General features: G+C 74.8%; 41 protein-coding genes (1 of these 41 running past the window's edge). 30 read left to right on the top strand and 11 right to left on the bottom strand.

Going from position 1 to position 57,671, the window contains the following annotated elements; genetic code table 11:
• On the bottom strand, positions 1 to 355 hold the start of the coding sequence (hemC, locus tag ACIQVD_RS00205; protein WP_400689004.1) for a hydroxymethylbilane synthase. 566 nt of this gene lie to the left of the window's left edge; only the first 355 of its 921 coding nucleotides appear in the window; it begins with the start codon at positions 353 to 355; its stop codon lies off the left edge, out of view.
• A gap of 387 nt (positions 356 to 742) precedes the next feature.
• Between hemC and ACIQVD_RS00200 the strand changes: the two genes are divergently transcribed.
• From ACIQVD_RS00200 to ddaH, 15 genes are all read left to right on the top strand, one after another.
• A complete protein-coding gene (locus tag ACIQVD_RS00200; protein WP_100835564.1) occupies positions 743 to 2,146 on the top strand; it encodes a hypothetical protein in 1,404 nt (467 codons plus the stop codon).
• A gap of 212 nt (positions 2,147 to 2,358) precedes the next feature.
• The gene (locus ACIQVD_RS00195; protein ID WP_400689007.1) at positions 2,359 to 3,639 is read left to right on the top strand and encodes a SidA/IucD/PvdA family monooxygenase; all 1,281 of its coding nucleotides are present in this window, start codon (positions 2,359 to 2,361) and stop codon (positions 3,637 to 3,639) included.
• Complete coding sequence (locus ACIQVD_RS00190) at positions 3,639 to 5,186, top strand: class I tRNA ligase family protein (protein ID WP_400689009.1); 1,548 nt, start codon at positions 3,639 to 3,641, stop codon at positions 5,184 to 5,186. The genes ACIQVD_RS00195 and ACIQVD_RS00190 overlap by 1 nt, the downstream gene beginning before the upstream one ends.
• Positions 5,183 to 6,310: an NAD(P)/FAD-dependent oxidoreductase gene (locus ACIQVD_RS00185; protein ID WP_402284940.1), complete on the top strand. Its 1,128-nt coding sequence runs from the start codon at positions 5,183 to 5,185 to the stop codon at positions 6,308 to 6,310. Before ACIQVD_RS00190 ends, ACIQVD_RS00185 begins: the two co-directional genes overlap by 4 nt.
• Entirely contained in the window at positions 6,307 to 7,578 is a 1,272-nt protein-coding gene (locus ACIQVD_RS00180; protein ID WP_400689016.1) for an MFS transporter, read from the top strand. The genes ACIQVD_RS00185 and ACIQVD_RS00180 overlap by 4 nt, the downstream gene beginning before the upstream one ends.
• Positions 7,575 to 8,858, top strand: a complete 1,284-nt coding sequence (locus ACIQVD_RS00175) for an ATP-grasp domain-containing protein (RefSeq protein ID WP_402284938.1) — start codon at positions 7,575 to 7,577, stop codon at positions 8,856 to 8,858. The genes ACIQVD_RS00180 and ACIQVD_RS00175 overlap by 4 nt, the downstream gene beginning before the upstream one ends.
• Positions 8,855 to 10,171 carry an acetyl-CoA carboxylase biotin carboxylase subunit family protein gene (locus ACIQVD_RS00170; RefSeq protein ID WP_402284936.1) on the top strand — a complete coding sequence of 439 codons (1,317 nt, stop codon included), beginning with the start codon at positions 8,855 to 8,857 and terminating at the stop codon, positions 10,169 to 10,171. The genes ACIQVD_RS00175 and ACIQVD_RS00170 overlap by 4 nt, the downstream gene beginning before the upstream one ends.
• A complete protein-coding gene (locus tag ACIQVD_RS00165; RefSeq protein ID WP_402284934.1) occupies positions 10,168 to 11,361 on the top strand; it encodes an acyl-CoA dehydrogenase family protein in 1,194 nt (397 codons plus the stop codon). Before ACIQVD_RS00170 ends, ACIQVD_RS00165 begins: the two co-directional genes overlap by 4 nt.
• A gap of 41 nt (positions 11,362 to 11,402) precedes the next feature.
• A complete protein-coding gene (locus tag ACIQVD_RS00160; RefSeq protein WP_400689028.1) occupies positions 11,403 to 12,572 on the top strand; it encodes an acyl-CoA dehydrogenase family protein in 1,170 nt (389 codons plus the stop codon).
• Positions 12,573 to 12,675: 103 nt separating this feature from the next.
• Positions 12,676 to 14,403 (top strand): tryptophan 2-C-methyltransferase, encoded by a 1,728-nt coding sequence (gene tsrT / locus ACIQVD_RS00155; RefSeq protein WP_400689031.1) that lies wholly within the window; start codon positions 12,676 to 12,678, stop codon positions 14,401 to 14,403.
• A 187-nt stretch (positions 14,404 to 14,590) separates the two neighbouring features.
• A complete protein-coding gene (locus ACIQVD_RS00150; protein WP_111554354.1) occupies positions 14,591 to 15,268 on the top strand; it encodes a response regulator transcription factor in 678 nt (225 codons plus the stop codon).
• Between the two features lie 58 nt (positions 15,269 to 15,326).
• Entirely contained in the window at positions 15,327 to 15,677 is a 351-nt protein-coding gene (locus tag ACIQVD_RS00145; RefSeq protein WP_402284931.1) for a cupin domain-containing protein, read from the top strand.
• On the top strand, positions 15,674 to 16,021 hold the full coding sequence (locus ACIQVD_RS00140; RefSeq protein ID WP_100835554.1) for a hypothetical protein: 348 nt from the start codon (positions 15,674 to 15,676) through the stop codon (positions 16,019 to 16,021). Before ACIQVD_RS00145 ends, ACIQVD_RS00140 begins: the two co-directional genes overlap by 4 nt.
• On the top strand, positions 16,018 to 17,370 hold the full coding sequence (locus ACIQVD_RS00135; protein ID WP_402284929.1) for an FAD-binding oxidoreductase: 1,353 nt from the start codon (positions 16,018 to 16,020) through the stop codon (positions 17,368 to 17,370). Before ACIQVD_RS00140 ends, ACIQVD_RS00135 begins: the two co-directional genes overlap by 4 nt.
• 105 nt (positions 17,371 to 17,475) lie before the next feature.
• Entirely contained in the window at positions 17,476 to 18,285 is an 810-nt protein-coding gene (ddaH, locus tag ACIQVD_RS00130) for a dimethylargininase (protein ID WP_400689038.1), read from the top strand.
• 57 nt (positions 18,286 to 18,342) lie between these two features.
• Here ddaH and katG read toward each other — a convergent pair whose 3' ends face one another.
• Positions 18,343 to 20,565 carry a catalase/peroxidase HPI gene (katG, locus tag ACIQVD_RS00125; RefSeq protein WP_400689040.1) on the bottom strand — a complete coding sequence of 741 codons (2,223 nt, stop codon included), beginning with the start codon at positions 20,563 to 20,565 and terminating at the stop codon, positions 18,343 to 18,345.
• Between the two features lie 192 nt (positions 20,566 to 20,757).
• On the opposite strand from katG, the gene ACIQVD_RS00120 reads away from it, so the two are divergent.
• Positions 20,758 to 21,168: a Fur family transcriptional regulator gene (locus ACIQVD_RS00120; protein ID WP_400689278.1), complete on the top strand. Its 411-nt coding sequence runs from the start codon at positions 20,758 to 20,760 to the stop codon at positions 21,166 to 21,168.
• Positions 21,169 to 21,270: 102 nt separating this feature from the next.
• Here ACIQVD_RS00120 and ACIQVD_RS00115 read toward each other — a convergent pair whose 3' ends face one another.
• The 3 genes from ACIQVD_RS00115 to ACIQVD_RS00105 all read right to left on the bottom strand — a co-directional run bounded on the left by ACIQVD_RS00115 (position 21,271) and on the right by ACIQVD_RS00105 (position 24,210).
• Positions 21,271 to 22,632 (bottom strand): MFS transporter, encoded by a 1,362-nt coding sequence (locus ACIQVD_RS00115; RefSeq protein WP_400689043.1) that lies wholly within the window; start codon positions 22,630 to 22,632, stop codon positions 21,271 to 21,273.
• A complete protein-coding gene (locus ACIQVD_RS00110; protein WP_400689046.1) occupies positions 22,629 to 23,087 on the bottom strand; it encodes an acyl-CoA thioesterase in 459 nt (152 codons plus the stop codon). Before ACIQVD_RS00110 ends, ACIQVD_RS00115 begins: the two co-directional genes overlap by 4 nt.
• A gap of 91 nt (positions 23,088 to 23,178) precedes the next feature.
• Positions 23,179 to 24,210: a methyltransferase gene (locus ACIQVD_RS00105; protein WP_402284926.1), complete on the bottom strand. Its 1,032-nt coding sequence runs from the start codon at positions 24,208 to 24,210 to the stop codon at positions 23,179 to 23,181.
• Between the two features lie 201 nt (positions 24,211 to 24,411).
• Between ACIQVD_RS00105 and ACIQVD_RS00100 the strand changes: the two genes are divergently transcribed.
• Positions 24,412 to 25,365 carry a proline iminopeptidase-family hydrolase gene (locus ACIQVD_RS00100; RefSeq protein ID WP_402284924.1) on the top strand — a complete coding sequence of 318 codons (954 nt, stop codon included), beginning with the start codon at positions 24,412 to 24,414 and terminating at the stop codon, positions 25,363 to 25,365.
• The gene (locus ACIQVD_RS00095; protein WP_402284922.1) at positions 25,362 to 26,234 is read left to right on the top strand and encodes an LLM class F420-dependent oxidoreductase; all 873 of its coding nucleotides are present in this window, start codon (positions 25,362 to 25,364) and stop codon (positions 26,232 to 26,234) included. Before ACIQVD_RS00100 ends, ACIQVD_RS00095 begins: the two co-directional genes overlap by 4 nt.
• Positions 26,235 to 26,299: 65 nt before the next feature.
• Here the strand turns inward: ACIQVD_RS00095 and ACIQVD_RS00090 are convergent, their stop codons facing one another.
• The 5 genes from ACIQVD_RS00090 to ACIQVD_RS00070 all read right to left on the bottom strand — a co-directional run bounded on the left by ACIQVD_RS00090 (position 26,300) and on the right by ACIQVD_RS00070 (position 31,524).
• Positions 26,300 to 27,871, bottom strand: coding sequence for a GMC family oxidoreductase (locus ACIQVD_RS00090; RefSeq protein ID WP_402284920.1), 1,572 nt, complete (start codon positions 27,869 to 27,871; stop codon positions 26,300 to 26,302).
• Positions 27,872 to 27,949: 78 nt separating this feature from the next.
• A complete protein-coding gene (locus ACIQVD_RS00085; RefSeq protein WP_400689061.1) occupies positions 27,950 to 29,173 on the bottom strand; it encodes a beta-ketoacyl-[acyl-carrier-protein] synthase family protein in 1,224 nt (407 codons plus the stop codon).
• Entirely contained in the window at positions 29,170 to 29,418 is a 249-nt protein-coding gene (locus ACIQVD_RS00080; protein ID WP_100835545.1) for an acyl carrier protein, read from the bottom strand. The genes ACIQVD_RS00085 and ACIQVD_RS00080 overlap by 4 nt, the downstream gene beginning before the upstream one ends.
• Positions 29,419 to 29,481: 63 nt before the next feature.
• Positions 29,482 to 30,483, bottom strand: a complete 1,002-nt coding sequence (locus tag ACIQVD_RS00075) for a beta-ketoacyl-ACP synthase III (RefSeq protein ID WP_400689065.1) — start codon at positions 30,481 to 30,483, stop codon at positions 29,482 to 29,484.
• Positions 30,484 to 30,747: 264 nt separating this feature from the next.
• Positions 30,748 to 31,524 (bottom strand): BTAD domain-containing putative transcriptional regulator, encoded by a 777-nt coding sequence (locus tag ACIQVD_RS00070; protein WP_400689068.1) that lies wholly within the window; start codon positions 31,522 to 31,524, stop codon positions 30,748 to 30,750.
• Between the two features lie 263 nt (positions 31,525 to 31,787).
• Here ACIQVD_RS00070 and ACIQVD_RS00065 point away from each other — a divergent pair, with 263 nt between their 5' ends.
• The 8 genes from ACIQVD_RS00065 to ACIQVD_RS00030 all read left to right on the top strand — a co-directional run bounded on the left by ACIQVD_RS00065 (position 31,788) and on the right by ACIQVD_RS00030 (position 50,523).
• Complete coding sequence (locus ACIQVD_RS00065; protein WP_400689070.1) at positions 31,788 to 32,651, top strand: DUF5829 family protein; 864 nt, start codon at positions 31,788 to 31,790, stop codon at positions 32,649 to 32,651.
• A gap of 88 nt (positions 32,652 to 32,739) precedes the next feature.
• On the top strand, positions 32,740 to 37,839 hold the full coding sequence (locus tag ACIQVD_RS00060) for an amino acid adenylation domain-containing protein (protein ID WP_402284917.1): 5,100 nt from the start codon (positions 32,740 to 32,742) through the stop codon (positions 37,837 to 37,839).
• Positions 37,836 to 42,305: a MupA/Atu3671 family FMN-dependent luciferase-like monooxygenase gene (locus ACIQVD_RS00055; protein WP_402284915.1), complete on the top strand. Its 4,470-nt coding sequence runs from the start codon at positions 37,836 to 37,838 to the stop codon at positions 42,303 to 42,305. Before ACIQVD_RS00060 ends, ACIQVD_RS00055 begins: the two co-directional genes overlap by 4 nt.
• Positions 42,302 to 46,594, top strand: a complete 4,293-nt coding sequence (locus ACIQVD_RS00050) for a type I polyketide synthase (protein WP_402284913.1) — start codon at positions 42,302 to 42,304, stop codon at positions 46,592 to 46,594. The genes ACIQVD_RS00055 and ACIQVD_RS00050 overlap by 4 nt, the downstream gene beginning before the upstream one ends.
• Before the next feature lies 1 nt (position 46,595).
• Positions 46,596 to 47,831: an amidohydrolase family protein gene (locus ACIQVD_RS00045; protein WP_400689082.1), complete on the top strand. Its 1,236-nt coding sequence runs from the start codon at positions 46,596 to 46,598 to the stop codon at positions 47,829 to 47,831.
• Between the two features lie 167 nt (positions 47,832 to 47,998).
• Positions 47,999 to 48,190, top strand: a complete 192-nt coding sequence (locus ACIQVD_RS00040; RefSeq protein ID WP_100835537.1) for an MbtH family protein — start codon at positions 47,999 to 48,001, stop codon at positions 48,188 to 48,190.
• 39 nt (positions 48,191 to 48,229) lie between these two features.
• The gene (locus ACIQVD_RS00035) at positions 48,230 to 48,847 is read left to right on the top strand and encodes an NADPH-dependent FMN reductase (protein ID WP_400689086.1); all 618 of its coding nucleotides are present in this window, start codon (positions 48,230 to 48,232) and stop codon (positions 48,845 to 48,847) included.
• On the top strand, positions 48,844 to 50,523 hold the full coding sequence (locus ACIQVD_RS00030) for an acyl-CoA carboxylase subunit beta (protein ID WP_402284910.1): 1,680 nt from the start codon (positions 48,844 to 48,846) through the stop codon (positions 50,521 to 50,523). Before ACIQVD_RS00035 ends, ACIQVD_RS00030 begins: the two co-directional genes overlap by 4 nt.
• Before the next feature lie 127 nt (positions 50,524 to 50,650).
• Here ACIQVD_RS00030 and ACIQVD_RS00025 read toward each other — a convergent pair whose 3' ends face one another.
• The gene (locus ACIQVD_RS00025) at positions 50,651 to 53,572 is read right to left on the bottom strand and encodes a LuxR C-terminal-related transcriptional regulator (protein WP_400689092.1); all 2,922 of its coding nucleotides are present in this window, start codon (positions 53,570 to 53,572) and stop codon (positions 50,651 to 50,653) included.
• Positions 53,573 to 53,811: 239 nt separating this feature from the next.
• Here ACIQVD_RS00025 and ACIQVD_RS00020 point away from each other — a divergent pair, with 239 nt between their 5' ends.
• From ACIQVD_RS00020 to ACIQVD_RS00005, 4 genes are all read left to right on the top strand, one after another.
• Positions 53,812 to 54,897, top strand: coding sequence for a ferritin-like domain-containing protein (locus ACIQVD_RS00020; protein WP_282205262.1), 1,086 nt, complete (start codon positions 53,812 to 53,814; stop codon positions 54,895 to 54,897).
• A gap of 62 nt (positions 54,898 to 54,959) precedes the next feature.
• Positions 54,960 to 56,423, top strand: coding sequence for a DHA2 family efflux MFS transporter permease subunit (locus tag ACIQVD_RS00015; protein ID WP_402284907.1), 1,464 nt, complete (start codon positions 54,960 to 54,962; stop codon positions 56,421 to 56,423).
• On the top strand, positions 56,420 to 57,178 hold the full coding sequence (locus ACIQVD_RS00010; protein WP_402284905.1) for an SDR family NAD(P)-dependent oxidoreductase: 759 nt from the start codon (positions 56,420 to 56,422) through the stop codon (positions 57,176 to 57,178). Before ACIQVD_RS00015 ends, ACIQVD_RS00010 begins: the two co-directional genes overlap by 4 nt.
• 211 nt (positions 57,179 to 57,389) lie before the next feature.
• The gene (locus ACIQVD_RS00005) at positions 57,390 to 57,578 is read left to right on the top strand and encodes a hypothetical protein (RefSeq protein WP_402284903.1); all 189 of its coding nucleotides are present in this window, start codon (positions 57,390 to 57,392) and stop codon (positions 57,576 to 57,578) included.
• The last annotated feature ends 93 nt before the right edge of the window (positions 57,579 to 57,671 follow it).

The raw sequence follows: 57,671 nt of genomic DNA, 5'->3' as shown, positions 1-57,671 counted from the left end.
CCGGGAGGTCGGCGAGGGCGGCCCCGCACAGGGCGTCCCGGACGTCGGCGCGCGGCGGGGAGGGGAGCAGCACCAGGCCGTCGGGGTCGGCGGTGGGCAGGTCCTTGAGGGAGTGGACGACCACGTCGACCTCGCCGCCGAGCAGGGCGGCGGCCTGCCGTCCGGCGAACGCGGCGCCGCCGCCGCGTTCGGAGACCTCGCGCAGGTCGGACCTCCGGTCGAGGTCGCCGTCCTCCAGGATCACCCGGTGGCGGAACACGACGTCCGGGAAGCGCTCGCGCAGCGGGGCGAGGAACTCCTTGACCTGGGCCCGCGCCAGCTGGCTGGCGCGCGACCCCACCACCAGTTCGACCATCGTCGACTCCCGTCCGGAACGCTCACTCTGACGGCATGTTAGCGCCGCGCGAGCGGTCCGGTTTCCGACCGAACGTCGGGAAGCGCCGGGGCGGGAGGCGGGGGACGGGCCCGTCCGAGGGGTGGGACGGGGGCGGCGGGGGGCGGGGTGCCGGCGCTAAGGTGCCTGACATGACCCTGCTGGTGAGCCGCCGCCATGTCGACCATGGCCGTGCCACCACGACGGGGTGTCGCCGCGTCGGCTGACGCGGCCCGTTCCCCTCCCTCCTGCCGAGGGCCGCTCACGCACTCCGCCGAGCGGCTCCGCGCCTTCCTGCCCCGGTGCCGTCCGGCGTCCTTTCCTTCCGCTCCCGGCGGAACACGTCCGACTCCCGGAACAGGACCTGCCATGCGCTCACGACTGCTGCTCCCCGCCCTCGCCCTGGCCGCCGCGCTCGCCGCCACCGCCTTCGGGCCGCTGCCGCCGCAGAACCCGGCGACCGCCCCGAACGGCAACGCCGGGATGCACGGCGACTCGGCGTCCAGCGACACCACCCCGTACGCCGGGCCCGGCACCGGCGCCGTCAACTGGAGCCGCACCGCGCTCGCCTCGGCCTGCCCGACCGTCACCGTCGGCCGGGACGGCTACCCCGTCGCGCTCTGCACCACGATCTTCGGCCAGACCCCGACCGTGCACCTGCTCGACCCGGCCAACGGCAAGGACCTCGCCTCGCTGGAGCTGCCCAAGGGCGCGCTGTTCGGCGGCGTGTACGCCTACCTGGACCAGGACGACCGGCTGGTGGGCGTCGACGGCAACGACAACCTGCTCCGGATCGGCCACCACCGGGCGGGCAGCGGCTGGCAGTTGACCGTCGACCAGAGCACCCCGCTGGCCGGCGCCGTCCCGTCCGGCGACAACATCGTCGGCCTCAGCCCCGGCTGGGACGGCAAGGTCTGGTTCGCCACCGGCGGCGGCGTGATCGGCACCGCCGACACCGCCACCGGCGCGGTGCGCACCCTGGCCACCGGCGAGGGCGTCGCCAACAGCATCTCCACCGTCCCCGGCCACACCGCCGTCGCCACCGACCACGCCCTCTACCTGCTCGGCCAGGCCGCCGACGGCACGCCCGTCGTGCAGTGGCGCGCCCCCTACGACCGCGGCCCCGGCCGCAAGCCCGGCCAGCTCAGCTGGGGCACCGGCGCCACGCCCAGCTTCTTCGGGCCCGGCACCGGCACCGAGTACGTCACCCTCACCGACAACGCCGCCCCGCACGAGAACCTGCTGGTCTACAAGGTCGACGCCGGACCGGCGCCGGTCTGCGCCACGCCGGTGCTCACCAAGTGGGCCGCCAGCGGCACCGAGGACGCGGTGATCGCCTCCGGCCGCAGCGTGTTCGTCACCAACACCTACGGCTACCCGTACCCGGCGCTGCCCGAGGGCGCGCCCGCCAGCGTCCCGTCCTCGGCCTCCTACCAGGGCGGCCTGGCCCGGGTCGACCTGAACGAGAGCGGCACCGGCTGCGCCACCGTCTGGGAGAGCGACGTCAAGTCGGCGGCGCTGCCCCGGCTCTCGCTCGGCGACAACCTGATCTACACCGCCACCGTCAGCGGCCCGACCGACTCGATCGGCGCGCAGACCTTCGCCACCTACGCGCACGCCGTCATCGACCCGGCCACCGGCGCCAAGCTCACCAGCACCGCCTTCGGCATCGGACTGCTGTACAACCCGCTCCAGATGACCGGCACCACCGCGCCCGACGGCACCCTCTACCAGGGCACCGAGACCGGCGTGCTGCGCATCACCCGCAAGTAGGGAACGCCGGAAGGGCCCCGGGGGAAGCTCCCCCGGGGCCCTTCGCACGCCCGTCCGGAATTTCCCCCGCCGCCGGGAAGCGCGCCCTACCCGCCGGGAAGCCCGGCTTCCTAGATTCCTCGACGCGACGACGCCGCGACGACGCCGCGATGCCGACACGACAACCGGCCCTGGACGAAACCGAGTTCAACCGAGTTCCCGAGGGGGAGAATGTGGCTGACCTAGAGGTGGGCGTACTGGCGATCGGCGCCGGCCCGGCGAACCTGGCCCTCGCCGCCGCGATCGAGGAGAGCGGATCGGCCGAACTGGCCGAGCGCACCCTGCTGCTGGAGCAGGCCCCGGACATCAAGTGGCAGCGCGACCTGCTGATGCCCTGGGCCCGCAGCCAGGTGTCCTTCCTGAAGGACCTGGTGACGCTGCGCGACCCGCGCAGCCGCTTCTCGTTCCTCAACTTCCTGCACCAGCACGACCGGCTCGACCAGTTCATCAACCTGGGCACCTTCCACCCGCACCGCTGGGAGTTCTCCGACTACCTCCAGTGGGTGGCCCGCTCGCTGGAGAAGGTGCGCATCCGCTACGACGCCCGGGTCACCGCCACCGAGCCGCGCCACGACGCCGACGGCCGGCTGATCGGCTGGCAGGTCACCCTCGCCGACGGCGACACCGTCCGCTGCCGCGACCTGGTCGTCGGCGCCGGGCGCGACATGCACATCCCGGAGGTCTTCGCCGACCTGCCCGCCGAGAAGCTCATCCACAGCGCCCGCTTCCGCAGCCGGATCAACGCCGTCGACAAGGACGCCCCGCTGCGCACCGTGGTGGTCGGCGGCGCGCAGAGCGCCGCCGAGATGTTCATGGCGCTGTACGAGAACCTGCCGAACTCCACCGTCACCATGCTGGTCCGCTCGATCGGCCTGCAGAACTACCAGACCAGCAAGTTCGTCAACGAGCTGTTCTACCCGTCCTTCGTCGACGAGTTCTTCGACGCCCCCGCCGAGACCCGCGCCCAGCTCCTCGACGAGATGCGGTTCACCAACTACGCGGCCCTCGCCCCGCCGTTCCTGGACGAGCTGTACATGCTGCTCTACCGGGAGAAGATGATCGGCACCGGCCGGGCCGAGGTCCGGGCGATGACCGAGGTGCTCGCCGCCCGCGAGGAGGACGGCGAGGTGGTCCTCGACCTGCGCGACCGGCGCACCGGCAAGGTCACCGAGATGCGCTGCGACCTGGTCCTGCTCGGCACCGGCTACGACAGCCGGATGCCTTCCCTGGTCAGGGAGTTGACCGGCAAGACCGGCCTGTCCGACGTCACCGTCAGCCGCGACTACCGGGTCGACCTGGGCACCGGCACCGACGCCGCGCTCTACCTCCAGGGCGTCAACGAGGCCACCCACGGCATCGCCGACTCGCTGATCAGCGTGCTCGCCCACCGGGCCCGCGACATCACCGGCGACCTGCTGGAGCGCCACGGCCTCGCCCCGGCCGGTGCCCGCTGATGGCCGCGCTGCTGGTGATCGCCCCCGGCCCCACCGCCAACGGGGACCTGCACCTGGGCCACCTGGCCGGGCCGTTCCTCTCCGCCGACGTCTGCGCCCGCTACGCCCGCGCCACCGGCCGCGACAGCCTGTTCGGCACCGGCGTCCACTTCACCCAGAACTACATCGTCACCACCGCCCGCCGGCTCGGCGAGGCCCCCGAGGAACTGCGGCTGCGCGCCGCCGAACAGGTCGAGGCCACCCTGGCCGCGGCCGGCATCGTCCCCGACGGCTTCGTCCGCTTCGACGAGCGCTACCTGAAGACCGTCCGCACCTTCTTCGAGCGGCTGCACGGCGAGGGGCACCTGCGGCTGCGCAAGGTGCGCTTCCCGTACCTGCCGGCCACCGGCGAGTACCTCACCGACGCCTACGTCCGCGGCGGCTGCCCGGTCTGCCTGGCCGAGGGCTGCGCCGGGCTGTGCGAGAACTGCGGCCACTGGATCGCCTCCGGCGAACTGCTCGGCCCGCGCTCCACCCGGCACCCCGAACTCCCGGTCGAACTGCGGGAGAAGGAGGTCCTGGTCCTGCCGCTGGAGGAGCACCGGGCCGCCCTCGCCAGCCACTTCGCCCGGCTCGCCCCCACCATGCGGCCCCGGCTCGCCCAACTGGTCGAGGAGCTGATGGCCCGCCGGCTGCCCGACTACCCGATCACCCTGCCCATCGACTGGGGCATCCCCGCCCCGTTCGCCGAGACCCCCGGCCAGGTGCTGTACTCCGACACCGAGACGGTCGCCTGGAGCCTGCACGCCATCGCGCTGGCCGCCGAGTCGCGCGGCGAGGTGCCCGGCGACGAGGAACGGCACTGGGCGCTGGAGGCCGGGCCCGAAGTGGTCTACTTCTTCGGCTCCGACGCCAGCTTCGCCTTCGCGCTGGCCGGCACCGCCATGCTGCTGGCCCTCGGCGGGCTCGCCCTGCCCGCGCACTTCGTCACCAACGAGTTCTACGAGCTCGACAGCGACAAGTTCTCCACCAGCCGCGGCCACGTCGTCACCGGACGCCAGCTCACCGCCGAAGTCCCGCGCGACCTGGCCCGCTACTACCTGGCCGTCACCGGACCGGACTTCCAGCGCACCAACTTCACCCGCGCCGCCATGGACCGGGTCTGCGGCCAGCGCCTGGTCGAACCCTGGAACCGGGTCGCCGCCAAGGCCGAGGCGTACCTCGACCGCGGCCCGCTGCCGGTCAGCGACCGCTCCCGGCACGCCGCCGCCCTGATCGCCGAACGCTTCGCGGCCGCCCTGCGCCCGCGCCGCTTCAGCCTCAGCGCCGCCGCGTTCACCCTCACCGAACAGCTCGGCCGGCTCGACCGCTGGGAGGTCACCGACGCCGACGCGGGCGACTTCTGGCACGAACTCGACCTGTTCCTGCGCTGCGCCGCCCCGCTGCTGGTCGACCTCGGCGCCGAGGCCCTGCCCGACCCCGCCATCCCCGCCGAACCGTCCGCCACCACCGCCCTGCCCCGCGCCCTGCCCCGGCTGGCGACCCGCGTGCGCGGCGGCGGACGGTGAGCACCGCCGCCGCCCGGGCGGACAGCGGCACCAGCGGCAGCGCGGACAGCGGCAGCACGGGCAGCGGCACCACCGGCAGCGCCGCCGCGCACGTGCTGGTGGTCGGCGCGGGCGTCACCGGGCTGCTCACCGCCGTCGCCTGCGCCCGGGCCGGGCACCGGGTCACCGTGCTGGAGCGCGGCCCGCTGCCCAACCCCGACGCCACCTCGCACGACCAGCACCGCGCCCTCCGCACCCTGCTGCCCGGCGACCCCGACGGCACCGCCCGCCGGCTCGCCGCGCACCGCCACTGGGAGGACCTGGAGACCCTGCTCGGCACCGCGATGTACCGCCGGGTCGGGGTCCTCACCGCCCACCCCGCGGACCGCCTCGACGAACTGCTCGCCGCGGCCGAGCAGGCGGGCGTCCCGGTCGACCTGCCCGCGCCGGACGACCTCCCGCCGCTGGGCCTGCCGCCCGGCACCGTCGGGGTGCGCGAGCGCACCGGCGGCGTGCTGCTCGCCAACCGGGTGCTGCGCGCCGCCGTCCGCTGGCTGACCGCCCGGCCGGGGGTGGCGCTGCGCCCGCACAGCACCGTCCGCTCGGTGTTCACCGGCTCCGGGCGGATCGTGCTGGACACCGGCGAGGTGCTCCGCGGCGACCTGGCCCTGCTGGCCGGCGGCCCGTGGACGCGCCGGCTCGCCGACAGCCCCGTCACCCTGTACCGGCAGACCATGCTCTACCTGGGCCGGCCGGCCGGCGGCGACCGCTGGGACGCCGCCCCCACCGCGGGCGGCCTCGGCCGCGAGGGCCGCGGCTGGGTGCTGCCGCCCGGCGCGGGCACCCTGCTCAAGCTCAGCTCCGACACGGTGTGCCGCCCAGTGGCGGACACCGACAGCGGCGGCGAGGACCAGCGCCCGTACCTGGATCGGCTGGCCGCCGAGGGCGTCCTGCCCGACCTGGAGCGCTACCCCGTGGCGGGCGTCCGGGTCTGCCACTACACCGCGGACGCCGCCACCGGCGGCCCGCTGCTGGCCCGGGTCTCCCCGGGCCTGTGGACCCGCGCCGCCTGCGGCGGCAGCGGGTTCTCCACCGCTCCGCTGGTCGCGGAGCGCATCGCCGAGGCAGTGAGGGAGGCGGCATGACCGACGAAGGGCCACCGATCGGGGTCCTCGACACGCTCCGGGCCACCCCGGCCACCGTCCGCTACCTGCTCGGCGGCGTCCTGGTCAACCAGCTCGGCGCGTTCGTCCAGACCTTCCTGGTGCTGTACCTGACGCACCGGGGGATGTCCGACGGCACCGCGGGCCTGGCGCTGGCCGCCTACAGCCTGGGCACCGTGTTCGGCACCGTGCTCGGCGGGGAGATCACCCACCGGCTCGGGGCGCGCACCGCGATCGTCGCGGCGATGGCCTGCTCCGCGCCGCTGGTCGCGGTGCTGCCGCTGCTGGCCCGGCCCGGGCGGGTCCCGGTGCTGCTGGTGGCGATCGCGCTGGCCGGGCTGTGCGCCCAGGCGTACCGGCCGGCCGCCTCGGTGCTGCTCAGCGACCTGATGCCGGAGCGCTACCAGGTGATGGCGTTCTCGATGATGCGGATCGCGCTGAACACCGGCGCGGCGCTCGCCCCGCTGATCGCCGCGGGCGTGATCCTGCTCGACTGGGACCTGCTGTTCTGGCTGGACGGCGCCACCACCCTGGTCTACGCGCTGCTCGCCCACCGGCTGCTGCCCCGGCACCAGGTGCCCGAGCCGACCCCGCAGGCGAAGGCCGAGCGGCGCTCCGGCGGCCGGGCGGCGTACGCGGCGATGCTCCGGGACCGGGCGTACCTGGCCTACCTGGCCGCGGTGGTGCTCGGGACGGTCGCCTACGTGCAGTCCTCGATCTCGCTGCCGCTGGAGATCGTCCACGACGGCTACCCGACCTGGCTGTACAGCGCGGTGCTGACCGCCTCCTCGCTGGTGCTGATCACCTGCGAGCTGAAGATCACCGCGTACATCACCCGCATCCCCACCCACCTGGCGGTCGGCGTCGGCCACCTGGTCAACTCGCTCGGCCTGGCCGCCTACGGGCTGGCCGTGCACTCCGGGGCGTTCGTGCTGTTCGGCGCGGTGCTCGCGGTCAGCGGCCTGATGATCGCCGGGCCCAGCATGTTCGCCCACCCGGCGACCTTCCCGGCCGCGGCCAAGGCCCGCTACCTGGCCACCATGCAGGCCGCGGCCGGGCTGGCCTCGGCGGTCGGACCGCTGTTCGGCGTCTGGGCCTGGACCAGGCTGCACGCCGGGTTCTGGGTGCTGATGGCGCTGGTCAACGGCCTGGCCGGGGTGCTCGCGCTGCTCGGCATCAAGCACCGGGCGGGCCCGGCGGACGCCGAGCGGCGGGACACCGACCCGGAACCCGTGGAGGAGACCGTATGAACGCCCGCCCCACCCCCGCCGGCCCGGTGCTGATCGTCGGCTACGTGGCCTTCGCGGTGCCCGCCGTGGCCGCCTTCCAGGAGACCGGCTCGGTGGTCTACGTCGAGGAGCCGGACGTCGCCCGCAAGCGGCACCTCGCCGCGGCCGTCGAAGGCATCGACTACGCCCGCGGGCTGATCGAGTGGGAGTACCACCTGCCGGGCCGGGCGGACGCCTTCTTCGCCGCCCACCCCGGGCTCGACCCGGTCGCGGTGATCCCCGCCGTCGAGTACGCGGTGCCGTTCGCGGCCCGGCTCGCCGAACGCTACGGACTGCCCGGGGCCGGTCTGGGCGCGGCCCAACTGCTGCGCGACAAGCACCAGTTGCGGGTGGTCGCGGCTGCCGCCGGGATCGCCAACCCGGCCAGCGAGCCGGTCTCCGACGCCGCCGAACTGGCCGGCTTCCTGGCCCGGCACCCCGGCCCGGCGGTGCTCAAGCCCGCCAACCGGCAGGCCTCGGTCGGCACCCTGGTGGTGCGCGGGCCGGAGGAGGTCGAGGCGGCCTGGGCGTTCGGGCAGGCCCAGGACGAGGGCGTGTTCGTCCCGGACCGGCCGATCGCGGCCGCCATGCTGGCCGAGGAGTACGTCCGGGGGCCGGAGTTCAGCGTCGAGATGCTGGTCTCCGGCGGGCGCCCGGTGTTCGCCAACACCACCGGCAAGCTGCTCTACCCCGGCCGGTACCCGATCGAGGCCGGGCACACCGTCCCGGCCGAACTGCCGCCGGACACCTGCGAACTCCTGGCCGCCGAGACCGAACGGCTGGCCGCCGCCGTCGGCTTCGGCACCGGCGTGCTGCACTGCGAGTGGATCCTCGCCGACGGCGTCCCGGTGCTGGTCGAGTGCGCCGGACGGCTGCCCGGCGACTCGATCACCGACCTGATCGAGGCCGCCTACCCGGTCGACCTCACCCGCGCCTACTACGCGCTGATGCGCGGCGACGACCCCGGCCCGCTGCCCGCCAAGGCCGAACGGGCCACCGCCGCCGCCTTCCTGGCCCCCGACCGGCCCGGCACCGTCACCGCCGTGCACGGCCTGGACGCGGCCGCCGCCGCCGAGGGCGTGCAACTGGCCGTGGTCGGCATCGCCCCCGGCCACCGCGCCGCCGGACTGCGCAGCTCCTGGGACCGGGTCGGCATCGTCACCGCCCTCGCCGACACCCCCGCCGAGGCCCGCCGGCTGGCCGACGAGGCCGCCGCACTGGTCCGGTTCGACCTCGACTCCCACGCAGAGGAGGAAGCATGACGGAACGTCAGGAAGCAACACCCGGCACGCTGCTGGTGATCGGCAGCGGACTGAAGGAGTACCGCGAGTACCTGGTCGGCCCGATGAGCCGCCGGGCCCGCGCCGCCGGACTGGAACTGCTGCTGGTCAACAACCTGCGGCCGACCTGGCAGCGCGAGTACTTCGACGAGATCGTGGTCGCCGACGTCTTCGACACCGCCACCATGAACGCCACCGTCCGGGAGATCGCCGCCCGCCGGAACATCGTCGGCCTGCTCTGCTGGGACGAGCCGCTGGTGCTGGACGCCGGCCTGCTGGCCGCCGAACTCGGCGTCCCCGGCCTGTCCGAGCGCGGCGTGCGCGGCGTGCGCGACAAGGACCGCACCCGCACCGTGCTCACCGCCGCCGGACTGCGCCAGCCCGGCTTCGCGCTCACCACCGACCTGGCGGAGGCCCGCGCCGCCGCCGCCCGGATCGGCTACCCGGTGGTGCTCAAGCCGCGCGCCATGGGCGCCAGCATCGGCGTGGTCTTCGCCGCCGACGAGGGCGAGCTCGACGCGGCGTTCGACACCGCGCTGTCCGCCAGCCGGGTCGACCCCGGGCCGTACCGGGCCAGCGTGATCGTCGAGGAGTACGCGGGCGGCCCGGAGATCAGCGTGGACGGCGCCGTCCACCGGGGCGAGTACCTGCCGCTGTTCCTGGCCCGCAAGTACAGCAGCGACGAGCCGTACTTCGAGGAGGTCGGCCACATCGTCGACGCCGCCGACCCGCTGCTCGCCGACCCCGCGCTGCTGGCCGTGCTGGCCGACGCGCACCGGGCGCTGGGCGTCGAGGACGGCATCACCCACACCGAGCTGCGGCTCACCCCGCGCGGACCGCTGATCATCGAGGTCAACGGCCGGCTCGGCGGCGACCTGATCCCGCTGCTGGGCCGGATCGCCACCGGCATCGAGCCCGGCGAGGTGCTGTTCGACGTCGCGGTCGGCCGCCGCCCGCGGACCGCCCCGAGCCGCGCCGCGGTGGCCGGCATCCGCTTCGGCTGCCCCGAACAGGACTGCCGGCTGGAGGAGTTGACCCTCCCGAAGCCCGGTGACGCGCCCGGCCTGCTGCACGCCGCGCCGATGGCCCCGACCGGCACCGTGCTGCGGCTGCCCCCCGGCGGCTACCTGGCCCGGCACTCCTTCGTGGTCTGCGAGGCCGACAGCCTCGCCGCCTGCGAGCAGCGCCTGGCCGCCGCCGCCGAACTGGTCGAGGCCCGGGTCTCCGAGGTCGGCCCGGCCGACCCGCGGGCCCCGTTCGCGATGCCCGCCGGGCTGCTGGACGTGGACCGGTGAGCGCCGCCGCGGCCCTGGACGCCGCCGAGATCCTGCGCCGGGCCAAGGAGTTGGCGCCGGTGCTGCGGGAGAAGGCCCCGGAGATCGAGGCCCACCGCACCCTGCCCGCCGAGGTGGTCGAACTGCTGCGCGCCACCGGCGTGTTCCGGATGTGCTTCGCCCGCGCCTGGGGCGGCCCGGAACTCACCTCGATCGAGCAGCTGGAGGTGGTGGAGGCGCTCGCGTACGGCGACGCCTCGGCCGCCTGGTGCGCGGTGATCGGCGCCAACAGCGGCCTGCTGGCCAACTTCCTGCACCAGTCCGTGGTCAAGGACGTCTACCCCGACCTGGACCTGATCACCGCGGGCGTGCTCGCCCCGGCCGGCCGGGCCGAGCGGGTCCCCGGCGGCTTCCGGCTCAGCGGGCGCTGGTCGTTCGGCTCCGGGATCAAGCACAGCGACTGGGTGACCTCCGGGGCCTTCCTGTTCCAGGACGGCGAGCCCTGGGCCGAGCCCGGCAGCCCGCACGCGCACGACTCCCGGCAGTTCCTGGTGCCCCGCTCCGCCGTCGAGGTGGTCGAGAACTGGGACACCACCGGCCTGCGCGGGACCGGCAGTTGCGACTACACGATGGACGGGGTGTTCGTCCCCGAGGAGCACACCTTCACCTTCTGGGAGGTGCGCGGCACCCCGGGCCCGCTCGCCCAGCCCGACTCCTTCATGCGCGCCCTGTGCGGCGTCCCGCTCGGGGTGGCCCGCGCCGCGCTCGACCACGCCCGCGAGACGGCCACCGCCCGCTACGACCGGATGGCCGGCCGCAGCTGGGCCGACAGCTGGCGGGTGCAGACCGAACTTGCGCGCTGCGAGGCCGAGTTCCACGCCGCCCGGGAGGGCGTGTACGGGGCGGCCCGGCGGCAGTGGGAGGTGCTGGCGGCCGGCGGCACCCTGGACGACCTCACCCCCACCGAGCGGGCCGCCTCCCCGCTCGCCTGGCTGCACGCCTTCCGCACCTCCCGGGCCGTCGTGGTCCGGCTCTACGACCTGCTGCAGACCTGGTCGATCAACCGCTCCTCGCCGATGGACCGCTGGCTGCGCGACACCGCCGTGATGTGCCAGAACCTCACCGCCCAGGACGCGGTGCTGGAGTCGGTCGGCGCCTACCTGCTCGGCCGGCCGCCGCTGTTCCGGATCAGCCTCGGCCTCTCCACCTGACCCGACGCCCCCACCCCCGACAGAGAAGGAGAAGTGACGCGATGACATCGGAGATCCTGCGCCGGGCCAAGGAGCTGGCGCCGGTGCTGCGGGAGCGGGCCCCGGAGATCGAGGCCCACCGCACCCTGCCCGCCGAGGTGGTCGAACTGCTGCGCTCCACCGGCGTGTTCGGCATGTGCTACGGCCCCGAGTGGGGCGGCCCCGGGCTCACCTCGATGGAGCAGACCGAGGTGGTGGAGGCGCTCGCGTACGGCGACGCCTCGGCCGCCTGGTGCGCGGTGATCGGCGCCAACACCGGCATCTACGCCAACTTCCTGGACCAGACCGTCGCCAAGGAGGTCTTCCCGCGCCTGGACCTGGTGGTGGCCGGGCTGCTCCAGCCCGCCGGCCGGGCCGAGCGGGTCCCCGGCGGCTTCCGGCTCAGCGGGCGCTGGTCGTTCGGCTCCGGCGTCAAGCACGCCGACTGGGTGACCTCCGGCGCCTTCCTCTACCAGGACGGCGAGCCCTGGGCCGAGCCCGGCAGCAAGCACCGGCACGACTCCCGGCAGTTCCTGGTGCCCCGCTCCGCCGTCGAGGTGGTCGACAACTGGGACACCACCGGCCTGTGCGGCAGCGGCAGTTGCGACTACACGATGGACGACGTGTTCGTCCCCGAGGAGCACACCTACACCTTCGCCACCCCGCAGGGCCGCCCCGGCCCGCTCGCCCAGCCGGACTCCTTCACCCGGGCGATGTGCGGCGTCCCGCTCGGGGTGGCCCGCGCCGCCCTCGACCACGCCCGCGAGGTCGCCACCACCCGCTACGACCGGATGGCCGGCCGCAGCTGGGCCGACAGCTGGCGGGTGCAGACCGAACTCGCCCGGCTGGAGGCCGAGTTCAACGCCACCCGGGAGGGCGTGTACGGCGCGATGCGCCGGCAGTGGGCGGTGCTGGCGGCCGGCGGCACCCTGGACGACCTCACCCCGACCGAGCGGGCCGCCTCCCCGCTGTCCTGGCTGCACGCCTTCCGCAGCTCGCGCGACGTGGTCGCCCGGCTCTACGACCTGCTGCAGACCTGGTCGATCAACCGCTCCTCGCCGATGGACCGCTGGCTGCGCGACACCACCGTGCTCGTCCAGCACCTGGTCGCCCAGGACCGCATCCTGCAGTCCGCCGGGGCCTACCTGCTGGGCTCCGAGCCGGAGTTCGGCATCAGCCTCGGCCTGGTCTGAGCCCCGCCGTAACCGAGCCCCCGCCGCGGACCAGCCCGCGCCGCAGCCGAGCCCGCGCCGCAGTTGCGCCCCCCGCCGCCAACCCCCAAGGGAGGGAACCCCGATGAGCAGACTCGTCCTGCTGGTCAACCCGAACAAGGTGCATCCGCCGATCGCGCCGTACGCCCTCGACGTGCTCACCACCGCGCTGGAGGACGACGGCTTCGAGGTGGAGGTGCTCGACCTGACCTTCCGCCGCGACGACTGGAAAGCCTGCCTGCACGAGTACTTCGCCGAACGCTCCCCGATGCTGGTCGGGGTGACCGTCCGCAACACCGACACCGTGTACGCCTTCGAGCAGCGCCCGTTCGTCGGCGAGCACCGGGAGATCATCACCGAGATCCGCCGGCACACCGACGCGCCCGTGGTCGGCGGCGGGATCGGCTTCTCCACCATGCCGTTCGCGCTGGTCGAGTACTTCGGCATCGACTACGGCGTGAAGGGCCCCGGCGAGAAGATCCTCTGCGAGCTGGCCGCCGCGATCGCCGAGGGCCGCGACACCGCCGGCATCCCCGGCCTGATCCGCAACACCGCGCGCGGCGCCGTCCGGGTGCCGCCCGCCGTCCTCACCGTCCGCCACGGCAAGCCCCAACCCGCCGAGGCCACCGGGCAGTTCGAGCCCCGGGTCTGGCAGGTCGACCGGCTCTCGGTGTACCGGCGGCGCTCCGGCGTGCCGCGCCGGGTCGACAACCTGGAGTACTACCGGCGCGGCGGCCTGGGCTCGATCCTGACCAAGAACGGCTGCGCCTACCGCTGCTCGCACTGCGTCGAGCCCGACGCCAAGGGCACCCGCTACGGGCAGCGCGAACTCGCCTCGGTGGTCGACGAGATGGAGTCGCTGGCGGCCCAGGGCATCCTGGACCAGCACACCACCGACAGCGAGTTCAACCTGTCCATCGCGCACGCCAAGAACCTGCTGCGGGAGGTGGTCCGGCGCCGGCACGCCGACCCGGACAACCCGCTCAACCAGCTGCGGCTCTGGGTCTACTGCCAGCCCAGCCCGTTCGACGAGGAGTTCGCCGACCTGCTGGCCGCGGCCGGCTGCCGGGGCGTCAACGTGGGCAGCGACCACATCCGCCCCGAGGTGCTCAGCGGCTGGAAGGTCACCGAGAAGGGCGGCACCTACTACACCTTCGCCGACACCGAGCGGCTGGTGCGGCTGTGCCACGAGCGCGGCATCCTCACCATGGTCGAGGCGCTGTTCGGCATGCCGGGGGAGACCCCCGAGACGGTCCGCGCCTGCGTGGACGCCTTCATGGCGCTGGACGCCACCGTCACCGGCTTCTCGCTCGGCCTGCGGCTGTTCCCGTACACCCCGATGGGCATCGACATCGCCGAGCGGTGCGCGGGCGTGCGCACCGTCCCCGGCCTGCAGTCCAACACCGCGGACGGCCCGATCGTGCTCAAGCCGCTGCGGATGTGCGCCTCCCCGGCCGAGTACGAGCGGCAGTTCATGTTCGACGAGCACGGCAACTTCCGGCTGGTCTGCTACTTCTCGCCGGACCTGCTGCCCGACCCGGCCCGGGCCGCGGACCCGGCCGAGCGCTGGCACGGCGCGGTCACCGACCTGTGGGCGCTGATCGACCCGGCCGACCACCACCGGGTGATGCTGCCCACCGTCGAGGGGATGAGCGAGCACGACAACAACTACGCCGACAACCCCTTCCTCACCAGCCTGGGCGGGCTCGGCTACACCGGCGCCTTCTGGTCGCACTGGCGCGGCCGCGAGGAGATCATGCGCAAGGCCCGGGAAGCCGCCGCCCAATCGTCACATCTGCCAACTCCTGTATGACATTGCGCACTTGAGGTGCCGGTTTGATCGGATCATGATGAGATAACGGAATCATCACTACCCGTGATCATCCGCTGCCGTACCGCTGCCCTACCGCCGCCGCAGGACCGCCGCACTGCCGCACTGCCGCACCGCCGCTGCCACGCCGCGCACCACCCGCCGCACCACCACACGCCGCGAGGGGACGATGAACCAGCACGGGACCACCGCACCGCTGACCGTGCTGCTCGCGGACGCCCAGCCCGCCGTCCGCCAGGGCGTCCGCTCCATGGTGGAGTCCGGCGGCGGCGCGGCGGTGGTCGGCGAGGCCGGCACCACCGGCGAAGTGCTCGCCGCGACCTCCCGGCACCGGCCCGACGTGCTGGTCCTCGACCCGCAGATGGACGAAGGCACCGGCATGCGGATGATCAGCCAGGTGCTGCGGCTCACCCCCGAGACCGGCGTCCTGGTGTTCAGCCCCCTCGACGACGACAAGGCCGTCGCCGCCGCCTTCCACGCCGGCGCCCGCGGCTACCTGGTCAAACGCGCCACCGCCGACCAGATCGTCCGCGGCATCCACGCCGTCGGCGCGGGCGAGGCCATCCTCGACCGCGCCATCGCGGCCCGGCTCGGCACCCTGATCGGCGTCGGCCCGCGCCCGCGCAGCTACCCGTTCCCGCAGCTCAGCGACCGCGAACGCGAGGTCCTCGAACACCTCGCCGCCGGGCGCTCCAACACCTTCATCGCCCGGGAACTCGCCCTCGCCTCCAAGACGGTCAGCAACCGGATCTCCGGCATCCTCGGCAAGCTCGGCGTCGCCGACCGCGCCCAGGCCCTGGTCCTCGCCCGCGACGCCGGCCTCGGCCACGCCGCCGCGGCCCGCTGACCCGCGCTCCCCCCACCTCCGCCCCTTTGCCACCGCCTCCGCCGAACGGAGCCCCGCCATGCCCGAGAACGGCCCGCCGCCCGGCCTGGTGATCCGCCGCCAGGAACCCCGGCAGCTCGAACGCGCCCACGGACTCGACCTGAAACTCCTGCACCCCTGGGGCGAGTTGACCACCCCCTTCCACGGCGCCTGGTGCGTGCTGCGCCCCGGCGACCTCACCGACACCCACCAGCACACCGAACGCGAACTCTTCATCTGCATGAGCGGCCGCGGCGAGGTCCGCACCGCCGACGGCAGCCACCCCATCGCCGCCGGCGACCTCGTCCTGCTCCCCGCCGACACCGACCACGCCGTCGCCAACCCGCACGACAGCGACTTCGCCTACTACGCCATCTGGTGGCAGGCGTGAACCCCCGCCACCCCGCCCCGCTCGACTACGACGGCCGCCGCTTCCACGCCCCCGACGGCGACCGCCGCACCGTCGCCGTCTACCACCAGCAGGGCGACCTGGTCTGGGGCGAGGTCACCGGCGGAACCATCCAGCGCGGCTGGACCGCCGGCACCCGCCAGCCCGACGGCACCCTCGCCATGGGCTACACCTTCGTCCTCACCGACGGCCAGATCGTCTGCGGACGCACCCACAACACCCCCACCCTCACCCCCGACGGCCGCATCCGCCTGCACGAGACCTGGGAGCGCTACGGCCCCACCCCCGGCACCGGCACCTCCACCATCGAGGAGATCGCCCCGTGACCGCCGACTGGGCGCTGCTCGACAAGCACACCACCGGCCCGCTGCTGCGCCCCGGGGACGGCGCCTTCCACGAGTCCTCCGCGGCCTTCAACGAACGCTGGGCCGACCGCGCGCCCACCGCCGTGCTGCGGGCCGCCGGCCCGCCGGACGTGCTGCGGGCCATCGACTGGGCCCGCGACCACGCGGTGCCGATCGTGCCGCGCGGCGGCGGGCACTCGTACGCCGGGAACTCCGTCAACTCCGGCCTGGTGGTGGACCTGCGGGCCCTGGACGCGATCACCGTCGACCCGGCGACCGGGCGGGTCACCGTCGGCGGCGGCGTGCTGACCGGCGCGCTGTACGCCGCGCTGCGCCCGCACGGCCTCGCGCTGCCGCTCGGCAACGGCGCCGGGGTGGGGATCGCCGGGCTGGCGCTCGGCGGCGGCTCCGCCGCCACCTCCCGCCGGTTCGGACTGACCGCCGACACGCTGCGCGCCACCACCCTGGCCACCGCCGACGGCACCGTCCTGACCTGCGACGCGGACCGCAACGAGGACCTGTACTGGGCCTGCCGGGGCGGTGGCGGCGGCAACTTCGGGATCAACCTCGACCTGACCTTCCAGGCCGTCGAGGCACCCGCCGCGTCCACCTGCCTGCTGCTCTGGGAGGCCGAGCACGCCGAGCACGTGCTGCACGCCGTCCAGGAACTGATGCTCACCGCGCCCGAGGAGACCTCGCTGCGGCTGGGCGTCGCCACCTCCGGCGGCCGGACCCTGGTCTCCACCGTCGGCCTGCACCTGGGCCCGGCCGCCGAGCTGCGCGAGCTGCTCGCCCCGGCGTTCGCCGCCGGGCCGCCGCTGCGCGCGGAGATCGCCGACCGGGCCTTCTGGGACGCGATGGACTACCTGCGGCACGAGACCAGCGGCGGCGCGTTCGCCGTCCGCACCCACTTCGCGGCCCGCCCGCTGCCGCCCGCCGCGCTGGCCGCCGCACTGGCGCACCTGGCCGCCGCGCCGCCCGGCGGCAACGCCGACGGCTGCGGGTTCGCGCTGTTCGGCTGGGGCGGGGCGATCAACCGGGTCGACCCGGCGGCCACCGCCTTCGTCCACCGCGACGCGCAGTACCTGGTCAGCCTGGACACCTCCTGGCTGCCGGGCGAGGACCCGGCCCCGCACCTGGACTGGCTGGCCGGACTCGACCGCCTGATCGCCGCGCACGCGACCGGCGGCGCCTACCTGAACTTCACCGATCCGGACCTGCGGGGCTGGCGCGACGCCTACTACGGTGCCAACTACCCCCGGCTGGTGGCCACCAAGCAGCGCCACGACCCGGACCGGCTGTTCGCCTTCCCGCAGTCCATCGGCAGTTGAAACCGCACGCGTGAAACCGCACGTGCGGAACCGCACGTGCCCGCGCACGGAACGCCCCCGACCGACCGTCGGCCGTTCCGTCCCGCCCCGGAAGGAGACACCACCGTGTCGCCGCGAACCGCGACCCCGCGCCACTACCTGATGTGCCGGCCCGCGCACTTCACCGTCGACTACTCCATCAACCCGTGGATGGACCCGGCCAAGCCCACCGACACCGGCACCGCGCTGGCCCAGTGGGACCAGCTGCACGCGCTGTTCCGGCGCCTGGGCCACACCGTGGAGCTGATCGAGCCGCTGCCCGGCCTGCCCGACATGGTGTTCGCCGCCAACGGCGCCACCACGCTCGACGGCCGGGTGCTCGGCGCCCGCTTCCGCCACCCCGAACGGGCCGCCGAGGGCCCCGCGTACGCCGACTGGTTCCGCGAGCGCGGCTGGCGGGTCAAGGACGCCGAGCGGACCAACGAGGGCGAGGGCGACCTGCTGGTGGCCGGCGAGCGCATCCTGGCCGGCACCGGCTTCCGCACCGAGACCGCCGCGCACGCCGAGGCCCGCGAGTTCCTCGGCCGCGAGGTGGTCACCCTGCGGCTGGTCGACCCCCGCTACTACCACCTGGACACCGCGCTCGCGGTGCTCAGCGACACCGAGATCATGTACCACCCGCCAGCCTTCGACGCCGCCTCCCGGGCGGTCCTGGAGCGCCTCTACCCCGACGCGCTGCTGGCCGACGCCGACGACGCCCGGGTGTTCGGCCTGAACGCGGTCTCCGACGGCGCGCACGTCGTCCTCCCGGAGGCCGCCGTCGGCCTGGCCGAGCGGCTGCGCGAACGCGGCTTCACCCCGATCGGCGTCGACCTGACCGAACTGCTCCGGGCCGGCGGCGCGGTCAAGTGCTGCACCCTGGAGCTGCGCCGCTGACGGCACGGCGGAGGGCCCGGACCGCCGGTGCGGTCCGGGCCCTCCGTCAGCTCACCCTCACGCCAGGTCGAAGCGGTCCAGCTCCATGACCTTCGTCCAGGCGGCGGCGAAGTCCTTGACGAACTTCTCCTCGGCGTCGTCCGAGGCGTACACCTCGGCCAGCGCCCGCAGCTCCGAGTTGGAGCCGAACACCAGGTCGGCCCGGGTGCCGGTCCACTTCACCGCGCCGGAGGCGTCCCGGCCCTCGTACACCGTGTTGTCGGAGGCGACCGGGGCCCAGACGGTGCCCAGGTCCAGCAGGTTGACGAAGAAGTCGTTGGACAGCGTGCCCGGGCGCTCGGTGAGCACGCCGTGCTGCGAGCCGCCGGTGTTGGCGCCCAGCACCCGCAGGCCGCCGACCAGGACGGTCAGCTCGGGGGCGGACAGGTTCAGCAGGTTGGCGCGGTCCACCAGCAGGTACTCGGCCGGCAGCCGGGTGCCCTTGCCCTGGTAGTTGCGGAACCCGTCGGCCTGCGGCTCCAGCGCGGCGAACGACTCGACGTCGGTCTTCTCCTGGGTGGCGTCCACCCGGCCCGGGCGGAAGCCCACCTCGACCTCGACGCCGCCCTCCTTCGCGGCCCGCTCGACCGCCGCGGTGCCGCCCAGCACGATCAGGTCGGCCAGCGAGACCTGCTTGCCGCCCCGCGCGTTGAACTCCTGCTGCACGCCCTCCAGCACCCGCAGCACCTGCGCCAGCTGCTCCGGGTCGTTGACCTCCCAGCCGCGCTGCGGCTCCAGCCGGACCCGGGCGCCGTTCGCGCCGCCGCGCTTGTCGCTGCCGCGGAAGGACGCCGCCGAGGCCCACGCGGTGGACACCAGCTGGGCGGTGGTCAGGCCGGAGTCCAGCAGCTTCGCCTTGAGCGCCGCCACGTCCGCCGCGTCGATCGGCTCGCCCTGGGCGGCCGGCAGCGGGTCCTGCCAGAGCAGCTCCTCGGACGGGACCTCCGGGCCGAGGTAGCGGACGACCGGGCCCAGGTCGCGGTGGGTCAGCTTGTACCAGGCCCGGGCGAAGGCGTCCGCGAACGCCGCCGGGTCGTTCAGGAAGCGGCGGGAGATCTGCTCGTACACCGGGTCGAAGCGCAGCGCCAGGTCGGTGGTGAGCATCTGCGGGGCGTGCTTCTTCGCCGGGTCGAAGGCGTCCGGCACGGTGCCCGCGCCGGCGCCGTCCTTCGGCTTCCACTGGTGCGCGCCGGCCGGGGACTTGGTCAGCTCCCACTCGTGGCCGAACAGGATCTCGAAGAAGGAGTTGTCCCAGGCGGTGGGGGTGTTGGTCCAGGTCACCTCCAGGCCGGAGGTGATCGCGTCGGCGCCCTTGCCGGAGCCGTAGCTGCTCTTCCAGCCCAGGCCCTGCTCCTCCAGCGCCGCGCCCTCGGGGTCGTCGCCGACGTTGTCCGCCGGGCCCGCGCCGTGGGTCTTGCCGAAGGTGTGGCCGCCGGCGATCAGCGCGACGGTCTCCTCGTCGTTCATCGCCATCCGGCGGAAGGTCTCGCGGATGTCGCGGGCCGCCGCGACCGGGTCCGGGTTGCCGTTGGGGCCCTCCGGGTTGACGTAGATCAGGCCCATCTGGACGGCGCCCAGCGGCTCCTCCAGGTGGCGGTCCCCGGTGTAGCGCTCGTCACCCAGCCAGGTGGTCTCCGGGCCCCAGTACACGTCCTCGTCGGCCTCCCAGACGTCCGCCCGGCCGCCGCCGAAGCCGAAGGTCTCGAAGCCCATCGACTCCAGCGCCACGTTGCCCGACAGGATCAGCAGGTCGGCCCAGGACAGCGCCTGGCCGTACTTCTGCTTCACCGGCCAGAGCAGGCGGCGGGCCTTGTCCAGGTTGGCGTTGTCCGGCCAGGAGTTGAGCGGGGCGAAGCGCTGCTGGCCGGCGCCCGCGCCGCCGCGGCCGTCGGTGATCCGGTAGGTGCCGGCGCTGTGCCAGGCCATCCGGATGATCAGCGGGCCGTAGTGGCCGAAGTCGGCCGGCCACCAGTCCTGCGAGGTGGTCAGCACCGTCTCGATGTCGCGCTTGACGGCCGGCAGGTCGAGCGAGGCGAAGGCCGCCGGGTAGTCGAAGTCCGCGCCCAGCGGGTTCGCCACCGCCGGGTTCTTCGCCAGGATCTTCAGGTTCAGCCGGCGCGGCCACCACTGCTGGTTGCCGCCGCCCTGGGTCGGATGGGCGGCCCGGCCGTGCGCGACCGGGCAGCCGCCCGCACCCTCGGACTTGGGGTCGGTGACGATGGCGTCGTCGTTCTCGGGCATGGGGATGTCCCTCCGGGTCGGGCGGATCACGTTCTGCGACGGGCACCTTGGCTGTTCGCCGGAACAGATCCTAAGATAGACGAAGTCTAAGTCAAGAACATGGTCAATCGGGTGGTGGTCCCGCTCGAATCGGGTGTCCGGCGACACCCGCTGTACAGTTCGGGCGAATGTTGAGCTGATTGGGTGAACGAGATGAGTGACCTGCTGGAACGACTGCGGGCCCGCGGCTGGCGGCTGACCTCCCAGCGCCGGGTGGTCGCCGAGGTGCTCGACGGCGACCACGTCCACCTCACCGCGGACGAGGTGCACGCCCGCGCCGCCGACCGCCTCCCCGAGATCTCCCGGGCCACCGTCTACAACACGCTCGGCGAACTGGTCACCCTCGGTGAGGTCCTCGAGGTCGCCACCGACGGCCGCGCCAAGCGCTACGACCCCAACGCCCACCAGCCCCACCAGCACCTGGTCTGCTCCGGCTGCGGCACCGTCCGCGACGTCCACCCCACCGGCGACCCGCTCGCCGCCCTCCCCACCGCCGAACGCTTCGGTTTCACCGTCGCCACCGCCGAGGTCACCTACCGCGGCCTCTGCCCCGACTGCACCTGACCCCGCCCCCGGACGCCCGCCCGGGCCCGCCCGTCCGCAGTTCGGCGGGCGCCCTCTCCACGGGCGGCCTCTCCACGGGCACCGTCCCGGCGGACGGCCGGTTCAGCGGACGCCGCGGATGCGCTGGACCAGGACCGCGCCGAGGGCGCTGAGCACCGCCGTGGTGCCGAACAGGGCCGGGTAGCCGCCCAGGTGGGTGACCAGCAGGGCGGCGATCGCCGGGCCGAGCACGTGGGGGAGCGCCGCCGCCACGTTGATCACGCCCAGGTCCTTGCCGTAGGTCTCCGGGTCCGGCAGGACCTCGGTGATCAGCGCCTGGTCGACCGAGACGTACACGCCGTAGCCGAGCCCGAACAGCGCCGCCGCGACGATCGCCACCGGCCAGGTCGGCACCGCCGCCAGCAGTCCGGCGCCCACCGCGATGACCAGGCCGGCCGCCGTCACCGGGGCCTTGCGGCGGCCGATCCGGTCCGAGACCACGCCGCCCGCGAAGGCCGCCAGCACGATGCCCACCGAGTACAGGCCGACCAGCACCAGCAGGCCCTGCTCGGCCCTGCGGCCCGGGAAGAGCGTCTCGTAGTGGATCCGGTCGCGCAGGAAGTACAGCAGGTAGAGGGTGCCGGTGGCGTTGCCGAGCTGGATCAGCAACCGGGTCAGCCAGGCCAGCGCGAAGTCCGGGTGGCGGCGCGGGCTGATCAGGAAGGAGCGCAGCAGGGCGCGCGGCCCGATCCGGCCGCCCGCCGCCGGGCTCCGCTCCGCCGCTGCCTTGGCCGGTGCCTCGCGCAGGGAGCGCAGGAAGGGCAGCTGGGCCGCCAGCAGCAGGACGAGCAGCACCAGGTAACCGGCCGCGTCGTCCGCCAGGCCGGTCACCGCGGCGGTGCCGACCAGCACCGCCAGCGGCTGGGTCGCCCCCACCCAGGCGCTCACCACGGCCCGCTGGGAGACCGGCACCCGGGCCGGCACCACCGCGACCAGCGCGGCCTGCGCCGCGCTCAGGCCCAGCTGGACCATCACCCAGCCCGCCATCAGCCCGGCCACCGTGTGCTGCCCGGCGAGCAGCCCGAGGCCCGCCGCGCCCAGCAGGCTGCCGCCCGCCAGCCACGGCCCGCGCCGACCGAACCGCGAGGTGGTCCGGTCGGACAGCGCGCCCACCAGCGGGTTGGCGACCAGGGCGACCAGGGCGCCGACCCCGGTCACCAGGGCCAGCGAGGCTTCCTTGTGGCCGGGGGAGAACACCTCCAGCTGCCGGGCCAGCAGCACCTGGACGGGCGTGTACAGGGCGGCCCACAGGCCCAGCGAGGCGAGCGCGATGCCCGCGACGAAGCCGCGGCCCACCCGCTCCGGCGACGGCGCGGAGCCCGCTGCGGCGGGAGCGGAGCCCACCGCGGCGGACCCGGCGTCGGCTGCGGCGGGAGCGGCGGCGGGGACGTCGTCGGCGGGGACGTCGGTACGGTGTCCGGTCACAGCAGTGTCTTCGCCACGGTGTGGAACTCCGGTGTCCAGGAGGTCGGTCGGAGGGTCTCGCGGTCGATCCGCACGTGCACCCGGCGGCCCTCGGCGTGCACCGTGCCGCCGTCGGCGGACAGCACCCGGAAGCCGTACTCGGCGGTGCTGTCGGTGAGCCGGGAGATCCAGAAGTGCACGCCGACCTCGCCGATGCCGCGGATCGGGCTGCGGTAGGAGATCGCGAACTCGGCGACCGCGAGGAACACGTCCGGCCGGCTGTAGCGGCCGTCGGTGAAGGTGAAGCCCTCGCGGGCCCAGAACACCGTCAGCGCGTGCTCCAGCAGCACCGGGTAGCGGGAGTTGTGGACGAACCCCATCGCGTCGAGGTCGTCGAAGTGCACGAAGACCGGTTCGGTCCGGCCGCGCGGCGGACCGGCGCTCTCCGGGGTCCCCGGGTCCTGCTGAGTGGGCATCGCGTCTCCCTGGACGGCGGCGGAACGGCGGCGGCGGAACGGCGGCGGAACGGCGGTGGCGGAGCGACGGCGGCGGGGAAGGCGCCCCGGGTCAGGCCCGGACGGCCTCGACGACCGACACCGTGCCCGGCGTCGGGACGGTCCGGGTCCGGCGCAGGCCGGTGGCCGCCAGCAGGGCGTCGAACTCCGGCTCGGTGCGCTCCTTGCCGTCGAAGATGGTCATCATGGCGATGTCGTAGAGCTTGCCGGGGTGCGGGTCGTTGCCGGCCGGGACCACCGCGTCGACGATCAGCAGCCGGGCGTGCTCCGGCATCGCCGCCCGCACCGCGCGCAGGATGCGCAGGCAGTGCTCGTCGTCCCAGTCGTGCAGCACCCGCTTGAGCACGTACAGGTCGCCGCCGCCCGGGGCGGTGCTGAAGAAGTCGCCCTCGGCGGTCTCCCAGCGGCCCGCGATCGCCGGGTCGTCCAGCTCGTGCCCGGCCAGCACCGACGCCTGCTCGTACAGCACGCCGCGCAGGCCCGGATTGCGGCTCAGCACGGTGCGCAGGAAGCCGCCGGGGCCGCCGCCGACGTCCACCACGGTGCCCTCGGCCGGGAACTCGTAGCTGTCGGCGATGCCGCCCTGCTCGATCACCGACAGGTCGGCGATGCCCCGGTTGAAGGTCTCGGCGTCCTCGGGGACGGCGGCCAGGTGGTCGAAGAGCGGGGCGCCGAAGATCCCGTCGAAGGCGGTGCGGCCGTCCCGGACGGTCTGCTCCAGGCGGCCGGTGGACTCCCAGTACATCCGGTCGGTCAGCAGCAGCGCGGTGCTGCGCACCGAGTACGGGACGTCGGAGCGCAGCACGTGCGCGGCCGGGGTCAGGTGAAAGGCGCCCGCCTCGTCCTCGCGGAACAGGCCGCGGGTGGCCAGGAAGCGCAGCACCCGGTACAGCGACGGGGCGTCCGCGCCGACCGTCTTGGCCAGCTGCTCGGCGCTCTGCGGGCCGGACAGCAGCAGGTCGGGCAGGCCCAGCCGGACCGCGACCCGCAGCGCGGCCGGGTACAGGTAGCCGAGCGAGTCGCCGAGCACCTGGCGGACCGCGGCACCGATCTCCTCGGGCTGGGGGGGACGGACCTCGTTCACGGGCTCCTCCGGACTGCTCGCACGGGCGGCGGACAACCGGCCGCCGCACGTCAGACGACCGGCCGACATCGTGCCAGCAGCGTCTGACCGGGGGCTGACCGCAGGCTGACCGCACCCCCGCCACCCCGGGGGTCAGGACGCGGTCAGCCTCCGGTCAGGGTCGGTCGCGATGATGTCCGGACCATCGAACGGGGGGCCGACATGGCGGAGTCGACGCGGCGGGACGGGGCCGGGAGCCTGCTGGAGTGGCGCCGGGGCCGCACCTGGTACCGGGTGGTCGGGGGCCACCCCGGCGACCTCCCCGGTGACGGCGACGGCGGCGGCCGGGCGCCGCTGGTGCTCTGCCACGGCGGCCCCGGCATGACCCACGACTACCTGGTGCCGCTCGCCGAGGCGCTCGCCGCCGCCGGCCGGCCCTGCGTGCTCTACGACCAGTACGGCGTCGGCCGCTCCGGGCACCGCCCCGAGGCGCCCGCCGGGTTCTGGACCCCCGAGCTGTTCGTCGAGGAACTGCACGCCCTGGCCGACGCGTTGGGCCTGTCCGGCGGCTTCCACCTGCTCGGCCACTCCTGGGGCGGCATGCTCGCCCTGGAGACCGCGCTGACCCGGCCCGCCGGCCTGCGCGCGCTGGTCCTGGCCGACACCTTCGCCTCCTCGCCCGCCTACGTCCGCGGCGTCGCCGGGCTGCTGGCCCGGCTGCCCGCCGAGCAGCGCGAGGTGCTGGCGCGGCACGAGGCGGGCGAGCCGGTCGACCCGGCCGCGTACGGGGAGGCGATGACCGCGTTCTACCGGCGGCACGTCTACCGGGCCGGGCCCGCGCCCGAGGCGCTGCGCCGCACCATGGCCGCGATGGCCGAGGACCCCACGGTGTACCGGACGATGATGGGGGAGAGCGAGTTCAGCATGACCGGCAGCCTGCGGGACTGGGACTTCACCGACCGGCTGGCCGCGGTCGACCTGCCCGCGCTGGTGGTCTCCGGCCGGTACGACCAGGTCGTCCCGGAGGCCGCCGACGCGCTCTACCGGGGCCTGCCGCGCGCCTGGCGGCTGGAGTTCGGCGCCTCCGGCCACCTGCCGCACCTGGAAGAGCCGGCCGCTTTCCGGGCCGCGGTGGAGGTGTTCCTGGCCCAGGTCGAGGGAACACCCACCCCGTGATCGACTCCGCACCCGCCCTGCCCGTCGTCGGGCTGTTCGGCGCCAACCTGGGCCCGTTCGCCGACCCGGCCACGGCCACCCGCCTCGCCCGCCGCGCCGAGCGGCTCGGCTACGAGTCGCTGTGGGCCGCCGACCACGTCGTGCTGCCGGCCCCGCGCACCCCCGAGTCGCCGCTGGAGCCCGACCAGCCGCTGCTCGAACCCCTGGTGGCGCTCACCCACCTCGCCGCCCGCACCGAGCGGATCCGGCTCGGCACCGGCTGCATCGTGCTGCCGCAGCGCAACCCGCTGGTGCTGGCCAAGCAGCTCGCCTCGCTCGACGTGGTCAGCGACGGCCGCCTGCTGTTCGGCACCGCCGTCGGCTACCTGGAGCCCGAACTGCGCGCCCTCGGCGTCCCGGTGCGCGAACGCGGCGCCCAGATGGACGAGTACCTGCGGGCCGTCCGCTCGCTCTGGGAGGACGAACACCCGTCCCAGCACGGCAAGTTCGTCGACTTCGCGGGCGTCGACGCGCACCCCCGCCCCCGGCAGCGCCCGGTGCCGCTGCTGGTCGGCGGCCACAGCCGGGCCGCGCACCGGCGGGCCGCCCGGTACGGCGACGAGTGGTTCGGCTTCCGGCTGAGCCCGGCCGCCACCGCCGAGCAGCTGCGCTCGCTGGCCGGGGCCGCCGCCGAGGTCGGCCGCCAGGGCCCGCCGCTGCGGATCACCGTCGCCCCCTCCCGGCCGCTCGACCCGGACACCGTCCGCGCCTACGCCGAACTCGGCGTGCACCGGCTGGTGGTGATCACCCCGTACAACCCGGAGACCGCGCTGCTGGAGGAGCTGGTCGAGCGCAACGCCCCGGAGCTGATCGGGGCCCGCCCGCACTGACGCGCCACCGACGACGGGGGCGGACCGGCAGCCGCCGGTCCGCCCCCCACTTTTCCGACGGTCCGTCAGTTCGCCGCGCCCACCCACCCGGTGCCGTGCTCGGCCGCGATGAACTCGGCCGCCCGCTCGCCCACCAGCAGCGCCGGGGCGTGCGTGTTGCCGGTGGTCACCGTCGGGAAGACCGAGGCGTCGGCGACCCGGAGGCCCGCCACCCCGTGCACCCGCAGCCGCGGGTCGACCACCGCGTCCGCGTCCACGCCCATCCGGCAGGTGCCGACCTGGTGGTGGTAGGTGCCGACGGTGCGCCGGACGTGCTCGCGCAGCTCCGCGCCGGAGCCCGCCGGGCCGGGGTACAGCTCGCGCGCCCCCCACTCGGTGCGCAGCGGTTCCGCGTTGCCCAGCTCGCGGCAGAGCTCGACCGCGGCGACCAGCCGGTCCACGTCCGCCGCGGTGCTCAACACGCCCGGGTCGATGAGCAGTTCGTCCTCCGGCTCGGCGCCGGTCAGTCGGATCGAGCCGCGCCCGGCCGGCCGGACCAGGCCCGCCTGGAGGGTGAAGCCGGTCGGCGGGCCGGACATGCCGGGCAGGTACATCGGGACGGGGAAGTGCAGCGGCTGGAGGTCGGGGCCGGGCAGGCCCGGGCCGCTGTGCCAGAACAGGTGCGTCTGGGCCGGGCCCAGCCCCTCGGAGGGGCGGCCCGGGTCGCGCTCGGTGGAGAACAGCACCGGCACCAGCAGGTGGTCGTGCAGGTTCCGGCCGACCCCGGGCAGGGCCGCCGCCACCTCCACCCCGACCGCCTTCAGCTCGGCCGGGTCGCCGATGCCGGAGAGCATCAGCAGCCGGGGCGACTCGATCGCGCCCGCGCTGACCACCACCTCGGCGTCCGCGGTGGCCGACTCCAACCGGCCCTCGCGCACCCACTCCACGCCGGTGCAGCGCCCGTCCCGGAGCAGCAGCCGCCGGGCCCGCGCCCCCGTCAGCACCTCGGGCCCGGGCACCCCCGGGCGGCGCAGGTACGCGGCGGCGGCGCTGAACCGGCGGCCCTGCGCGATGGTGAACTGGATCTGCGAAATGCCGTGCGGGCGGCCGTCGTTGTAGTTCTCCTGCCGCTCGACGCCGATGCTCCCGGCGGCCTCCAGGAAGGCCAGGTGCACCGGGTCGGGCCGGTAGTCGGTGAGCACCGGCACCGGGCCGCCCGCGCCGCGCAGCCCGTCCCCGCCGGTGTCGTAGTCCTCGATCCGGCGGAACACCGGCAGCACGTCCGCCCAGGACCAGCCGGCGTTGCCGAGGTACGCCCAGTGGTCGTAGTCGAGCGCCGCGCCGCGGGCCCAGATCATGGCGTTGAGCGAGCTCGACCCGCCCAGCACCCGGCCGCGCGGCCAGTGCAGCTGCCGGTCGGCCGCCCCCGGCTGGGCGGCGGTGCGGTACGCCCAGTCCTCCGGGCCGAACCACAGCTCGCCGAAGCGCCGCGGGTCGTGGATCGCCGGGTTGGTGTCGGCGCCGCCCGCCTCCAGCAGCAGGACCCGGGCGCCCGCCTCGGCGCAGCGGGCGGCGACCGCGCAGCCGGCCGAGCCGGCGCCGACCACGATGACGTCGTACCTGTTGTCGGTCCTGTCGTTGACCAAGGTCTCGCTCACGGTCCCATTTCCGTTGTGTGTGAGGGGCGGTCGGGCCCGGTCGGCAGGGCGGTCGGTCGGGCCCGGTCGGAGGGGCGGTCAGGCCCGGCCGACCACCAGGACCGCGTTCTGGCCGCCGAACCCGAAGGAGTTGCTCACCGCCAGGCCGACCTGCTGCGGACGCGGCGCCCCGGCCACCAGGTCCAGCTTGATCTCCGGGTCGGGCTGCTCCAGGTTCGCCGTCGGCGGCACCGTCGCGTGCTCCACGGTGAGCACCGTCAGCGCGGCCTCCACCGCGCCGGCCGCGCCCAGCGAGTGGCCCAGCACGCCCTTGACCGAGGTGACGGACGCGCCGGTGCCGATCACCCGCTCCAGCAGCCGGGCCTCGGCGACGTCGTTCAGCGGCGTCGAGGTGCCGTGCGCGTTGACGTGGTCGACCTCGTCCGGCGCGGCGCCCGCGTCGGCGAGCGCCGAGGTCAGCGCCCGGCCCTGGCCGACGCCCTCCGGGTCGGGGGCGGTCATGTGGTGGGCGTCCGCCGAGCCGCCGAAGCCCAGCAGCCGGGCCCGGACCCGGGCGCCGCGGGCGCGGGCGTCCGCCTCCCGCTCCAGCACCAGGATGCCGCTGCCCTCGCCGATCACGAAGCCGTCCCGGTCCTGGCTGAACGGACGCGAGGCGGCCGCCGGGTCGTCGGTGCGGCGGGACAGCGCGCCCATCTGGGCGAAGCCGGTGACGATCAGCGGGGAGATCCCGGCCTCGCTGCCGCCGGCGATCACCACGTCGCAACTGCCGTCGCGCAGCAGGCCCATGGCGATGCCGACGGCGGTCGAGCCGGAGGCGCAGGCGGTCGCGGTCACCAGGTTGGGGCCGGTCGCGCCGAACTCCATCGCCAGGTGGCCGGCCACCATGTTCGGCACCAGCATCGGGATCAGCAGCGCGGAGACCGTGGTCGGCCCGTCCTCGAGCATCCGGCGGTGCTGCTTCTCCCAGGTGGAGACGCCGCCGAGCCCGCAGCCGATCACCACGCCGACCCGGGCGGCGTCCCAGCTCCCGGTGTCCAGCCCGCTGTCCAGGACCGCCTCGCGGGCGGCCGTGACGGCGAGCTGGGTGAACCGGTCGTGCATCAGCGAGCTGCGCCGCCCCACGTGCTTGGCCGGTTCGAAGCCCGGCACGGCGCACGAGATGTCCACGGGCAGCCCGGCCAGCGCGGGGTCGCGCCGGGCGGCGGAGACCCCCGCCAGCACGCCCTGCCAGCTCGCCGCGGCACCGATCCCGGCCGGAGTGACCAGGCCGAGACCGGTGACCGCGACCGGGGTGCCGGTCATGACGCCTTCGCGGCGGCGACCTGCTCCTCGATCGCCTCGGCGGCCCGGCCGATGGTGTCCCGGGGGGTGGCGACGTCGTCGGAGATCTGCACCCCGACCTCCTTCTGCACCACCAGCAGCAGCTCGACCAGGAACAGCGAGTCCATCTCCAGGTCCTCGAAGGTGACGTCGGGCCGGATCTCCGAGCGCTCCACCTGGAACTGGTCGACCATCAGGTCGGCGAGGGTGTCGTACATCGTGGCCATGGTGGCTCCTTCGTCGTCGCGGGATGCGGAACGTGCGGGTGGAGAACGGGAACTGACGGGACGTCAGGACACGAAGCGGTCCGGTCCGGGCCAGGTGAGGGTGGCGGAGCCCCAGGTGAGGCCGCCGCCGAAGGCGGTCAGCAGGACGCGGTCGCCGGGCTTGAGCAGGCCGGCGCCGCGGGCGTCGTCCAGGGCGAGCGGGATCGAGGCCGCCGAGGTGTTGCCGACCTCGGCGATGTTGCCGACCGAGCGCTCGCGCGGCACCCCGAGGTCGTCGGCGAGCCGGTCCAGGATGCGCCGGTTGGCCTGGTGGCCGACCATCCAGTCCAGGCCGGACAGCTCCCAGCCGGCCCGGTCCAGCACGGTGCGCGAGGAGCGCGACATCCGCTCCACCGCGTGCCGGAAGACCGCCTTGCCGTCCATCGTGAAGTACGCCCGCCCCGGCTCCGGGGCGGCCGTGGACAGGTGCTGCTCGGAGCCGCCGCCGCGGACGGTGATCAGGTCGTACCCGTCCCCGTCGCTGCCCAGGTCGAACGCGCCCAGCGCGCCCGGCTCGTCCGGGTGGCCGGCCCGCAGCACCACCGCGCCCGCGCCGTCGCCGAAGATCACCGAGGTGGTCCGGTCGGCCGGGTCGAGGATGCTGGAGAAGGTGTCCGCGCCGATCACCAGGACCCGCTCGGCGATGCCCGCGGCGATCAGGCCGCTCGCCGAGGCCAGCGCGTACACGAAGCCGGTGCAGACCGCCGCCACGTCGTACGCGGCGACCGGGCCCAGGCCCAGCCGGGCCGCCACCAGCGGGGCGGTGGCCGGGCAGCTGCGGTCCGGGGTGGTGGTGGCGACCACCACCGCGTCCACCCCCGGCCGGTCCTCGGGGGCGCAGCTGGCCAGCGCCCGCCGGCCCGCGCCGACCGCCAGGTCGGAGGTCGCGGTGTCCGGGTCGGCCCAGTGGCGGCCGCCGATGCCGGTGCGCGAGCGGATCCACTCGTCGGAGGTGTCCAGCACCCCGGCGAGCTCGTCGTTGCCGACCCGGCGCGCGGGCAGGCAGCTGCCGATCCCGCAGAGCACGGCCGCCGGTGTCGCCGGGGTCACCGGGGGCCGCCGGGCGGGCGGGGGCGGTTCGAGGTCATGGCAGTACGCTCCTTTGGCGGAAGTCGCGGAAGACGCGGAAGTCGCGGCGGCACCGGGCGGTTCGGGGCACCGCGCGGGCGCCGGCGGGCACCGGTGGCCGGTGGAGCAGGTCGGTCCGGTGCGGCTGGTCGGATCGGTGGAGCGGGTCAGGTCGGTGGAGCCGGTCGGGCCGGCGCCGGCCGGTCGGGCCGGTGGAGCGGGTCAGCCCGCCGCGGCCACCGGGACGCGGAAGCCGGCCGGGCCGAGCAGCGCCGGGTCCTGGGAGAGGATCTCGGCGTAGCGGCGCTGCATGGCGTCGCCCGGCCGCAGGCCGAAGTCCTCGTCCAGCCGCAGCCGGGTGCGGTGGTAGGCGGTCAGTGCCTCGCTCTGCCGGCCGGAGCGGTACAGCGCCACCATGAGCAGTTCGCAGAACCGCTCGTGGGCGGGCCGGGCCGCGGTCAGCCGGCGCAGTTCGGCGACCGCCTGCCGGACGTCGCCGACCGCGAGCAGCGCCTCGGCCAGGTCCTCCTGGGCGGTCAGCCGCCGCTCCTCGAAGAGCGTCGCCGCCGAGCGGCAGCGCAGGCCGTCGCCGACGTCCACCAGGGCCGGGCCGCGCCACAGGTGGAGGCCGGAGCGGAGCAGCCCGAGGGCCCGGCCGGGCTCCGCGGCGAGCGCCGCCGAGCCCTGCGCGGTGAGCGCGAGGAAGCGGTTGGCGTCCACGCAGTCGCGGTCCAGGTCGAGCAGGTAGCCGTGCGGGACGGAGCGCAGCGCCGTCCCGCCGGTGCGCTCGCGGGCCGGGCCCTCCAGCACCCGGCGCAGCCGGGTGGCGGCGGCCTGGAGCGCGTTCGGGACACCGGCCGGGGGCCGGCCGGACCAGAGTTCCTCGGCCAGTTCCTGCTGCGGGACCACCCGGCCGATATTCAGGGCCAGGACGGCCAGGAGTGTGCGGACCCGGTTCGCGGGAATTGTTCGTTCAATGCCGCCGGTGGTGACGGACACGGCACCGAGGAGATTGATCTGCACGGTTCCCCCGAATCGCAAATCGAACGGACCGGAAGGATGCTCGCCCGGGATTCGACGCGGTGTCAAGCCCGGTCCTCCCGAGGCAGGGTGGAACCCAGGGTCGTCCCAGGGGTCCCCAGGGTTTTCCCCCGGTGTGTTCGAACGGAGCCCGATGCAAGACTCGAGCGGCCAGATGGCCTGGTCCGCCCGTGGGTGACCGGACACGGAAGCCGAGGGCGGGAACGAGATCGGGGAGACCGATGACAGGCGGATCCGCCTCCGGCGCCGAGCGCCCGGTGCCGCGCATCGACCACGTGATGGTCCTGGTCGGCGAGGACGTGCTGACGGCCGTCGATTCGAACAGCTTCGTCGAGGGCCGGTTCGGCCGGGTCAAGCGCAAGGTGGCCGACAGCTCGGTCGCCGGCTCCTACTCCACGCTCGGCGTGGCCGGCCGCAACACCCTGGTCGAACTCTTCGGCAGCCCGATGCCCAGCGCCTCGCCGCTCACCGGCGGTCTGGTCTTCTCCTTCGAGGAGCCCGGCTCCTCGCCGGTCGCGCACCGGCTGCTGGACGAGGCCGGCCTGCGCCACCAGCACCAACTGGTCACCCGGGCCGACCCCGGCAGCGGCGAGCAGCAGCCTTGGTACCACCTGATCAACGCCGACCTGGGCGAGGGCAGCCGGATCCTGCTGTTCCTCAACGAGGTCACCCCCGAGTACTTCGAGAGCCTCGGGGCGGTGCCCCGGCCCGACGGCGCCATGCGCCGCGCCGACTACCTGGACGCCTCGCTCGGCACCGCCGAGGACGGCCGGCTGCTGCGCGACCTGACCGGCGTGACCCTGGAGACCGGCCCCGAGCGGGCCGAGCGGCTGGCCGCGGTGCTGGGCGCGCTGGGCTTCGAACGGACCGCCGCCGCGGACGGCGCGATCCGGCTCTCCGGCGAGGACTTCGAGCTGGTCCTGAATGCCGGCGAAGGCACCACCGACCGGATTGCGGAAATCCGGTTGTCCGTGGCCGAAACGGCCCCGGGCGAACTCCCGGAATCCGTCGACTTCGACGGGAAGTCCCGGATCCTGTTCGAACCGCGGGGCGCGGCCCGGTGGATTTTCGACCCGGCGTCCTGAATATCCCGGCGGCGGCCCGGCAAACGATGCTCCGCCTTCCCTTCGCCGCGCTGCGGTGAAGTCCCGACACCAGGGGGAACGCGCACAGATGGAAGCACGGAATCCGTTTTTCCTCGACGTCTTCGACGGCCTGGCCGCGAGAATGCCCGACGCCGTCGCGGTCGAGTTCCGCGGCACCCGGCTGACCTACCGCGAACTGGCCGACCGGGCCGGGGCGCTGGCCGCCGAACTGGCCCGGCAGGGGGTGGAGCGGGGCGCCGTGGTCGGCATCGCCACCAGGCCCTCGCTCGACCTCCCGGTGGCCGTCCTCGCCGTGCTGCGCACCGGCGCCGCCTGGCTGCCGCTCGACCCCGCCTACCCGGCCGACCGGCTCGCCCACATGGCCGCCGACGCCCGCCTGGAGCTGGTCGTCGGCGACGCCGGGCTGCCCGGCCCGGCGCCCGTCCCGGACGTCCGGACGATCGACCCGGCGCAGGGCTCCGACCCGGCCGGTCCCCGGGCGGCGGCCGAGGACGGACAACTGGCGTACGTCATCTACACCTCCGGCTCCACCGGCCGCCCCAAGGGCGTGGCCCTGCTCCAGCGCGGCCTGGCCAACCTGATCGCCGCCCAGGCCGAGGCGTTCGGCACCGGCCCCGGTCACCGCGTCCTGCAGTTCGCCCCCACCAGCTTCGACGCCTCGGTGTTCGAGACGGTGATGGCGCTGGCCACCGGCGCCACCCTGGTGCTCGCCCCGCGCGAGGACATCGCCCCCGGCCCCGGGCTCGGCGACTTCCTGCGCGAGCGGCGGATCAGCCACCTCACCGTGCCGCCGTCCGTGCTCGCCACCCTGCCCGACACCGACCTGCCCGACCTGGAGGTGCTGGTCTGCGCCGGCGAGGCGCTCCCCGAGCCGCTCGCCGAACGCTGGCTGCCCGGCCGCCGGATGTTCAACGCCTACGGCCCCACCGAGACCACCGTCTGGGCCACCGTCGCCGAACTCGCCCCCGGCGGCGGCAAGCCGTCGATCGGCCGCGCCATCGCCGGCGCGCACACCGCCGTCGTCGACGGGGAGCTGCGCCCGGTGCCCGACGGCACCCCCGGCGAACTGCTGGTCGGCGGCCTCGGCGTCGCCCGCGGCTACCTGCACCGCCCCGACCTGACCGCCGAGCGCTTCGTCCCCGACCCGGACGGCGGGCGGCCCGACGCGCTGCGCTACCGCACCGGCGACCTGGTGGTCCGCCGCCCGGACGGCGACCTGGAGTTCCTCGGCCGGATCGACCACCAGGTGAAGATCCGCGGCTTCCGGATCGAACCCGACGAGATCGCCCGCTGGCTCGCCGAGCACCCCGACGTCGCCGACAGCGTGGTCACCGCCCCCGACCTGGGCGCCGGACCCCGGCTGGTCGGCTACGCCGCCCCGGCCCCGGGCGCCGTCCTCGACCCCGCGCGGCTGCGCGCCCACCTCGCCGCGCTGCTGCCCGCGCACATGGTGCCCGACACCGTGCTGGTGCTGGAGCGGATGCCGCTCACCCCCAGCGGCAAGATCGACCGCGAGGCGCTGCCGCTGCCGCAGCGCGCCGAGCCCCTCGACGCCGGGCAGGCGCCCGCCACGCCCACCGAACGGGCGCTGGCCGCGATCCTCGCCGACCTGCTGGCGGTCGACCGGATCGCCCGCGACGACGACTTCTTCGCGCTCGGCGGCCACTCCCTGCTGGCCGGCCGGCTCGCCTCCCGGGTCCGCTCCGAACTGCACCGCGAACTGCCGCTGCGGCAGATCCACGAGGCCCGCACCGTCGCCGCGATGGCCGCCCACCTCGACTCCCCGGACGCCGCGCCCGCCGTCCCGCGGATCACCGCCGCCGCCGACCGGGCACTGGGCGTGCCGGTGCCGCTCTCCTTCCCGCAGGAGCGGATCTGGTACCTGGAGGAGCTGGCCCCCGGCAACCTCGCCTACAACGCCCAGGCCACCATCCGGCTGCGCGGCCCGCTCGACCCCGCCGCGCTGAACGCCACACTCACCGAGATCGTCCGCCGGCACGACGTGTTCCGCACCGCCTTCCGCGCCGTCGACGGACAGCCCCGGCAGATCCCGCTCGCCCCGATGGACGTCGACCTGCCGCTGCACGACCTCAGCGACGAGCCCGACGAGGCCGCCCGCGAGAAGCGCGCCGAGGAGATCGTCCGGCGCACCGTCGACGCCCCCTTCGACCTGGCCGCGCCGCCGCTGGCCCGCTGGGTGCTGATCCGGCACACCGCCGAGGACCACACCCTGGTGCACGTCGAGCACCACCTGGTGCACGACGGCTGGTCGTACGCGCTGTTCCTGCACGAGCTCCAGGACATCTACCCGGCGCTCGCCGCGGGCCGCCCCTCCCCGCTGCCCGAGCCGCCGATCGGCTACACCGACTTCTCCCGCTGGCAGCGCGAGTGGCTGCGGGGCGCGGTGCTGGACGGCTACCTCGACCACTGGACCCGCGAACTCGCGGGCGTCCCGGCCGCGTTGGAGCTGGCCACCGACCACCCGCGGCCCGCCGACCAGTCCTTCGCCGGCGCCGCCGTCCGGATCGACCTGCCGTCCGGCCTGGCCCGCGCGCTGCGCAGCCACGCCCGCTCCCGCGGCGTCACCCTGTACACCGCGATGCTCACCGGCTTCGCCGCCCTGATGTCCCGCTACAGCGGCCAGCACGACCTGGTGGTCGGCACCGGCATGGCCAACCGCCGGCTCGCCGAGATCGAGCAGATGATGGGCATGGTCGTGAACACCGTGCCGCTGCGCGTCGACCTCTCCGGCGCCCCCGGCTTCGACCGGCTCGCCCAGCGGGTGCACGCCACCGTCGGCCGCGCCCACCAGTGGCAGGACACCCCGCTGGACCGGCTGGTCGAGGCGCTCGACCTGCCCCGCGACCCGTCCCGCAACCCGCTGTTCCAGGTCATGTTCAGCTTCCACGACTCGCAGCTGCCCGACCTGGAGTTCGCCGGCCTGAGCGGCAGCGTCCTGGAGCGGCACAACGGCTCCGCCAAGACCGACCTGAACGTGGTCGTGCTGCCCCGCGCCGAGCAGCGGGCCGGCCACGGCGTGGCCGACGACGACGCCCCGATCACCCTGATCTGGGAGTACGCCACCGACCTGTTCGAGCCGGAGACCGTCCGCCGGATGGTCGGCCACTACTTCACCCTGCTGGCCGCCGCCCTCGACGACCCCGAACTGCCCTACGACCGGCTCGACCTGCTCCCGGAGGCCGAGCGCCGCCGGGTGCTCGACGCCGCCGCCGGGCCCGCCACCGCCTACGGCGCCGACCGCACCATCGGCGGCCTGTTCGCCGAACAGGCCGCCCGCCACCCGGACAGGACCGCGCTGGTGCACGGCGAGCGCTCCGCCACCTACCGGGAGCTGGACGAGGAGTCCAACCGGATCGCCCACCTGCTGCGGCGGCGCGGCGTCGGCCGGGACACCCCGGTGGGCGTCCTGCTGGAGCGCGGCGACCGGATGGTCACCGCCCTGCTCGCCGTCCTCAAGGCGGGCGGCGGCTACGTGCCGCTCGACCCCGGCTACCCGCGCGAGCGGATCGCCGCGATGCTCGCCGACACCGAGGCCCCCGTGGTGCTCACCCGCGCCGACCTGACCGGCCTGGTCCCGCCGGGCACCGCCGAGCCGCTCGCCCTCGACGCCCTGGCCGAGGAGCTGGCCGCCGCCCCCGCCACCGCCCCCGAGACGGACGCCGCCCCCGACGGCCTCGCCTACGTCCTGTTCACCTCCGGCTCCACCGGCCGCCCCAAGGGCGTGATGGTCGAGCACCGCTCGGTGCTGCGGCTGGTCAGCGCGACGGACTACGTGGCGTTCGGACCGGACGAGTGCTTCCCGCAGATCGCCGACGCCTCCTTCGACGCGCTGACCTTCGAGGTGTGGGGCGCGCTGCTGCACGGCGGCACCCTCGCGGTGATCGACACCGAGGAGGTGCTCACCCCCGGCGGACTCGGCCGGGCCCTGCGCCGGCACGGCGCGACCAGCATGTTCATCACCTCCGCGCTGTTCACCGAGGTGATGGGCACCCACCCCGACACCTTCGCGGGCCTGCGCCACCTGCTGGTCGGCGGCGACGTGCTCAACCTCGCCCGGATCCGCCAGCTGCTGGAGCGCCCGGCCGACGGCCGCCCCGCGCACCTGCTGAACGGCTACGGGCCGACCGAGACCACCACCTTCGCGGTCTGCCACCCGATCCGCGACCTGCCCGCCGCCGCCACCTCGGTGCCGATCGGCCGCCCGATCGCCAACACCACCGGCTACGTGCTCGACCGGCACCTGAACCCCGTCCCGACCGGCGTCCCCGGCGAGCTGTACGTCGGCGGCCCCGGCGTCGCCCGCGGCTACGCCGGCCGGCCCGGACTCACCGCCGACCGCTTCCTGCCCGACCCGTTCGCCGCCGACGGCTCCCGGATGTACCGCACCGGCGACGTGGTCCGCACCCGGCCCGACGGCAGCCTGGACTTCCTCGGCCGGGCCGACCAGCAGGTCAAGATCCGCGGCTTCCGGATCGAGCCCGGCGAGGTCGAGGCGGCCCTCGCCGCGCACCCCGCCGTCCGGCAGACCGCCGTCCTGGTCGACGACGCCCCCTCCGGGCGCCGCCTGGTCGCCTACCTGGTCCCGGCCGACGCCCCGCTCCCGGTCGCCGAGCTGCGCGACTTCCTGGCCGCCGCGCTGCCGCCCTACCTGCTGCCCGCCGCGTACGTGCAGCTGCCCGCGATGCCGCTGACCGCCAGCGGCAAGATCGACCGCGCCGCGCTGCCGCCGGTCGGCGACCAGGACCTCGCCGCGGACGACCGGGTCGAGCCCCGCACCGCCACCGAACGGGAGTTGGCCGAGCTGGTCGCCGGACTGCTCGGGGTCGCCGCGGTCGGCGCCACCGACGACTTCTTCGCCCTCGGCGGCAACTCGCTGCTCGCCATGCGCACCGTCGCCCGGGTCAACGAGCTGCACCGCACCGAGGTCCCGCTGCGCCGCTTCCTGCAACTGCCCACGGTCGCCCGGCTGGCCGCCGAGGTGGACGCCGCCCGGGCCGCCGCCGACACCCCGGCCGCCGACGCCGCCGACACCCCGGCCCCGGCCGCCGGCTACGGCGAGGACCTGCTCGACCGGCTCCACGAACTGTCCGACGACGAGGTCGAGGCGCTGCTGCGCGACCTGGCCGAGAACGAGGTAGAGCGATGACGGCCACCACCCCCGACTCCCCGGACGCCCGCCGGGCGCTGCTCGCCGAACGGCTCCGGCAGCGCCTCGCCGAGCAGCACCACCCGCTGTCCTTCCCGCAGCAGCGGCTCTGGTTCCTCGACCAGCTCGACCCGGACAACCCGGTGTACGTGGTGCCGATTGTCCACCGGATCACCGGTCCGCTGGACACCGCGGCGCTGGAGCGCGCGCTGACCGCCGTGGTCCGCCGCCACCAGGTGCTGCGCACCGTGTTCCGCCCGGTCGACGGCGCCCCGCGCCAGTTCGTCCGCCCGGCCGACCCGGTCCCCGTCCCGCTGGTCGACCTGCGCGGCCTGCCCGACCCGCTGGCCGAGGCCGAGCGGCTGGCCGAGGAGGAGGCCCGCCGCCCGTTCGACCTGGAGCAGGACCTGATGGTCCGCCCGCTGCTGCTGCGGCTGGACGCCGAGGAGCACTGGTTCTGCCTGAGCCTGCACCACATCGCCTGCGACGGCTGGTCGCTGGGCCTGCTCTCCGGTGAACTCTCGGCGCTGTACCGGGAGTTCACCGAGGGCACCGAGGCGGCGCTGCCCGCCCTGGAGACCCAGTACGCGGCCTTCGCCGAACAGCAGCTGGCCCGGCTCGGCGGCGAGCCGCTGGCCGAGGCGCTCGACCACTGGCGCCGCCGCCTGGACGGCGCGCCCGCGCTGGCCACCCTGCCCGCCGACCGGCCCCGGCCGCCGCAGCAGAGCTACGCCGGCGCGCACCTCGACTTCCCGGTCGACCCGGCCACCGCCGACCGGGTGGACGCGCTGGCCCGCGCCTGCGGCGCCACCCCGTTCGCCGTGCTGCTGGCCGCGTTCGCCGCCCTGGCGCACGCCCACACCGGCGGCGAGGAGGTCATCGTCGGCTCGCCGGTGGCGGGCCGCGCCCGGGCCGAACTGCACCCGCTGATCGGCTTCTTCGCCAACACCGTGGTCCAGCGGATCGACGTCTCCGGGAACCCGGCCTTCCGCGACCTGGTGCTGCGCGCCCGGGACGAGAGCCGGGCCGCCGTGGCCCACCAGGACCTGCCGTTCGAGAAGCTGATCGAGGAGCTCAACCCGGTCCGCGACCCGGCCTACAACCCGCTGTTCCAGCTGATGGTCAGCTACCACGAGGGCGGCTCCGACGGCCTCGACCTGCCCGGCTGCACGGTCCGGATGGTGCCCGGCGACACCGCGAGCGCCAAGTTCGACCTGACGCTCAGCCTGACCCGCTCCGGCGAGCGGCTCACCGGGCGGCTGGAGTACGCCACCGACCTGTTCGACGAGGCGACCGCGCAGGCCCTGGCCGCCCAGTTCCGCACCGTGCTGGGCGCGGCCACCGCCGACCCGGACCTGCCGATCGGCCGGCTGCCGGTGCTCTCCGCCGAGGAGACCCGGCGGATCCTGCACGAGTGGAACCCGGCCCCGTCCGCCGCCCCGACGGCCCCGATCCACCGGCTGATCGCCGAGCAGGCCGCCCGCACCCCCGACGCGCCCGCCCTGGTCGCCGCCGCCGACGCCCCCGAACAGGCGATCTGCTACCGGGAGTTGGACGAGCGCGCCGAGCGCCTGGCGGCCCGGCTGCGGGCCCGCGGCGTGGGCCGGGACGTGGTGGTCGGCATCCACCTGGAGCGCTCGCCCGAGCTGGTGGTCGCGCTGCTCGCGGTGCTCAAGGCCGGCGGCGCCTACCTGCCGCTGGACCCGGCCTACCCGGCCGACCGGCTGGCGTTCATGGTCGAGGACTCCGGCACCCCGGTGATCGTCACCAGCGGCCCGCTCGCCCGCCGCCTCGCGGACGGCCCCGCCGCACTGCTGCGGATCGACCAGGACGACCCGGACGACCAGGCCGCTCCGGCCGCTCCGGCCTCCCCGGAGGCCCTGGAGGTCCCGGAGGCCCCGGCCGAGGAGAGCCCCGACCAGCTCGCCTACGTCATCTACACCTCCGGCTCGACCGGCCGCCCCAAGGGCGTGATGCTCACCCACCGCAACGTGCAGACCTTCTTCAGCGGCATCGACCGGATGCTCGACGGCGACCCGCCGGCCGGCTGGCTGGCCGTCACCAGCGTCTCCTTCGACATCTCGGTGCTCGAACTGCTCTGGACGCTGGCCCGCGGCTACCGGGTGGTGCTCCGCGGCGACGAGCCGACCCCGGCCGAGGCCCGCGGCGGCGCCGCGGTCACCGCCGCGGTGCAGACCCGCCCGATCGAGTTCAGCGTGTTCTACTTCGGCGGCGACCAGGGCGGCGACCCGGAGGACGCCTACCGGCTGCTCACCGAGGGCGCCCGGTTCGCCGACCGCAACGGGTTCAGCGCGGTGTGGACGCCCGAACGCCACTTCCACGAGTTCGGCGGCCTCTACCCCAACCCGGCGGTGACCGCCGCCGCCGTCGCCGCGATCACCGAGAACGTCGCGGTGCGGGCCGGCAGCGTGGTGCTGCCGCTGCACGACCCGCTGCGGGTCGCCGAGGAGTGGTCCGTGGTGGACAACCTCTCCGGCGGCCGGGTCGGGATGTCCATCGCCTCCGGCTGGCAGCCCGACGACTTCGTGCTCGCCCCGGAGAAGTACGCCGACCGCAAGAAGGTCATGATGACCGCGCTGGAGGAGGTGCGGCGGCTGTGGCGCGGCGAGCGCACCGTGCGCACCAACGGCGTCGGCGCCGAGACCGAGGTGCGGATCTTCCCCTCCCCGGTCCAGGCCGAACTGCCGGTCTGGGTCACCAGCGCCCGCAGCCCGGAGACCTTCCAGCTGGCCGGCGAGGCCGGCGCGGGCCTGCTCACCCACCTGCTCGGCCACAGCGCCGAACAGCTCGCCCGCAAGATCGAGCTGTACCGGGAGTCCTGGCGGGCCGCCGGCCACCCCGGCGACGGGCACGTCACCCTGATGCTGCACACCTTCGTCGGCACCGACCGGAACGCCGTCCGGGAGACCGTCCGGGCCCCGCTGTGCGCGTACATCAAGTCCTCGCTGGACCTGCTCTCCGGCCTCAGCCAGGCGCTCGGCAGCGACCTCGACCTGCGCGCGCTGCCCGAGGCGGAGCTCGACCAGCTGGTCGAGCGCGCCTTCGAGCGGTTCTTCGAGACCTCCGCGCTGCTCGGCACCCCCGCCGACTGCGCCGACCAGGTCGACCGGATGAAGGCCGTCGGCGTCGACGAGGTCGCCTGCCTGATCGACTTCGGCGTCCCGCACCACGAGGTGCTCGACTCGCTGCCGCTGCTGGCCGAGGCCCGCGAACTCAGCGAGCAGCGCCGCCGCACCGCCCTGGCCGACGAGCCGATCGCCGCCCAGCTGACCCGCCACCGGGCGGCCGCCCTCCAGTGCACCCCGTCGGTGGCCGGCGTGCTCCAGCGCGAACCGGACTCCCGCGCCGCGCTGGCCGGCCTCGACCGGCTGCTGGTCGGCGGCGAGGCGCTGCCGCCCGCGCTGGCCGCCGAACTCGCCGCCCTGCTGCCCGGCCGGGTGCACAACATGTACGGGCCCACCGAGGCCACCGTCTGGGCCACCACCGCGCGGGTCGGCGCCGACGGGCCGGTCGCCATCGGCCGCCCGCTGGCCAACGTCCGCGCCTACGTGGTCGACCCGCACCTGCGGCCGGTCCCGGACCGGGTGCCCGGCGAGCTGCTGCTCGGCGGCCCCGGCATCGCCCGCGGCTACCTCGGCCGGGCCGCGCTCACCGCCGAGCGCTTCGTCCCGGACCCGTTCTCCGGCGAGCCCGGCGCCCGGCTCTACCGCACCGGCGACCTGGTCCGCCGCCGCCCCGACGGCGAACTGGAGTTCCTCGGCCGGCTCGACCACCAGGTCAAGGTGCTCGGCCACCGGATCGAACTCGGCGAGATCGAGGCCGTGCTGGCCGCCCACCCCGAGGTCACCGAGGCGGTCGCCACCGTCCGCGGCAGCGGGGACCACGGCCGGCTGGTCGCCTACTGCGTGCCCGCCGCCCGCGGCGAGGACGCCGAACCGCCGACCGCCGCCGCGCTCAAGGCGCACGCCGCGCTCACCCTGCCCGACTACATGGTCCCCGCCGACCTGGTGCTGCTCGACGCCCTGCCCCGCACCCCCAACGGCAAGGTGGACCGCAACCGGCTGCCCGACCCGCAGGCCCGCCCCGCCACCGCCTACCAGGCCCCCGGCAGCGACCTGGAGCGGCAGGTCGCCGAGGTGTTCGCGGCCGTCCTGCGCGCCGAACGGATCGGCGTCGAGGACAACTTCTTCGAGTCCGGCGGCAACTCGCTGCTCGCCGTCCAGGCCAGGAGCCGGCTCCAGCCGGTCCTCGGCGACACGCTCTCCCTGGTCGACCTGTTCCGCTACCCCACCGTCCGCACCCTGGTCGCCGCCCACGAGGGCGCCGACCGGCGGCGGGCCGAACGGGAGCAGGACATCGAGCAGGTCCGCGAGGCGGCCGGCCGGCGCGCCGCCGCCCTCGCCCGCCAGGCCCGGCTGCGCCGTGATCGGAAGGACGCGCGATGACCAGCCCGCAGCAACCGCAGGCCCCCGAGGAGTACGAGGTCGAGCCGGTCGCCGTGGTCGGCATGGCCTGCCGGGTGCCCGGGGCCGACACCGTCGACGGGTTCTGGCGCAACATGCGCGACGGCGTCGAGTCGATCACCCGCTTCACCCGGGAGGAACTGCTCGCCGCCGGCGTCGACCCGGCCACCGCCGACGACCCCGACTACGTCCCCGCCGCCGGGTACCTCCCGGAGGCCGACGCCTTCGACGCCGCCTTCTTCGGGTTCAACGCCCGCGAGGCGGAGACCATGGACCCGCAGCACCGGGTGTTCTGCGAGACCGCCTGGCAGGCCGTCGAGGACAGCGGCCACGACCCGGCCCGGTTCACCGGGGAGGTCGGCGTGTTCGCCGGCACCTTCATGAACAAGTACCTGATGGCCAACCTCTCCACCAACGCCCGCTTCCAGCGCTCCCCGATGGCCCCCGTCGCCCGGATGTTCAACGACAAGGACTTCCTGGCCACCCGGGTCGCCCACACCATGGACCTCACCGGGCCCGCGCTGACCGTGCAGACCGCCTGCTCCACCTCGCTGGTCGCCACCCACCTGGCCTGCCAGTCGCTGCTCAACTACGAGTGCGACACCGCGCTGGTCGGCGGCGTGGCGATCAACCTGCCGCTGAAGAGCGGCTACCCCGCCGCCGACAGCGGCCTGTTCAGCGCCGACGGCCACTGCCGCCCGTTCGACGCCGACAGCGGCGGCACCGTGCCCGGCAACGGCGCGGTGGTGCTGGTGCTGCGCCGGCTCAGCGAGGCGCTCGCCGACCGCGACCACGTCTACGCGGTGATCCGCGGCTCCGCGATCAACAACGACGGCTCGCTGAAGGCCGGTTACGCGGCGCCCAGCGTCGACGGCCAGTCCCGGGCGGTCGCCGCCGCCCTCGCGGTGGCCGGCGTCGACCCCGCCACCGTCGGCTACGTCGAGACGCACGGCACCGCCACCCGGGTCGGCGACCCGATCGAGGTCACCGCCCTCACCCAGGCGTTCGACTCGCCCGGCACCCGGCCCGGCCAGTGCGCGCTCGGCTCGGTCAAGGCCAACATCGGCCACCTGGACGCCGCGGCCGGCGTCGCCGGACTGATGCGCGCCGCCCTGGCCGTGCACCACGCGGTGATCCCGCCGACCGCCAACTTCACCGCCCCCAACCCCGACCTGGCACTGGAGCGCACCCCGTTCCACGTCCCCGCCGAGGCCGCCGACTGGCACACCGACGGCACCCCGCGCCGGGCCGGCGTCAGCTCCTTCGGCGTCGGCGGCACCAACGCCCACGTCGTCGTCGAGCAGGCCCCCGCCCCCGCCGAGCGCACCGGGCGGGCCCGCGCCTGGCAGCTGCTGCCGCTGTCCGCGCACACCAAGGAGGCCGCCGACCGGGCCGCCGACCGGCTCGCCGACCACCTGGCCGGCCCCGGCGCCGGGGCCCCGCTGGCCGACACCGCCTTCACCCTCCAGGACGGCCGCCGGGCCTTCCCGGTGCGCCGCTTCGCGGTCTGCACCGACCCGGCCGACGCGGTCTCCGTGCTGCGCGGCGCCGAACCCGAGCGGCTCACCACCCGCACCGTCCGCGGCGGCCGCCAGGAGGCGGTGTTCACCTTCCCCGGCGGCGGCATGCAGCACCCCGACATGGGGCTGGACGTCTACCGCTCCGAGGAGGTGTTCCGCGCGGAGGTCGACCGCTGCGCCGCGATCCTCGAACCCCGGCTCGGCTACGACCTGCGCCGACTGCTCTTCCCGTCTGCCTTCACCCCGCTGGAGGGCCGCGAACTGCGCGGCGGCGCCGCCACCATGGGCCGCGACCAGGGCGCCGGGGTGATCTCCTCGCTGTTCACCGTCGAGTACGCGCTGGCCCGGCAGCTGATGGCCTGGGGAGTGCGGCCCGCCGCCCTGCTCGGCCACAGCCTCGGCGAGTACGTCGCGGCCTGCCTGGCCGGGGTGTTCCCGCTGGAGGACGCGCTGGAGATCACGCTGGCCCGCGGCGAGCTGTTCGCCGCCATGGAGCCCGGCCGGATGCTGGTGGTCCAGCAGCCCGAGGCGCTGCTCGCCCCCCGGCTCGGCGCGCGGATCTCGGTCTCCGCCGTCAACGCCCCCGACCTGACCGTGGTCGCCGGGCCGGACGCGGACATCGCCGCGCTGCTCACCGAACTGCGCGCCGAGGGCGTCGACTGCCGCAAGGTCAGCGTCCCGGTCGCCAGCCACTCCTGGATGGTCGAGCCGCACCTGCCCGAGTTCACCCGCCGGGTCTCCGCCCTGACCCTGTCCGCCCCGCGGCTGCCGGTCGTCTCCAGCGTCACCGGCCGCCCGCTGACCGCCGCCGAGGCCACCGACCCCGGCTACTGGGCCCGCCACCTGCGCCAGCCCGTCCGGTACGCCGACGGCCTGCGCACCGCCCTGGACCGGCCCGGCCGGGTCCTGCTGGAGGTCGGCCCGGGCCGGGCGCTCACCGCGCTCGCCGCCGCCCAGCGGCTGGCCCCCGCCCCGGTGGCGATCCCCACCATGGGCCTGCCGCGCGACCCGGTGCCCGACCTGGCGCACCTGGTCACTGCCGTCGGCCGGCTCTGGCAGCAGGGCGTCGAGGTCGACTGGCCGGCCTTCCACGGCCCCGCCGACCCGCGCCGCGTCCCGCTGCCCGGCTACCCGTTCGAGCGCGCCCGGCACTGGGTCGAACCCGGCCGCAGCGCCCTGGCCGAACCCGCCGCCGCCGAACCGGACACCGCCGCCCGGGACACCGGCCTGCACACCGACCCGGACACCGCCGGAACCGCCCCGGCCCAGCCCGACGACGCGCCCCGCACCCCGCGCGAGCTCCAGGTCGCCCGGATCTGGTGCGACCTGCTCGGCCTCGAACGGATCGGCGTCGACGAGGACTTCTTCGACCTCGGCGCGCACTCCCTGATGGTCACCCAGGCCACCCGCCAGCTGCGCCGCTCCGGCATCTCCACGCTCTCCGCCCGGGACGTGCTGCGGGCCTCCTCGGTCGCCGCGCTCGCCGCCCTGGTCGACCGCCTCGCCGACGGCGCCGCCGCGGCCCCGCCGGCCGGCCCGGTGCTGGAGGACGAGGTGCGGCTCGACCCGGCGATCACCGCCGAGGGACTGCCGCCGCTCCAGGACGGCCCGCCGCGCACCGTGCTGCTCACCGGCGCCACCGGCTTCGTCGGCGCGTTCCTCTGCGCCGAGCTGCTGGCGAGCACCGACGCCACCGTGCTCTGCCTGGTCCGGGCCGCCACCGAGGCCGAGGGCGAGGAGCGGCTGCGCGCCGTGCTGGACTCCTACGGCCTCCCGCAGCCCGCCGCCCGCCGGCTGCGGGTGGTCACCGGCGACCTCGCCCAGCCGCTGCTCGGCCTCGGCGCGGAGCGCTTCGCCGCCCTCGCCGAGCAGGTCGACACCGTCCTGCACTGCGGCGCCTGGGTCAACTTCGTCCGCCCCTACCGGGCGCTGAAGGCGTCCAACGTGCTCGGCACCCAGGAGGTGCTGCGGCTGGCCACCACCGCCCGGCTCAAGCCCGTCCACTACGTCTCCACCCTCGCCGTGCTGGCCGGCGCGGTGGTCGGCGGCGCCACCCTGATCCGCGAGGACGACCCGCTGCCGCCGCCGGTCGGCCACGACACCGCGTACAGCCAGAGCAAGTGGGTCGCCGAGGGCCTGATCGCGCTGGCCCGCGAACGCGGCGTCCCGGTCGCCGTGCACCGGGCCGGCGCGGTGCTGCCCGACAGCCGCAACGGCGCCGCCAACAGCGAGGACTACGTCACCAAGGTGATCCAGGGCTGCGTCCAGCTCGGCCTGGCCCCGCTGCGCCGCTACCCGCTGGCGGTCGGCACCGTCGACCACACCGCCCGGCAGGTCGTCCAGCTGCTGGCCGACCCCAAGTCGCCGGGCCGCACCTTCCACACCATCAGCCCCGACACCCTGGAGTGGAACGAGATCTTCGACCGGATCCGGGAGTTCGGCTTCCCGGTCCGCAGCGTCCCGTTCCACGAGTGGCGCGACGCGCTGATCGAACAGGTCGACCGGGACGGCGAGGACAGCGCGCTCGCCCCGCTGATGGCGATGATCGGCGAGACCCCCGACCGGGCGATGCCGGTGATGGACAGCGCCAACACGCTGGCCCTCACCGACCCGCGCACCTGCGCCGCCCCGCCCCTGGACGCCGACTACTTCACCCGGATGCTCGGCTTCTTCGTCCGCCGGCGCCTGCTGCCCGCGCCCGCCGACACCGACGCCGACCGGGACCCGCAACCCACCACCACGGAGAACTGACATGGCCCTGCTCCTGACCGGCGCCACCATGATCGACGGACTCGGCGGCGACCCCGTCGCGCGCGCCTCGGTCCTGGTGGAGGACGACAAGATCGCCGGGATCGGCGTCGACGGCCCGGCCGGGGACGCCGACCTGGTCGACCTCAGCGGCCTCACCCTGCTGCCCGGCCTGATCGACGCCCACGTGCACATCGGCCACTCCAGCGAGATGCGCGCCGTGCTCAACCTGGAGGTCTCGGTCGCCGAACGCGCCGCCGACATCTTCCGCACCCTGCGCGAGACCATCGACGCCGGCTTCACCGCCGTCCGCGACTGCGGCGGCATCGACCACGGCGTGCTGCGCACCGTCGGCCGCGGCCTGGTGCCCGGCCCGCGGATCTGGGCCTCCGCCTCGCCGCTGGTCCAGTGCGGCGGCCACGGCCACCTGGGCTCGCCGTTCGCCCCGCCGGACGACAGCTTCCACTTCCGGGTCCGCGGCCTGACCGCCGTCGGCCGGATCTCGGACGGCTGCGACGAGGTCCGCAAGGCCGCCCGCGAGTGCTTCCGGCAGGGCGCCAGCTTCCTCAAGATGGCCGTCACCGGCGGCGTGGTCTCCATCGCCGACTCCCTCGACGACACCCAGTTCACCGTCGAGGAGATCGCCACCGCCGTCACCGAGGCCAAGGCCCGGCACACCTACGTGACCGTGCACGCCCACAACGTGCACGGCATCCACAACGCGGTCAAGGCCGGCGTGGAGTGCGTCGAGCACGGCACCGGCATCGACGAGGAGACCGCCGCGATGATGGCGGCCGGCCGGGTCAACCTGGTCCCGACCCTGGCCATCGCCAAGGTGCTCGAGGAGAACTTCGACCAGCACGGCCTGCCGCCGCAGATCCGCGAACGGGTCGGCGACACCATGCAGGGCATGATCGACGGCCTGCTCGCCGCCCGCGAGGCCGGCGTGCTGATCGGCTCCGGCTCCGACCTGATCGGCCCCAAGCAGGACCGCCGCGGCCTGGAGATCGCCCTCAAGGCCAAGGTGCTCGGCGCCGCCGAGGCGATCCGCTCGGCCACCTCGGTCAACGCCAGGATCATGCGGGTCGACGACCGGATCGGCTCGATCGAGACCGGCAAGCTGGCCGACCTGATCGCCGTCGACTTCGACCCGCTGGCCGAGCCCGAGCTCTTCGACGACCCCAGCCGGGTGGTCCTGGTGGTCAAGGGCGGCCGGATCGTCAAGGACACCCGCAAGTAGCACCCGACCGCCGGGCGGCCCCGCGCCGCCCGGCCGCGCCGGTGCCCGGTACCCGGTACCCGCACCCGCGGCAGGAACCGCACCCGCGACAGGAACCGCACCCGCGACAGGAACCGCACCGGCGGCGGCACCCGCCGCCGCACCCGCGACGAGAGAGGCAGCCCACCGTGTCCGACAGCACGCCCGAGTACCTGGTCGTGGTCAACCACGAGAACCAGCACTCCATCTGGGAGGCCGCCCTGCCGGTCCCCGCCGGCTGGACCCCCGAAGGCTTCACCGGCCCCAAGGAGGACTGCCTGGCCCGCATCGAGGAGGTGTGGACCGACCTGCGCCCGCGCCGCCCGCGCACCCACGCCTGAACACCGTCCCGTCCGGGGGACGGGGGAGGAGACGAGCAGATGGTTGACTGGACGGCCGCGCCCCGGCCACCGCTGGTGATCGGCATCGGAGGCACCGGCAGACCGGACTCGACGACCGAGCGCGCGCTGCGCCTCGCGCTGGACGGCGCCGCCCGGGCCGGCGCCGAGGTGCGGATGTTCGGCGGCGAGGACCTCGGCCGGCTGCCGGTGTTCGTCCCCGGCCGCGGCGAACCCACCGCCGCCACCCGGGAGTTCCTCGACCAGGTGGCCCGGGCCGACGGCTTCGTGCTGGCCAGCCCGAGCTACCACGGCGGGGTCGCCGCCCTGGTCAAGAACGCCCTCGACCACCTGGAGGAACTGCGCCACGACCCGCGCCCCTACCTGGACGGCCGGGCGGTCGGCTGCGTGGTCACCGCGGCCGGCTGGCAGACCGGCGGCGGCACCCTGGCCTCGCTGCGGGCCACCGTGCACGCCCTGCGCGGCTGGCCCACCCCGCTCGGCATCACCGTCAACTCGGCCGAGCAGAAGCTGCGCGACGACGGCACCGAGGCCGACCGGCGCTGCCTCGAACAGCTCGCCCTGGTCGGCCGCCAGGTCGCCGAGTTCGCGCTCGGCCGCTCCTTCGCCCCCCGGGCCGCGGCGGGAGCCGCCCGATGAGCACCGAGACCGCGGCCCCGGCGGCGACCGAGACCCCGGCCGCCGCCGCGCCCGCCGCGCCCGCCGCGCCCGCCGTCACCGCCCCCGCCGCCGCGCCCGCCGCCGCCCCCGCCGGGCGGCCGACCACCGCGCAGCGGATCGCCGAGCACCTGGCCCGCCGCGAGGAGGCCCGCCGCCCCGGCTCGCCGCGGGCCGCCCGCCGCCGCCGGGCGCTGGGCAAGTTCACCGCCCGGGAGCGGATCGAGCTGCTGCTCGACCCCGGCTCCTTCCTGGAGACCGACCCGCTGGTGCGCCACCGCTCCACCAACTTCGGCCTGGAGGCCAACCGCCCGGCGGGCGACGGCGTGGTCACCGGGACGGGCACCGTCGACGGCCGCCCGATCTGCGTCTACGCCCAGGACGTCACCTCGCACAACGGCAGCGTCGGCGAGATGTTCGGCGTCAAGGTCGGCAAGCTGCTCGACCTGGCCCTGCAGACCGGCTGCCCGGTGGTCGGCATCAACGACTCCAGCGGGGCCCGGCTCCAGGAGGGCGTGCTCGCGCTGGCCGCCTACGGCCAGGTGGCCCGCCGGGTGGTGACCGCCTCCGGGGTGATCCCGCAGATCTCGGTGATCATGGGCGTCTGCGCGGGCGGCGCGGTCTACACCCCGGCCGCCACCGACTTCGTGGTGATGGTCGAGCGGACTTCGCACATGTTCGTCACCGGCCCGGACGTGATCCGCTCGGTGACCGGCGAGAGCGTCGGCCTGGAGGAGCTCGGCGGCGCCGCCGTGCACGCCCGCCGCACCGGAAACGCCCACTACATGGCCACCGACGAGGAGGACGCCCTCCTCTACGTCAAGGAGCTGCTCTCCTTCCTGCCGAGCAACAACTGCGTGGACCCGCCGGTCTTCCCGGCCCCCGAGGTGTCGGAGGTGACCGCGGCCGACCTGGAGCTGGACGCCGTGATGCCGGACGCGGTGGAGCAGGCGTACGACATGGCCGAGGTGCTCGACCGGATCCTCGATGACGGCGAACTGCTGGAGGTGCAGCCGGAGTTCGCCCCGAACATCCTGTGCGGCTTCGCCCGGATCGAGGGCCGCAGCATCGGCGTGGTCGCCAACCAGCCCAAGTTCCTGGCCGGTTCGCTGGACATCGACGCGGCCGAGAAGGCGGCCCGCTTCGTCCGCTTCTGCGACGCCTTCAACCTGCCGATCCTCACCCTGGTCGACGTGCCCGGCTTCCTGCCCGGCACCGTGCAGGAGTACGCCGGCATCATCCGGCGCGGTGCCAAACTGGGCTTCGCCTACATCGAGTCGACCGTCCCCAAGGTCACCGTGATCGTCCGCCGGGCCTACGGCGGTGGCTACGCGGTGATGGGCTCCAAGGAGCTCGGCGCCGACCTGTGCCTGGCCTGGCCCACCGCCGAGATCGGCGTGATGGGCGCCCGCGGCGGCGTCGACGTGCTGTTCCACCAGCGGATCGCCGCCGCCGACGACCCGGAGGCGGCCCGCCGCGAACTCACCGAGGAGTACGAACGGACCGTCATCAGCCCGTACGTGGCCGCCGAGCACGGCTGCATCGACGACGTGATCACCCCGTCCGAGACCAGGGTCTCGGTCATCAAGGCCCTGCGCGCACTGCGCACCAAGCGAATGGCGCCGCCGTACAAGAAGCACAGCAACATTCCGCTCTGAGGGGGGAGTTGTGGGCGAGCCGCGGAGGAAGCAGCGGGCCTGTTCGGCACGGCGCCGTGCCGAACAGGCCCTGAACGCCAGACTGGAGACCTTCATCCAGCAGATCGCCGGCCTGCCGCCCGGTGCGCTAGGCCCGGTCCCCGGAGGAGGTCCCGACCCGGGGCCGGTCCACGGGCACCGGATCCCCCTCCAGCCGTTCGCGAGTGATGATCGCCGAGACCGCCGCCCGGTTGGCCACGCCCAGCTTCGCGAAGACGTTGGACAGGTGCATCTCCACGGTCTTCTCGGAGATGTGCAGGCACTTGGCGATCTGACGGTTGGTCAGGCCGTCGCCGAGCAGCCCGGCGATCTGGCGCTCCCGGCCGGTCAGCGCGGTGACCGTCCGCTCTGAGTCACCCGGTCTGGTCCGGGGCGCCCCGGCCGCCAGCCGGCGGCGCTCCGAACGGGCGGCCCGGGCCAGCACCGGGGCGCCGAGCTGGTTCAGCGCCGACTCGGCGGACTTCAGCTCCCGCCCGGCCTCCTCGTGCCGGCCCTGCTGCCACAGCGCCGCCCCCAGCACCACCCGGGCCCGCAGCGCGTCCAGCGACCGGCCGGCCAGCTCCAGGCCCTGCACGGCCTGCTGCGCGGTCGGCACCGCGTCCTCCCGCTGACGGGCCAACAGCACGTGCGCGCGGGCGAGTTCGGCCAACGCGTAGCGGCCGGGCTTGTCCAGCCGGGCCGCCGCCGCCCAGGCCCGGTCGGCCCAGACCCGGGCCGCCTCGGGCTGCCCCAGGGCCAGCTCGGCCCGGGTCAGCAGCTCGTACCAGGCGACCCGGCTGCCCGCGTCGGCCTGCGGCAGGTCGGGCCCGCCGGCCTTCGCGATCAGCGCCAGGCAGCTCTCGGCGTCCCCGTTCAGCAGCTTCGCCTCGGACAGCGCCCGCAGCGCCATCATCTCCTTCCACCCGCCCGCCGACCGGGGCGGCTGCACGGTGGCCTTGCCGGCACTGGTCAGCGCCTCCACCCGGCGGCCCTGCGCGATGTCCACGTACGCCAGGATCGCGTACGAGTTGACCAGCGCCTCCGGGCTGCCGGACAGCTCGGCCAGGTACACCGCGTGCTCCGCGGTGGAGCGCGCCTCGGCCAGCCGGGCCCGCTCGCACAGCACGTACGCCTGCCCGGCCAGCAGGTGCGGCAGGAACAGCCGCGAACCGGACCGGGTGGCGAACTCGGCGCCCTTGTGGAAGTGCCGCAGCGCGTCGTTCCAGCGCTCCAGCAGCACGCCGCTCCAGCCGATCCACACGGTGGCGTCCAGGCTCTGCGCCAACTCGCTGTCCAGCATGCTGTCCAGCGTCGCGGTGGCGCTCGCGTGGTGGTCCAGCGCGGGCGCCGGCCGGCCGACCGCGCTGGCGGCCATCGCCATCACGCCCAGCGCGGAGGCCTGCAACGGCCGGTGCCGGAGCTGGGCGGCGATGGTCAGCACCTCCTCGGCGGCCCGGTAGGCGCCGTCCGGGTCGCCGCGGTGCAGCAGCCCGGTGGACACCTCGAACTTGAGCATCGCGCAGGCCGGGGTGACCTCCTCGCCGAGCGCCTCCAGCTCGCGGTGCAGCAGCGCGGCGGTCTCCTCCGGGCGGCCCAGCAGCCGCTGCACCTTGGCGACCGAGGCGACCGCGACGGCGTGCTCGGCCAGGTCCCCGGTGGGGAGCATCTCCAGGGCCTGGTGCATCAGGTGGCGGGAGTCCAGCAGCCGCCCGGACAGCGCCTGCGCCTCGGCCAGTTGCAGCATCAGCCGGCCCCGCTGCGGGTCGTGCCCGGGCCCCTGCGGCAGCGCGTGCAGCGCGGTGGTGAGCCAGGCGCAGGTGGCGTCCGGGTCGTCCAGCGAGACGGCCCGGGCGGCGCTCTCCAGCAGGCCGATCGCCTCCTGGTCGCCGTAGGCGGTGCACTGCTCGACGTGCGGGGCCCGCTCCATCGCGGACGCCCCGCGGGCGCACAGCGCCGCGTCGGCCCGGCCGTGCATGCCGACCCGCCAGCTCAGTTCGCTGTTGTGGTAGACCGAGCGGCGCACCACCGGGTGCCGGAAGGCGAAGTACTGGCCGGGGACGACCGGCCGGATCAGGTCGCGCCGGATCAGCTCGCCGATCGCCATCAGCACCGTCGCCGACGACAGGCCGAGCAACTCGGCGACCAGGCCCACCTCGAACTCGTCGCCCAGCACCGCCGCGGTCTCCGCCACGCCGCGGGTCTCCGGGGCCAGCGGGGCGATCTCCTTGTCGAAGGCCGCGTAGCAGTCCGAGCGGGACGGCTGCGGGGTCAGGCCGCCGTCCAGCGGGGCGGTCGAGACCGCCTGCTCGGCCAGCAGCACCTTCAGGTACTCGGGGTTGCCGCCGCTCTCCCGGTGCAGCCGGCGGCGGGTGACCGAGGTGGCCACCCCGGCCAGCAGTTCGTCGTAGTCCTGCTCCAGCAGCGGTTCCAGGTGGAGGTGCTCGACCGGCATCTCCTTGGCCCGGCCGCCCAGGGCCCGCAGCAGCGCGCCGGTGTTCTGCCGGTCGCGGTACCCGAGGACGAACAGCGTCGACGGCCGGGGCGGGTGCCGTAACAGGTCGGCCAGGGTCTCGACGGACTGCGGGTCGGCCATGTGCAGGTCGTCCATCACCAGGACCAGCGGGCCCGGCGGGTAGGCGTCCAGCGACCTGCGCACCACCTGGCCGCCCGACACCCCGGAGAGCCCGGGCAGCTCCTCCAGCCCGGTCATGCCCTCCGCGAAGGTGCCCAGCGGGATCTCCGAACGCTCCTCCGCGGTACGGAAACTGAGCACCACGGCCTCCGCGGCGCGGGCGGTCCTGGAGAACTCGCCCAGCACCGTGCTCCGGCCCACGCCGGCGTCGCCGGTCACCTTGACCAGGGCCGTGCCCCCCCGGGCCAGCAGCCGGTCCAACGCCCCGCCCAGCGCCTCCAGCACCCGGCCGCGCCCCACCAGGGGACCGCCGTTCCGGGCCTGTGCCGGCTCCGCCCCGGCCACCGACCGACCGACGTTGGTTCGTCGGCGCCGGTGATCGTTCCCTGTGCTGCTCATACGACTCTCCCCGTAGGTCGTTTCGGCCACGTCGATCGAGCGCCTCCCGGTCCGTTCCGGCGGTCCGCACCTCCGGCACGGGAGGGAACCCCAGGGTTCACCGGACCCGGGAACTCCGTACCCCAGGGTAATCCCCACTGCCCCGCCGCACAGGGTTGATCCAGACTTGACGCGTACTCGGGCTGCCCTCGGCAGCGCGGCCGTGACCGCCCGGCCAGCCTTTCCCTGGAGGGGAACTCGTGAGCACTCGCATGTACGCACTCCCGGTCGAACAGACGAGGTGGGAGGTCCCCGGTGGCGCCACCACGGTCTTCGACTGGGAGTACGACGAAGGCCGTGACCGCCTGCTCAACCTGTACGAGAAGGGCAAGCAGAAGCAGTGGGACGCCGCCGACCGCCTCGACTGGTCCATCGAGGTCGACGTCAACGACCCGATGGGCGTCCCGGAGCAGACCATCGCGATCTACGGCTCCCGGGTCTGGGACAAGCTCAGCCAGGCCGAACGCGGCACCGTGCGCCACCACTTGACGGCCTGGCAGTTCTCCCAGTTCCTGCACGGCGAGCAGGGCGCGCTGATCTGCTCCTCGAAGATCGTCCACACCGTGCCCGACCTGGACTCCAAGTTCTACGCGGCGACCCAGGTGATGGACGAGGCCCGGCACGTCGAGGTCTACTCCCGCTACCTGCGCGAGAAGCTCCAGCTCGCCTACCCGATCAACCCCGGCCTCAAGGCCCTGCTGAACGACGTCATCTCCGACTCCCGTTGGGACATGACCTACCTCGGCATGCAGGTGCTGATCGAGGGCCTCGCGCTGGCCGCCTTCGGCCTGATCCGCGACACCGCCACCGAGCCGCTCGCCCAGGCCCTCAACACCTACGTCATGCAGGACGAGGCCCGCCACGTCGCCTTCGGCCGGCTCGCGCTGCGCGACTACTACCCGCACCTCACCTCCGCCGAGCGGGCCGAGCGCGAGGAGTTCTGCACCGAGGCCTGCCACCTGATGCGGCAGCGGTTCATCGGCGAGGAGGTCTGGCGCAACCTCGACGTCGACGCCGACGAGTGCATGGAGTTCATGAAGAACTCGGTGCACTTCAAGACCTTCCAGAGCCACCTGTTCTCCCGCATAGTGCCGACCCTCAAGGACATCGGCCTGTTCGGCGACAAGATGCGGGCGACCTTCGCCGACATCGGCATCATCGGCTACGAGAACCACGACATCGAGTCGCTGATGGAACAGGACGAGAAGATCGCCGGCGACCTCGACCGGGCCCGCATCCTCCAGGTCGAACAGGCCATCAAGCTCGGTGCGCGCGAAGAGGACTGACCGCGCGCCACCCCCGGGGGCCGACCGCCCCGCCCGCGTCCACGACACAGGAGTACCAAGCAGTGACGACGCCCGCACCCACCCGCACCGCGCGGGAGTACCGGCTGGTGACCCTGACGGCGTCGGGAGGAACCTTCCTCGCGATGCTCGACTCGACCGTCACCAACCTGGCCGTTCCCAAGCTCCACCACGACTTCCCGGCCGCGTCGCTGACACAGCTCTCCTGGGTCATCACCGGGTACGCGGTCATGTTCGCCGCGCTGCTGGCCCCCGCGGGCCGGCTCGCCGACGTGCTCGGCCGACGCCGCCTGTTCGTCTTCGGCATCGGCGCCTTCACCGTCGCCTCGCTGCTCTGCGCCCTCGCCCCGAACATCCCGGTGCTGATCGGCATGCGGATGCTCCAGGGCATCGGTGCGGCGGCGATGATCCCCGCCTCGCTCGCCATCCTGCTGCTCGACGGCCCGGCCGACGGCCGGGTCAAGTCGATCGGCCTGTGGAGCGCGGCCTCCGCGCTGGCCGCCGCCGTCGGCCCGACCGTCGGCGGCATCCTGGTCGACCAGCTCGGCTGGCGCTCGGTGTTCTACATCAACCTGCCCTTCGGCATCCTGCTCACCGTCTCGGCGCTGCGCCTGCTCGCCCCGGCCCCCCGCCCGGAGGGCTCCCGGCTGCCCGACCCGCTGGGCACCGTGCTGATGGCGGTCGGCGTCGGCCTGCTCACCCTCGGCGTCACCGAGGGCGTGACCTGGGGCTGGCTGTCCGTCAAGACCGTCGTGGTGCTGGTGGCCGGCCTGGCCGCCCTCGCCCTGGCGCTGCTGCGCTCCACCAGCCACCCGGTGCCCGCCGTCGAGATGCCGCTGTTCCGCAACGGGGGCTTCGCCGCCACCAACGTGGTCTCGCTGCTCTACGGCATGGCCCAGTACCCGTGGCTGCTGGTCGGCGTGCTCTACATCACCGACCTGTGGCAGTACTCCGAGATGGAGGCCGGCCTGGCGATGACCCCCGGCGCCATCTTCGCCTCCGTCGCGGCCCTCAACATGGGCAAGATCGCCCCGAAGATCGGCGGCCCGCGCGGCGTCACCCTGCTCGGCCTGGTGGCGATCCTGGCCTGCGGCTTCCTGATGATCTTCGGCCTCACCAGCCACGCCGCCTTCCTCGCGCTCTGGCTGCCGGCCGGCTTCATCGTCGGCATCGGCATGGGCGCCACCACCATGGGCACCTCCAGCGCCGCCGCGTTCTCCGCCCCGCCGACCAAGTTCGCGGTCGGCAGCGGCGTCAACACCACCTCCCGGCAGTTCGGCGGCGCCCTCGGCATCGCCGCCCTCGCCGTTATCATGCAGAACAGCGCCACCGCGGACGGCGGCCACACCCTGGACTCCTACCGCAACGTCTACATCTTCTGCACCGTGGTGGTCGCCCTGGCCCTGGTGGTCAGCTTCATCTGGCTGAAACTGACCCCGCCGGCCGCCCCGGCCCCCGCCTCCCCGGCCGCGCCCGCCGGTGACAAGGCCAAGGAGGGCGCCCGGTGACGACCGCCCCCGGCGGTCCGAGCGGCGCGGTCGCGCCGGTGGCCCTGGTCACCGGCGCGACCCGCGGCCTGGGCCGGGAGATCGTCCGGCAGCTGGCCGAACGCGGCTACACCGTGTTCGCCGCCGCCCGCGACGAGGAGCGCGGCCGGCGGACGGCCGCCGAACTGGCCGCCGCCGGCGACGTCCGCCCGCTGCGGCTCGACGTCACCGACCACGACTCGGTCCGGGCCGCCGCCGGGACGGTCGCCGCCGAGTCCGACCGGCTCGACCTGCTGGTCAACAACGCCGGCATCACCGGCATCCCGCGCGGCACCCTGCGCCCGGTCGAGGACCTGACCGTCGACGACCTGCGCGCCGTCCTGGAGACCAACCTGGTCGGCCCGTTCGCGGTCACCCAGGCCCTGCTCCCGCTGCTGCGCAAGGCGTCCGGCCGGGTGGTCAACCTGACCAGCTCGCTCGCCACCTTCGCCCGCACCGGCCCCGGCACCGCGCCCGGCCGCCCCGACCTGCTCCCCTACAACGTCTCCAAGGCCGGCCTGAACATGGCCACCGTGCTCTACGCGGCCGCCCTCCGCGACAGCGGCGTCACCGTCCACGCGGTCTCCCCGGGCTTCGTCGCCACCGACATGAACAACCACACCGGCACCAGGACCGTCGAGGAGGGCGCCGCCGCCGTCCTGCGCCTGGCCACCGCCCCGGCCGACGAACTCCCCGACCGCTCCTTCCTCACCGAGGGCGGCCCCATCCCCTGGTGAACGGCCACCCCCCGGTGTCCGGAGCGGCGGCTCCTACCCCCGCCCCGGACACCGGCCCCGGCCGTCCACCACCGTCCGCCCGACAGGTGCTGCCGCCCCTCCCCAACCCCTACGATGCACGTCTGTGGCTGACGAGGAGTTGCGGGCGGCACGGGCGAAAGCCGGTGAACTCGCCGCAGAATTAAGCACGTTGCTGGGGGAACGCCCCTCGGTGACCTGGACCGGGGGCGGCGCGGTCCGAGTGGCCGTCCGCGTCCGCGGAACCGACGACCGCGAGTCGACCACGGCCGTCCTCGGCGTCCTCGCCAAGGGCGACCGCTTCGGACACCGCAGGACCCAGGGCCGGGAGTACCTCTGGCTCGAAGTGGGCGGCGTACCCACCAGGGACGACGACTGGTGACGGCCGGGCCGGCCCCCCGCCCGGGGGCGGCCCCCCCCGCCCCCCCCCGCAAAGGCACCATACCCCCGGAACAAAGGGGGGGGGGGGGGGGTG

The organism is Kitasatospora sp. NPDC090308 (assembly GCF_044769485.1).
Lineage (GTDB): Bacteria > Actinomycetota > Actinomycetes > Streptomycetales > Streptomycetaceae > Kitasatospora > Kitasatospora fiedleri.
Note: the sequence above shows the minus strand (reverse complement) of the source record. Positions and strands in the feature narration are given on the sequence as shown.

Coding starts and splice junctions, on each gene's coding strand:
- ACIQVD_RS00170 (WP_402284936.1), top strand. CDS start 8,855: ATGACGGAACGTCAGGAAGCAACACCCGGCACGCTGCTGGTGATCGGC.
- tsrT (WP_400689031.1), top strand. CDS start 12,676: ATGAGCAGACTCGTCCTGCTGGTCAACCCGAACAAGGTGCATCCGCCG.
- ACIQVD_RS00055 (WP_402284915.1), top strand. CDS start 37,836: ATGACGGCCACCACCCCCGACTCCCCGGACGCCCGCCGGGCGCTGCTC.
- ACIQVD_RS00145 (WP_402284931.1), top strand. CDS start 15,327: ATGCCCGAGAACGGCCCGCCGCCCGGCCTGGTGATCCGCCGCCAGGAA.
- ACIQVD_RS00080 (WP_100835545.1), bottom strand. CDS start 29,418: ATGGCCACGATGTACGACACCCTCGCCGACCTGATGGTCGACCAGTTC.
- ACIQVD_RS00045 (WP_400689082.1), top strand. CDS start 46,596: ATGGCCCTGCTCCTGACCGGCGCCACCATGATCGACGGACTCGGCGGC.
- ACIQVD_RS00110 (WP_400689046.1), bottom strand. CDS start 23,087: ATGCCCACTCAGCAGGACCCGGGGACCCCGGAGAGCGCCGGTCCGCCG.
- ACIQVD_RS00175 (WP_402284938.1), top strand. CDS start 7,575: ATGAACGCCCGCCCCACCCCCGCCGGCCCGGTGCTGATCGTCGGCTAC.
- ACIQVD_RS00085 (WP_400689061.1), bottom strand. CDS start 29,173: ATGACCGGCACCCCGGTCGCGGTCACCGGTCTCGGCCTGGTCACTCCG.
- katG (WP_400689040.1), bottom strand. CDS start 20,565: ATGCCCGAGAACGACGACGCCATCGTCACCGACCCCAAGTCCGAGGGT.
- ACIQVD_RS00150 (WP_111554354.1), top strand. CDS start 14,591: ATGAACCAGCACGGGACCACCGCACCGCTGACCGTGCTGCTCGCGGAC.
- ACIQVD_RS00180 (WP_400689016.1), top strand. CDS start 6,307: ATGACCGACGAAGGGCCACCGATCGGGGTCCTCGACACGCTCCGGGCC.
- ACIQVD_RS00030 (WP_402284910.1), top strand. CDS start 48,844: ATGAGCACCGAGACCGCGGCCCCGGCGGCGACCGAGACCCCGGCCGCC.
- ACIQVD_RS00035 (WP_400689086.1), top strand. CDS start 48,230: ATGGTTGACTGGACGGCCGCGCCCCGGCCACCGCTGGTGATCGGCATC.
- ACIQVD_RS00190 (WP_400689009.1), top strand. CDS start 3,639: ATGGCCGCGCTGCTGGTGATCGCCCCCGGCCCCACCGCCAACGGGGAC.
- ACIQVD_RS00065 (WP_400689070.1), top strand. CDS start 31,788: ATGACAGGCGGATCCGCCTCCGGCGCCGAGCGCCCGGTGCCGCGCATC.
- ACIQVD_RS00200 (WP_100835564.1), top strand. CDS start 743: ATGCGCTCACGACTGCTGCTCCCCGCCCTCGCCCTGGCCGCCGCGCTC.
- ACIQVD_RS00050 (WP_402284913.1), top strand. CDS start 42,302: ATGACCAGCCCGCAGCAACCGCAGGCCCCCGAGGAGTACGAGGTCGAG.
- ACIQVD_RS00060 (WP_402284917.1), top strand. CDS start 32,740: ATGGAAGCACGGAATCCGTTTTTCCTCGACGTCTTCGACGGCCTGGCC.
- ACIQVD_RS00120 (WP_400689278.1), top strand. CDS start 20,758: ATGAGTGACCTGCTGGAACGACTGCGGGCCCGCGGCTGGCGGCTGACC.
- ACIQVD_RS00025 (WP_400689092.1), bottom strand. CDS start 53,572: ATGAGCAGCACAGGGAACGATCACCGGCGCCGACGAACCAACGTCGGT.
- ACIQVD_RS00100 (WP_402284924.1), top strand. CDS start 24,412: ATGGCGGAGTCGACGCGGCGGGACGGGGCCGGGAGCCTGCTGGAGTGG.
- ACIQVD_RS00160 (WP_400689028.1), top strand. CDS start 11,403: ATGACATCGGAGATCCTGCGCCGGGCCAAGGAGCTGGCGCCGGTGCTG.